General features: G+C 64.3%; 49 protein-coding genes and 2 pseudogenes (2 of these 51 only partly in view). 28 read left to right on the top strand and 23 right to left on the bottom strand.

The features are described 5' to 3' along the window. The 3 genes in view from MB84_RS13280 to MB84_RS13270 are tightly spaced (each overlapping or abutting the next) and all read right to left on the bottom strand, a layout consistent with a single transcriptional unit that may run on beyond the window. Positions 1-1,063 carry the 5' portion of an efflux transporter outer membrane subunit gene (locus MB84_RS13280; protein WP_046292119.1) on the bottom strand. It extends 455 nt beyond the left edge of the window, so only the first 1,063 of its 1,518 coding nucleotides appear in the window; it begins with the start codon at positions 1,061-1,063; its stop codon lies beyond the left edge, outside the window. Then, entirely contained in the window at positions 1,060-4,269 is a 3,210-nt protein-coding gene (locus MB84_RS13275; protein WP_245725363.1) for an efflux RND transporter permease subunit, read from the bottom strand. The genes MB84_RS13280 and MB84_RS13275 overlap by 4 nt, the downstream gene beginning before the upstream one ends. Further along, positions 4,266-5,471 carry an efflux RND transporter periplasmic adaptor subunit gene (locus MB84_RS13270; protein ID WP_046293778.1) on the bottom strand — a complete coding sequence of 402 codons (1,206 nt, stop codon included), beginning with the start codon at positions 5,469-5,471 and terminating at the stop codon, positions 4,266-4,268. The genes MB84_RS13275 and MB84_RS13270 overlap by 4 nt, the downstream gene beginning before the upstream one ends. A 694-nt stretch (positions 5,472-6,165) precedes the next feature. On the opposite strand from MB84_RS13270, the gene phbB reads away from it, so the two are divergent. After that, on the top strand, positions 6,166-6,909 hold the full coding sequence (gene phbB, locus MB84_RS13265; protein WP_046292118.1) for an acetoacetyl-CoA reductase: 744 nt from the start codon (positions 6,166-6,168) through the stop codon (positions 6,907-6,909). Positions 6,910-6,951: 42 nt separating this feature from the next. Beyond that, positions 6,952-7,539 (top strand): hypothetical protein, encoded by a 588-nt coding sequence (locus MB84_RS13260; RefSeq protein ID WP_046292117.1) that lies wholly within the window; start codon positions 6,952-6,954, stop codon positions 7,537-7,539. On the opposite strand, the gene MB84_RS13255 is transcribed toward MB84_RS13260, so the two are convergent. Next, positions 7,521-9,383, bottom strand: coding sequence for a PHA/PHB synthase family protein (locus MB84_RS13255; RefSeq protein ID WP_084009771.1), 1,863 nt, complete (start codon positions 9,381-9,383; stop codon positions 7,521-7,523). The genes MB84_RS13260 and MB84_RS13255 overlap by 19 nt on opposite strands. 303 nt (positions 9,384-9,686) lie before the next feature. Next, positions 9,687-10,376, bottom strand: coding sequence for a phosphatase PAP2 family protein (locus MB84_RS13250; RefSeq protein WP_046292116.1), 690 nt, complete (start codon positions 10,374-10,376; stop codon positions 9,687-9,689). A gap of 275 nt (positions 10,377-10,651) precedes the next feature. On the opposite strand from MB84_RS13250, the gene MB84_RS13245 reads away from it, so the two are divergent. From MB84_RS13245 to MB84_RS13205, 9 genes and pseudogenes are all read left to right on the top strand, one after another. After that, positions 10,652-11,803 (top strand): acyltransferase family protein, encoded by a 1,152-nt coding sequence (locus tag MB84_RS13245; RefSeq protein WP_046292115.1) that lies wholly within the window; start codon positions 10,652-10,654, stop codon positions 11,801-11,803. Positions 11,804-11,928: 125 nt separating this feature from the next. After that, complete coding sequence (locus tag MB84_RS13240; RefSeq protein ID WP_046292114.1) at positions 11,929-12,924, top strand: sensor domain-containing diguanylate cyclase; 996 nt, start codon at positions 11,929-11,931, stop codon at positions 12,922-12,924. Between the two features lie 136 nt (positions 12,925-13,060). Continuing rightward, a complete protein-coding gene (locus MB84_RS13235) occupies positions 13,061-13,987 on the top strand; it encodes a M23 family metallopeptidase (RefSeq protein WP_052653301.1) in 927 nt (308 codons plus the stop codon). A gap of 80 nt (positions 13,988-14,067) precedes the next feature. Then, positions 14,068-14,556, top strand: a pseudogene (locus MB84_RS13230) (metallophosphoesterase family protein); the annotation flags it as partial. Between the two features lie 15 nt (positions 14,557-14,571). Then, positions 14,572-14,973 (top strand): cupredoxin domain-containing protein, encoded by a 402-nt coding sequence (locus MB84_RS13225; RefSeq protein ID WP_245725362.1) that lies wholly within the window; start codon positions 14,572-14,574, stop codon positions 14,971-14,973. A 160-nt stretch (positions 14,974-15,133) separates the two neighbouring features. Continuing rightward, positions 15,134-15,799 carry an RNA polymerase sigma factor gene (locus tag MB84_RS13220; RefSeq protein WP_052653299.1) on the top strand — a complete coding sequence of 222 codons (666 nt, stop codon included), beginning with the start codon at positions 15,134-15,136 and terminating at the stop codon, positions 15,797-15,799. Further along, complete coding sequence (locus tag MB84_RS13215; RefSeq protein ID WP_052653297.1) at positions 15,792-16,661, top strand: anti-sigma factor family protein; 870 nt, start codon at positions 15,792-15,794, stop codon at positions 16,659-16,661. The genes MB84_RS13220 and MB84_RS13215 overlap by 8 nt, the downstream gene beginning before the upstream one ends. A 44-nt stretch (positions 16,662-16,705) precedes the next feature. Continuing rightward, positions 16,706-17,521, top strand: coding sequence for a trans-aconitate 2-methyltransferase (gene tam, locus MB84_RS13210; RefSeq protein ID WP_046292111.1), 816 nt, complete (start codon positions 16,706-16,708; stop codon positions 17,519-17,521). Positions 17,522-17,658: 137 nt separating this feature from the next. Continuing rightward, complete coding sequence (locus MB84_RS13205; RefSeq protein WP_046292110.1) at positions 17,659-18,549, top strand: helix-turn-helix transcriptional regulator; 891 nt, start codon at positions 17,659-17,661, stop codon at positions 18,547-18,549. Here MB84_RS13205 and MB84_RS13200 read toward each other — a convergent pair. Next, complete coding sequence (locus tag MB84_RS13200; RefSeq protein ID WP_046292109.1) at positions 18,482-19,453, bottom strand: LysR substrate-binding domain-containing protein; 972 nt, start codon at positions 19,451-19,453, stop codon at positions 18,482-18,484. The two genes, MB84_RS13205 and MB84_RS13200, sit on opposite strands and share 68 nt — an antisense overlap. Before the next feature lie 169 nt (positions 19,454-19,622). Here MB84_RS13200 and MB84_RS13195 point away from each other — a divergent pair, with 169 nt between their 5' ends. After that, complete coding sequence (locus tag MB84_RS13195; RefSeq protein ID WP_245725361.1) at positions 19,623-20,375, top strand: sulfite exporter TauE/SafE family protein; 753 nt, start codon at positions 19,623-19,625, stop codon at positions 20,373-20,375. 42 nt (positions 20,376-20,417) lie between these two features. On the opposite strand, the gene MB84_RS13190 is transcribed toward MB84_RS13195, so the two are convergent. Continuing rightward, complete coding sequence (locus tag MB84_RS13190; RefSeq protein WP_046292108.1) at positions 20,418-21,311, bottom strand: LysR substrate-binding domain-containing protein; 894 nt, start codon at positions 21,309-21,311, stop codon at positions 20,418-20,420. Positions 21,312-21,478: 167 nt separating this feature from the next. Between MB84_RS13190 and MB84_RS13185 the strand changes: the two genes are divergently transcribed. Beyond that, entirely contained in the window at positions 21,479-22,009 is a 531-nt protein-coding gene (locus MB84_RS13185) for a hypothetical protein (protein ID WP_046292107.1), read from the top strand. Positions 22,010-22,057: 48 nt separating this feature from the next. Then, positions 22,058-22,903 carry an MBL fold metallo-hydrolase gene (locus tag MB84_RS13180; RefSeq protein WP_046292106.1) on the top strand — a complete coding sequence of 282 codons (846 nt, stop codon included), beginning with the start codon at positions 22,058-22,060 and terminating at the stop codon, positions 22,901-22,903. A 54-nt stretch (positions 22,904-22,957) separates the two neighbouring features. Here MB84_RS13180 and MB84_RS13175 read toward each other — a convergent pair whose 3' ends face one another. Both MB84_RS13175 and MB84_RS13170 read right to left on the bottom strand, forming a co-directional pair. Then, positions 22,958-24,160: a YbfB/YjiJ family MFS transporter gene (locus MB84_RS13175; protein ID WP_046292105.1), complete on the bottom strand. Its 1,203-nt coding sequence runs from the start codon at positions 24,158-24,160 to the stop codon at positions 22,958-22,960. Positions 24,161-24,348: 188 nt separating this feature from the next. Next, positions 24,349-25,278 (bottom strand): LysR family transcriptional regulator, encoded by a 930-nt coding sequence (locus MB84_RS13170; protein WP_046292104.1) that lies wholly within the window; start codon positions 25,276-25,278, stop codon positions 24,349-24,351. Between the two features lie 102 nt (positions 25,279-25,380). Here MB84_RS13170 and MB84_RS28985 point away from each other — a divergent pair. Together MB84_RS28985 and MB84_RS13165 are read left to right on the top strand one after the other, a co-directional pair. After that, positions 25,381-25,506 (top strand): annotated as a pseudogene (locus MB84_RS28985) (thioredoxin domain-containing protein); the annotation flags it as partial. A 166-nt stretch (positions 25,507-25,672) separates the two neighbouring features. Next, positions 25,673-26,137, top strand: coding sequence for a nuclear transport factor 2 family protein (locus MB84_RS13165; protein WP_046293772.1), 465 nt, complete (start codon positions 25,673-25,675; stop codon positions 26,135-26,137). 35 nt (positions 26,138-26,172) lie between these two features. On the opposite strand, the gene MB84_RS13160 is transcribed toward MB84_RS13165, so the two are convergent. The 3 genes from MB84_RS13160 to MB84_RS13150 all read right to left on the bottom strand — a co-directional run bounded on the left by MB84_RS13160 (position 26,173) and on the right by MB84_RS13150 (position 29,734). Then, positions 26,173-27,384, bottom strand: coding sequence for a DUF2252 family protein (locus tag MB84_RS13160; protein WP_065225848.1), 1,212 nt, complete (start codon positions 27,382-27,384; stop codon positions 26,173-26,175). 69 nt (positions 27,385-27,453) lie between these two features. Further along, positions 27,454-28,674, bottom strand: coding sequence for an ISL3 family transposase (locus MB84_RS13155; RefSeq protein WP_046289972.1), 1,221 nt, complete (start codon positions 28,672-28,674; stop codon positions 27,454-27,456). 205 nt (positions 28,675-28,879) lie between these two features. Next, positions 28,880-29,734 (bottom strand): NAD(P)H-binding protein, encoded by an 855-nt coding sequence (locus MB84_RS13150; protein WP_046292101.1) that lies wholly within the window; start codon positions 29,732-29,734, stop codon positions 28,880-28,882. Between the two features lie 130 nt (positions 29,735-29,864). Here MB84_RS13150 and MB84_RS13145 point away from each other — a divergent pair, with 130 nt between their 5' ends. Then, positions 29,865-30,779 (top strand): LysR family transcriptional regulator, encoded by a 915-nt coding sequence (locus MB84_RS13145; RefSeq protein ID WP_046292100.1) that lies wholly within the window; start codon positions 29,865-29,867, stop codon positions 30,777-30,779. 125 nt (positions 30,780-30,904) lie between these two features. Here MB84_RS13145 and MB84_RS13140 read toward each other — a convergent pair whose 3' ends face one another. Further along, positions 30,905-31,351, bottom strand: a complete 447-nt coding sequence (locus MB84_RS13140; protein ID WP_046292099.1) for a type II 3-dehydroquinate dehydratase — start codon at positions 31,349-31,351, stop codon at positions 30,905-30,907. A 4-nt stretch (positions 31,352-31,355) separates the two neighbouring features. Beyond that, a complete protein-coding gene (locus MB84_RS13135) occupies positions 31,356-32,699 on the bottom strand; it encodes an MFS transporter (RefSeq protein ID WP_425415864.1) in 1,344 nt (447 codons plus the stop codon). Positions 32,700-32,827: 128 nt separating this feature from the next. Between MB84_RS13135 and MB84_RS13130 the strand changes: the two genes are divergently transcribed. Both MB84_RS13130 and MB84_RS13125 read left to right on the top strand, forming a co-directional pair. Then, the gene (locus tag MB84_RS13130) at positions 32,828-33,613 is read left to right on the top strand and encodes an IclR family transcriptional regulator (protein WP_046292098.1); all 786 of its coding nucleotides are present in this window, start codon (positions 32,828-32,830) and stop codon (positions 33,611-33,613) included. A gap of 68 nt (positions 33,614-33,681) precedes the next feature. Continuing rightward, positions 33,682-34,359 (top strand): HD domain-containing protein, encoded by a 678-nt coding sequence (locus MB84_RS13125; RefSeq protein ID WP_084010039.1) that lies wholly within the window; start codon positions 33,682-33,684, stop codon positions 34,357-34,359. A gap of 15 nt (positions 34,360-34,374) precedes the next feature. On the opposite strand, the gene MB84_RS13120 is transcribed toward MB84_RS13125, so the two are convergent. Further along, on the bottom strand, positions 34,375-35,274 hold the full coding sequence (locus tag MB84_RS13120) for a LysR family transcriptional regulator (protein WP_046292097.1): 900 nt from the start codon (positions 35,272-35,274) through the stop codon (positions 34,375-34,377). Between the two features lie 109 nt (positions 35,275-35,383). Here MB84_RS13120 and MB84_RS13115 point away from each other — a divergent pair, with 109 nt between their 5' ends. Further along, the gene (locus MB84_RS13115; protein WP_046292096.1) at positions 35,384-35,896 is read left to right on the top strand and encodes a DMT family transporter; all 513 of its coding nucleotides are present in this window, start codon (positions 35,384-35,386) and stop codon (positions 35,894-35,896) included. A gap of 325 nt (positions 35,897-36,221) precedes the next feature. Continuing rightward, positions 36,222-37,859 (top strand): methyl-accepting chemotaxis protein, encoded by a 1,638-nt coding sequence (locus tag MB84_RS31450; protein ID WP_046292095.1) that lies wholly within the window; start codon positions 36,222-36,224, stop codon positions 37,857-37,859. A 33-nt stretch (positions 37,860-37,892) separates the two neighbouring features. On the opposite strand, the gene dapA is transcribed toward MB84_RS31450, so the two are convergent. Continuing rightward, on the bottom strand, positions 37,893-38,873 hold the full coding sequence (gene dapA / locus MB84_RS13105) for a 4-hydroxy-tetrahydrodipicolinate synthase (protein ID WP_084009769.1): 981 nt from the start codon (positions 38,871-38,873) through the stop codon (positions 37,893-37,895). Positions 38,874-39,458: 585 nt separating this feature from the next. Here dapA and MB84_RS13100 point away from each other — a divergent pair. Further along, positions 39,459-40,574, top strand: coding sequence for a BON domain-containing protein (locus MB84_RS13100; protein ID WP_046292094.1), 1,116 nt, complete (start codon positions 39,459-39,461; stop codon positions 40,572-40,574). 79 nt (positions 40,575-40,653) lie between these two features. On the opposite strand, the gene MB84_RS13095 is transcribed toward MB84_RS13100, so the two are convergent. Further along, on the bottom strand, positions 40,654-41,613 hold the full coding sequence (locus tag MB84_RS13095; RefSeq protein WP_046292093.1) for a sigma 54-interacting transcriptional regulator: 960 nt from the start codon (positions 41,611-41,613) through the stop codon (positions 40,654-40,656). 168 nt (positions 41,614-41,781) lie between these two features. On the opposite strand from MB84_RS13095, the gene MB84_RS13090 reads away from it, so the two are divergent. From MB84_RS13090 to MB84_RS13080, 3 genes are all read left to right on the top strand, one after another. Beyond that, positions 41,782-43,188, top strand: coding sequence for a sigma-54-dependent transcriptional regulator (locus MB84_RS13090; RefSeq protein WP_052653296.1), 1,407 nt, complete (start codon positions 41,782-41,784; stop codon positions 43,186-43,188). 28 nt (positions 43,189-43,216) lie between these two features. Next, positions 43,217-43,849: a DUF4142 domain-containing protein gene (locus MB84_RS13085; RefSeq protein ID WP_046292092.1), complete on the top strand. Its 633-nt coding sequence runs from the start codon at positions 43,217-43,219 to the stop codon at positions 43,847-43,849. Positions 43,850-43,948: 99 nt separating this feature from the next. Beyond that, positions 43,949-46,906 carry a VTT domain-containing protein gene (locus MB84_RS13080; protein WP_065225785.1) on the top strand — a complete coding sequence of 986 codons (2,958 nt, stop codon included), beginning with the start codon at positions 43,949-43,951 and terminating at the stop codon, positions 46,904-46,906. A gap of 11 nt (positions 46,907-46,917) precedes the next feature. Here MB84_RS13080 and MB84_RS13075 read toward each other — a convergent pair whose 3' ends face one another. Beyond that, positions 46,918-47,388: a VOC family protein gene (locus MB84_RS13075; protein ID WP_046292091.1), complete on the bottom strand. Its 471-nt coding sequence runs from the start codon at positions 47,386-47,388 to the stop codon at positions 46,918-46,920. A gap of 58 nt (positions 47,389-47,446) precedes the next feature. Beyond that, entirely contained in the window at positions 47,447-48,979 is a 1,533-nt protein-coding gene (locus MB84_RS13070) for an amidase (protein WP_052653292.1), read from the bottom strand. A 354-nt stretch (positions 48,980-49,333) separates the two neighbouring features. Between MB84_RS13070 and MB84_RS13065 the strand changes: the two genes are divergently transcribed. Together MB84_RS13065 and MB84_RS13060 are read left to right on the top strand one after the other, a co-directional pair. Further along, a complete protein-coding gene (locus MB84_RS13065) occupies positions 49,334-49,582 on the top strand; it encodes a hypothetical protein (protein WP_046292090.1) in 249 nt (82 codons plus the stop codon). 181 nt (positions 49,583-49,763) lie between these two features. Next, complete coding sequence (locus MB84_RS13060; protein WP_052653290.1) at positions 49,764-51,128, top strand: sensor domain-containing protein; 1,365 nt, start codon at positions 49,764-49,766, stop codon at positions 51,126-51,128. 36 nt (positions 51,129-51,164) lie between these two features. On the opposite strand, the gene MB84_RS13055 is transcribed toward MB84_RS13060, so the two are convergent. Then, positions 51,165-51,950 carry an FRG domain-containing protein gene (locus MB84_RS13055; protein WP_046292088.1) on the bottom strand — a complete coding sequence of 262 codons (786 nt, stop codon included), beginning with the start codon at positions 51,948-51,950 and terminating at the stop codon, positions 51,165-51,167. Positions 51,951-52,109: 159 nt separating this feature from the next. Continuing rightward, positions 52,110-52,625 carry a DUF2938 domain-containing protein gene (locus tag MB84_RS13050; RefSeq protein ID WP_046292087.1) on the bottom strand — a complete coding sequence of 172 codons (516 nt, stop codon included), beginning with the start codon at positions 52,623-52,625 and terminating at the stop codon, positions 52,110-52,112. A gap of 104 nt (positions 52,626-52,729) precedes the next feature. On the opposite strand from MB84_RS13050, the gene MB84_RS13045 reads away from it, so the two are divergent. Next, positions 52,730-53,200 carry a helix-turn-helix domain-containing protein gene (locus tag MB84_RS13045; protein WP_046292086.1) on the top strand — a complete coding sequence of 157 codons (471 nt, stop codon included), beginning with the start codon at positions 52,730-52,732 and terminating at the stop codon, positions 53,198-53,200. 12 nt (positions 53,201-53,212) lie between these two features. On the opposite strand, the gene MB84_RS13040 is transcribed toward MB84_RS13045, so the two are convergent. Beyond that, positions 53,213-54,706 carry an enterochelin esterase domain-containing protein gene (locus MB84_RS13040; RefSeq protein WP_052653288.1) on the bottom strand — a complete coding sequence of 498 codons (1,494 nt, stop codon included), beginning with the start codon at positions 54,704-54,706 and terminating at the stop codon, positions 53,213-53,215. A gap of 8 nt (positions 54,707-54,714) precedes the next feature. After that, positions 54,715-56,767 carry the 3' portion of a TonB-dependent receptor gene (locus MB84_RS13035; RefSeq protein WP_052653640.1) on the bottom strand. Its footprint extends 383 nt past the window's final position, so only the last 2,053 of its 2,436 coding nucleotides appear in the window; its start codon lies beyond the right edge, outside the window; its stop codon occupies positions 54,715-54,717.

Below are 56,767 nucleotides of genomic sequence, written 5' to 3'. Positions count from 1 at the left end.
TCCACAGCGACCCGGCGTTGGACATCACCGTCGGCCAGTTGAAGCCGCCTTTGCCCATCGATGCGCTGAGCGACAAGCTTGGGAACATTTGCGCGGTCGCCACGCCGACCTCGGCCGAGGCCGCCTTGAGCGCCATCTCCGCCGCCTGAATGTCGGGGCGCGATTGCAACAGCGTCGACGGCACGACCACCGGCACGATGCGCGGCACCTTCAGTTCGCCGAGCGCAAGATCGTTCGGTGCCTGACCGGGCGTACGGCCGAGCAGGACGGCCAGCGCGTGGCGCGTCGATTGCCACTGCGCACGCAGCCCCGGAAGCGATGCGGCCAGCGATTCGGCATTCTGGGCGGACGCCAGTGCATCGGCGCGCGACACCGCCCCAAGGGCTTCGCGGCGGGCCATGTCGGTGGCATCCGCCTGCGCCAGCTCGACGAGTCGCTCCGTCGCCTTGACCTGCGCGCCGAGCACCGACGCGCCAATCGCACCGGAGACGATATTCGCGGCGAGGGCCTGACGCGCCGATTCCAGCTGGAACGCCTGCTGATCGACTTGTGCGGCGAGCGACGCATTGGCGAAGCGCGACGCCCCGAAGAAGTCGAACGTATAGCGCGCCTGGATCTGTCCGACGAACATGTTGTACAGGGCCGTTGGCGGACGCAGGTTCGGGATGCCGAGATTGCGCTCACGGGCCACTTCCCCGCCAAGGTCGATGGAAGGGAACAGCGACGAACCGATCTGCGCCTTCAACTGCTCACGCGCGGCTTGCAGCGCATGGTCGGACGCCGCCAGATTCGGACTGTTGCGCAGGCCTTCGTCGACCAGTGCATTAAGTTTGTCCGATTCGTAGGCTTGCCACCAGGCTCTCACCGGCGGCCCGCCTAAGTCGAAGCGTTGCGAAGCCCCCTGCGCCGTGACGGTTTGCTCGGGCAGGGCGTTCGCGCCGTAGTGCGACGGCGACGGCATCGCCGGCGGTTTGTCGCCCGGCGTGAATGAGCACGCGCCCAGCCAGAACACCGGGGCGAGCGGGGCAAACCGCAGGGCGCTTGATACGATGCGCGAAGTCATGAGCGGTCTCCTTGCGAACTGCCGGACGTTGCTTGCGACGGATGATCGCCCCGTTCGTCGTGACGCACACGGAACGCCGTCGCATACAACGCAGGCAGGAAGAACACGGTAAGAATGGTTGCGCTGGTGATGCCGCCCATCAGCGCTGTCGCCATCGGTCCGAAAAAGTTGCTGCGCAGCAGCGGAATCAGGGCCAGCACGGCGGCAGCGGCGGTGAGCGTAATCGGACGGAAGCGTCGCACCGTCGCGCTGACGATGGCGTCGAAGCGCGGGTGTCCGGCCGAGACGTCCTGCTCGATCTGATCGACCAGAATCACCGAGTTACGCATGATGATCCCGAACATGGCGATCACACCGAGCATCGCAACGAAGCCGAACGGTTTGCCGAACAGCAGCAGTGTGGCGACGACCCCGATCATGCCGAGCGGCGCGGTCAGCACGACCAGCATGGTGCGTGCGAAGCTCTGCAACTGAATCATTAGCAGCGTGAGCACCGCGATCACCATGATCGGCATTTGCGCGTTGATCGACGCCTGACCTTTGCCCGACTCTTCGACCGATCCGCCGATCTCGATGCGATAGCCGACCGGCAGCGCCTTGCGGATATCGCCGAGCTTCTTGTAGACGGCTTCGGTCACGTCGATGCCTTGCTTGCCGGCGCGCACGTCGGAGCGCACGGTAATCGTCGGTTGACGGTCGCGCTCCCAGATCACGCCATACTCCAGTTCGTCCACCACACGGCCGAGCGTGGCGAGCGGCACCGGGCCGTTGGGCGTGGGCATGGCCAGCGTGGCGAGCTTCGCCGGGTCCACGCGTTCGGCCTTCGGCGAGCGCAGCGTGATCGCGATCAGCTTGTCGCGTTCGCGGTACTGACTGATGTCGTAACCCGTCAGCGTCATGGCGATGAAGTTCGCGATGTCCGACGAACTGACGTTCAATGCGCGGGCCTTCTGCTGATCCACTTCGAAGCGCACCGAGCGTTGCGACGGCTCGTCCCAGTCGAACTGGACGTCGACCGTATCGCCGTTATTGCGCATCACGTCCGCCACTTGCTCGGAGATCTTGCGCACGGTGCCGATGTTGTCGCCGCTCACGCGGAACTGCACCGGGAAGCCGACTGGCGGGCCGTTCTCGAGACGCGACAGGCGGGTGCGTACACCCGGCATGGTTTCACGCAGCTTCGGTTCGAGCCACTGCGCGAGCGCCTCGCGCTCTTCCACCGATTTGGCGGTGATCACGAGCTGCGCGAAGTTCGGCGTGGGCAGTTGCTGGTCGAGCGGCAGATAGAAGCGGGGCGCACCGGTGCCCACGAAGCTCACCGTGTGATCGATCTCCTTACGGCCTTCGAGCAGCTTCTCGAGGCGCTCCGTCTCGCGCAGCGTGGCCTGATACGACGCGCCTTCCTGCAAGCGCAGGTCCACCATCAGTTCAGGCCGGTCGGAACTTGGGAAGAACTGTTGCGGCACGAGCGAGAAACCTGCCATCGCGATCAGGAACAGCACGACAGTGATGACGAGCACGATGAACTTGCGCTCGATGCACCACGTGAGCCAACCGCGCAGACGGTTGTAGAACTTCGTGTCGTAGACCTCGTGTTCGTGATCGTCGCCGTGATGCGCCTCGCGCGGACGCTCCGGCAACATCTTGTAACCGAGCAGTGGAATGAGCACCACGGCCGCGAGCCACGACGCGAGCAGGGCAATCGCCGAGACTTCGAAGATCGAACGCGTGTATTCGCCGGTACTCGACTTCGCGAGCGCGATCGGCAGGAAGCCGGAGACGGTCACGAGCGTGCCGGTGAGCATCGGGAACGCGGTGCTGGTGTACGCGAACGCGGCGGCCCGCTTGCGATCCCACCCTTGTGCGAGCTTCACCGCCATCATTTCGACGGCGATGATCGCATCGTCCACCAACAGACCGAGCGCGAGAATCAGCGTGCCGAGAGAGACTTTGTGCAGCCCGATGTCGAAGATGTACATGAACAGCGACGTGACGGCGAGCACGACCGGAATCGAAATCACCACCACCATCCCCGTGCGGAAGCCTAGCGAGACTAGGCTCACGACCAGCACGATGGCGACCGCTTCGGCCACGGCTTCGAGAAAGTCGTCGACCGAGTGCGACACGGACTGCGTCATGCTCGCAACTTCCGTCAGCTTCAACCCGGCGGGCAACTGCGCGCGCAACTCGCCCATCGTGTTCGCAAGCGCTTTGCCGAGGTGGATGACGTCCTGTCCCTTTTTCATCGTGATACCGATGCCGAGTACAGGCTTGCCGCCGAAGCGCATTTCCGACACGGGCGGATCGACATAGCCCCGCTTGATCGTCGCGATGTCGCCGAGGCGGAACGTGCGATTGTTCACGCGGATGAGCGTGTCGGCGAGTTCGTCGACATTGCGGTACTGACCGCTTGGGCGCACGACCACGCGATCGTTCGGCGCTTCGATGGTGCCGGCCGGCGAGACCGCGTTCTGGCCGTTGACGGCCTGCGCAATCTGATTCGGCGAGATACCGAGGCGGGTGAGTTGCGTGTTGCTGATTTCGACGTAAATGCGCTGATCCCGGTCGCCGAAGTAATCGACCTTCGCCACGCCGGGGACGCGCAACAGCACGGTGCGTAACGCGTCGGCATAGTCGCGCAGCTGGGCGGGGCCGAAGCCGTCGCCTTCAAGCGTGAAGATGTGCGTGTAGACGTCGCCGAATTCGTCGTTAAAGAATGGGCCCTGCACGCCCGGCGGCAGCGTGTAGGCAATGTCGCCGACTTTCTTGCGAACCTGATACCACTCCTCGGGCACCTCGTCAGGCGGGGCGGAATCCTTCATCGAGAAGAACAACAAGGACTCGCCGGGGCGCGAATAGCTGCGCTGGAAGTCGATATTGGGCATCTCCTGAAGCTTGCGTGCAATCCGGTCGGTGACTTGCTCCTGCACCTGCTTGGCGGTCGCGCCCGGCCAGAACGTGCGGATCACCATCACGCGGAAGGTGAACGGCGGATCCTCCGATTGCGCGAGACGCGAGTAGGCCAGAATGCCGAAGATCGTCGCCATCGCGATCAAAAAGATCACGAGCGACCGGTGACGCAGCGCCCACGCCGAGAGGTTGAAGTGCCCCTCTTCGTGACGATAGTCCTTCGGCGCATCGGCGGAGGCGGCTGGAACCGTTTGCGGGTCCTGGGGTACGGGCGGCTTCCCGTCCTGCGTGCTCATGACGCGAAGTCCTCAGGATGCAGCGGCGCGACCACGCGCACTTTCTGACCGGCGGTCACGGTGTGCACGCCTTGCCACACGATGCGCTCGCCGGGCTCGATGCCACCCGCGACCGTGACGGTGCGCTCGCCGTAGCGAACGATGGTCACACGACGCAGCGCGAGCGTGTCGTCCTGCTTGACCACCCACACGGCGGGTTGATTGCCATCATGGAAGAGTGCGGTGGAGGGCAACGTGATGGGTTGCGTGTTGAGCGCAGCGACGTTGGCGGCCGTCGCGCCGGATGCCGCAGCCGGTGCGGACGCATTCGCGGCGGGGGCAGCGCCCGTCGGCAGCGGCTGAGCGAAGGCGACGTTCGCCGTCATGCCGAGTTTGACCTCGTTGCCGGGCGACAGAAGCGAAAGCTTCGCGCGATACGTGCGGCTCATCGGATCGGCGGCGGGCGAGATTTCGCGCACGCGTGCCTGCCACGTCTTGCCCGGAATCGCCGGGAGAGAAACGGTGGCCGTCTGCCCGATGCGGAACGCGCCGAGCGCGACTTCGGGAACGTCGGCAATGACGTCGACGTCACCCGTCCAGGCCAGTTGATACACCGGCTGGCCGGCGCTGACGTTCTGTCCGGTGTCCGCCTGCTCCGCCGTGATGACGCCGTCACGGTCCGCCTTGAGATTGCCGTAACTCAACTGATCGCCGGCTAGGGCGGCTTGTTGTGTGGCCTGATTGCGCTGTGCGAGGGCGCTGGCATACGCGTTCTCGGACTGTTCGAGCTGCGCGGGGGCGATCAGATTCTCGCGCGCCTGCGCGCGGTCGCGGGTGACCGTCTGCATCGCGTAATCGAGTTGATGCTGCGCGGCGTCGAGTTGCGCCCGGGCGCTGGCGGCATTCTTCGATAAATCGGCGGGGTCGAGTCTGGCGACGACCTGACCTGCCTTGACGGCGTCGCCAAGGCGCACCGAGCGGTCGACGATCTTGCCTGCCACGCGGAACGACAGTGGCGTGGTGTAACGCGCTTCGATCTGCGCGGGCAGCGATGCAATCGGCGTTTGTTCGGTGAGCTTCGCGGCGACTGCGACGACCGGTCGGGGCGGCGGCTCCGGCGGTGCCTTGCGCGAGCACGCAGCTAATGCGGCGGCGGCAATGGCGGTGGTAGCGACAGCCAGCACGAGCCGACGTCGGGGAGCGGTATCAGGTAGAAAGGACATCATGCGCTCGTGACCCACAAAATAGGAATTCGGGTAGGAAAAACAACGAGTTACGACGACTTCAACGACGTGATCGCAATGGCGGCGTGCGCCCCGGGGACGGCCGTCTCCGCGCGATCCGGAAAAAATCTACGGGCGATGATATATGGATTGCCGGTGCGCTGCAACGGCCATGAAAGCGTTTGGCGCATGCCCCTATGACTATCGACAGGGGCGGGTCATTGGATTGTTGTTGCTGAGGCGCGAACGACCAACCAACAAATTATTTTGGAGTACGATGCCTGACAGGCGTGCCCGCCAGCGTATACGCGAGTGTGGTGTCAGCAGGTCGTCATATTGCATGCAATCGACGCGGTGACGACGCGTGCTGACGCGCATGTCTGAAAGGCTACTCTCCGGGACAAATTGTCACAACCGAGGAACGTTGTCGCGCGCTTCGAGTCGCACTCGGGCCAGTTGCAATGACTGGTGACATCGCAGCGTCGACACCCGGCAGTTCACAGCAAGCGCCGCACAGGAGATCGCTGCCGGCAGCATGTTTTCCGATGCTGACGGCGCCGAGTGGTGCTGCGGCTTGACCAGGGTCAAGCGAAGTCTTTGCCGGGGTGTCGATTGCCACAGCAAGTCGGTCGTTCGCGACTATGCTGGATGTATCCGAAGTTTAACGACAGACGTTAACCAGAGACGGATAGCCATGACAACACGAACAGCATTGGTGACAGGTGGCATGGGCGGTTTGGGCGAGGCGATCAGCCTGCGTCTTGCCGATGCCGGGTACCGCGTTGCGGTCACCTGCTCACCCCAAAATCACGATTGCGAAGGATGGGTCGAGCGCATGCGCGCGACAGGCCGTGACTTCGCCGCTTATCGTGTCGACGTTGCCGACTTCGCGTCCTGCGAGGCTTGTGCGAAAGCCGTCGAATCGGACGCCGGTCCGGTGGACATTCTCATCAACAATGCGGGGATTACGCGCGATGCCACCCTGCGCAAGATGACGGCCGAAGACTGGCAGTCGGTATTGCGCACGAATCTGGATAGCGTTTTCAATATGACCCGACCGCTTTTTGGCGGCATGGTCGCGCGTGGCTGGGGACGCATCGTCAACATCTCCTCGGTCAATGGCAGTCGCGGCGCATTCGGGCAGGCGAACTATGCGGCCGCCAAGGCGGGGATGCATGGCTTCACCAAGGCGCTCGCGCTGGAAGTCGCCAAATCGGGCGTGACGGTCAATACGATCTCGCCCGGCTATCTCGCGACGAAGATGGTCACGGCCGTGCCGCAAGATGTGCTCGAATCGCGCATTCTTCCGCAGATTCCGGTCGGCCGACTCGGTCGTCCCGACGAAGTGGCTGCGCTCGTCGCCTTTCTTGTGTCGGACGACGCAGGTTTCATCACCGGCAGCAACCTCGCCATCAATGGCGGCATGCATATGGAGTGACGTGCAGCGACGCATCAAAACTACTGACTTAGGAGATTGACGATGTCAAAGGAAACGAATCCGGCACTGACGCTGGTCAAACTGGGCACGGCGAGCGCACTGGGTGCTTATGGGATTCTGCTCGAAGCCGCGCAACGCACGCACCAGTTGCAAGTCGAGCGCGACGGCGAATTGCTCAAAGCCCATTCGGAAGCCGCCAAATCGCTGGGCGGCGCGAAAGACTTCAATGGCCTGCTGACCGCCCAACTGCAACTGCTTAACGGTCAGCTCGCTCAGCAGAACGAGTTCTGGCGCGAGTGGCTGGCCGTATGCGCGAACAACCAGTTGCTCTGGGCCGAGCATTGTCGCAAGACGGGCGAGGAGTTGCAGCACGGCATGGCTGGCGCAATGACGTTGCCCGATCTGATCGGTGCGGGCACGGCCGCAGGTGCGGCGACGCAGGCAGCCGAAGCGCCGTTGCAGAAGTGGTTCCAGGCATTCAACGAAGCGACGCAGGGCACGATGGATGCGTGGCGTCGCATGTCGACGGAAGCCGTCCAGGCGACCGAAGCCGCGGTATCGCAGCAGTCGCCGCTTAACGGGCGCGTGCCGCCCAAGCGCGGCGGCCACGCTCAGCGTTCGAGCACGTAAGTCCCGGGCGCGTCGCCGAGCGAGGTCGTTGGCGGCCAGGGGGCTGCGACAGGTTTGTCGCGGCCCCCGTGTTTGCCTTGCGCCAACAGCCACGCCTGCCATGCGGGCCACCATGAGCTTTGCATAGCGGGTGTCGCGCCGAACCATTCGTCCGGGTCGCGATAGGCCGAACCGGCCGCGCGCGTGGCGACCCGGTGATGGCTGCGCGCATGTCCCGGCTCGCACACCACCCCCACGTTGTGTCCGCCCGAGACGAGCGCGAACGTCAGATCGCCGGGGTTCAGCAGATGCATCTTGTAGACCGAGCGCCACGGAGAAATGTGATCGCGCTCGGTCGCCACGACGAACATCGGTACACGAATATCCGAGAGCGCCACCGGTTGCCCGCCGATTTTGAGTGTGCCCGTCGCCAGCGCGTTGTTCAGATACAGTTCGCGCAGACATTCACTGTGCAGGCGTGCGGGAATGCGCGTGGTATCGGCGTTCCAGACGGTGAAGTCGGTCGTCTGTGCCGGTTCGCCGAGCAGGTAATCGTGCATGAGGCGTGACCAGATCAAGTCGCGCGAATTGAGCAGTTGGAAAGTGCCTGCAAGTTGCTCCCCGCCGATGAATCCCTGCCGCCACATCATCGCTTCGAGATACGCCACCTGACTCGCGTCGATGAACAGGCCCAACTCTCCCGGTTCGCTGAAGTCCGTTTGCGCGGCGAGCAATGTGACGCTGGCGAGCATGCCGACATCGTCCGCCTTGCGCTTCGTTTGCGCTGACGGACCGGCTGACCCCGATTGACGCGCGAGCGTCGCCGCAGCGATGGCGAGCAGGGTGCCGCCGAGACAGTAGCCGCAGGCATGGACGGGCACGTTGCCGGTCATGCGACGCACTTCGCGCAAGGCCGTCAACAGACCCGATTCCAGATAGTCTTCGAGGCCCCGGTCACGGTCTTCCGGGCCCGGGTTATGCCACGAGATCATGAAGACGCTATGGCCCTGCGATACCAGATAGGCCACCAGCGAATGCTGCGCTTCCAGATCGAGGATGTAGTACTTGAGCAGCCACGACGGCACGATCAGAATGGGTTCACGCCAGGTCTGCGCCTGCGCAGGCGCGTACTGCAGAAGTTCGAAGAACGCGTTCCGATAGACGACCTTGCCCGGCGTGGCGGCGATTTCGTGTCCGACGCGAAACGCCTTGCACGCCTCGGGGCCTGCGCCCGGGGCGTTGCCTGCCGCCATATCGCGCAGATCCGACCACCAGCGTTGTGCCCCTTTGACGAGGTTCTGCCCCTGCGTCTCGCGAATCGACGAGAGGACTTCGGGGTTCGCCCACCATTGATTGCTGGGCGAAAAAACGTCGAGCCACTGCCGCGCCATGAACCGCACGACGTCGCGATGGTGTGGGTCGACCCCGGGAATCTCGCCGGTCATCTCGTCGACAAATGCCTGCGTGCGCAGGAATCGCTCGCGCCACCAGGAAAACGGCGGCTTGTCCCATGAGGGACCACGAAAGCGCCGGTCGGCCTCGTGCTGAGCACCGGCGTTCGCGGCATCGGGTCTTGCTGGCTTGTCGATGGCGGCAAATGCTTTGAACACGTTCAACTGATGGCCGGGCGCGGTCGCCGCGTGCATGGCCCAGTCGGCCCATGCGAGGGCGACGGCGGCGGGCGAGACGTTGCCGGTGAAACGGGCAGTCGTCGCCATTGCGGCACGGTCGAGATGATCGGTGAACGAGGTGAAGGGTGTGGCCGAAGGCGATGAGGCGGGCGAGAGGGCTTCCGACGGTGTCGACTCGGGCGTGGCTGGTTTGGCCTTGTGCGTCACCGAGGGATCGGCCGTTGTTCCGGCCATTGTTCCGGCCGTTTCACCGGCCGTCGCCCCCTGAGGCACCGTGCGACGCGAGGGCGGGCGGGCTGTCTTGGGTGCGCCGCGAGACCTCGAGGCGGTGGACGACCCCAGTGGTGGCGACACTTGCGCCGTGGTCCGGGACTTGTTGGATCGGGAAGTTGCAGAGCGGGACGTCTTGTCACTGCGAGCAGGCATGGCGGACTCCGTTCGTTCGCACGACGTGGGTCGCGCGTTTCACTGAATATAACGCACGCCACGTATGACTACTCTGATCTGAGACAAGTTGCGTCCGCGCGCAGCGACCGCCTAGCGCACCGGCGCGGGACTGGCCCCCGGCGTGGGAAGCACCGGCGTCACCGGTATTGCCGGGGTGGGCACGGGCTTGCGCGCGAGCCAGCTATAGCGCTTGAAAGGCTGCTCGCGGCCCGACATGATCAGCGCGATGTCGGTGATCCAGCGTTGCGTCGGCACACTCTCGCCGTGCAGCCACATCATGAGCACGAACAGACTCGCGGCCATCGGCAGCGTCTTCAGCTTGGGCGCAGCGTCGCCGCGCGTGTACCACGCGAATGCCGTGCAGACGGAGAAGCCGACGATACAGCCCGCAATCGACTCCGAGACCGAATGCGCCGACAGCGCAACCCGTGAGACGCCCACGGCGACGCTCCCGGCAGCGGCCACCGCCGTGCCGAGCGCCCGCCACGGCCATGGCAGCTTGCTCAGCAGTAACCACGCGATGACCGGGTAGACGGTCGCGGCAAAAAACGTATGGCCGCTCACGCCGGTGAAATCGATTTCGCGAACGCCGAGTCCCCAGCCGAGGAACATGACCTTCGAGACGGCCACGACGAGCGAGCCCGCGCCAAACAGCGCAATCCAGGCGAAGGCGGCGTGCCATGCGCGTGCACAAAGCAACCAGAGGATGAGGGCAGCGGCCAGCGGCACCGTGACGGCGGCGCTACCGAAATCGGTAATGGTGATCCAGAAGTTAGACATGACTGCCGAATGACGGCCCGGGAGCAGGGCGCCCCGGGCGAAAGCGCTATCTTACGCGTGCCGCCATGACGAAACCACATTGTCGTGTGGCGGCGCGATCTTGCGTATCGAAACGCATCGGACAGCGCCGGCGGCGGTTTGTTCGACCGACGGGGCCGGTTCGTCACACGGTAATAGGCGCCCGACATCCCCGTCGAATTCGACGGGGTGTCACCGGGACAGCGGCATAGTACGATGTCTGCGGTGTGACCCCCCGCACACCTTCCGGAGTTTTCATGGCTTTCCCCCCGGCGCAAGCGCCTGCGCTGCGCACGCGCAACGACGGCATCGACCTGCTGCGCGGCTTGTCCATTCTGTTCGTCGTCGTTCACCACCTCGCCCTGAAGTTTCGTCTGCCGCTCGGCCCGAGTTTGCTGGGCGACGTGTTGCCCGAGCGCATCGTCAAGGGCATCAGTTTCAACGGTTACGAAGCCGTGTTCGTTTTCTTCGTGATTTCCGGCTTTGTCATTACGCGTCGTTCGCTGCAACGCTACGGCTCGCTTGACGCCCTGCGCTGGCGTCACTTCTACGCGCTGCGCGCCGTTCGCATCTTCCCGTTGCTGCTCCTGCTGCTGGCCGTGCTGTCGGTGATGCACCTGTTCGGTGTGCCGACGTTCGTGATCAACCAGCCGGGGCAATCGCTCGCCGGCGCCGTGACGTCGGCGCTCACGATGACCCTCAATTGGTACGAGGGCCGCACGAACTGGCTGCCGGGCGGATGGGACGTGCTCTGGTCGCTCTCCATCGAAGAGTGCTTCTATCTGGCGTTCCCTTTGCTCTGTCTGGTGCTGCGTGGGCCGTGGCGCGTGATCGCGCTCGTGGCGCTTGCCGTCTCGTTACCGTGGACGCGCGCGGCGTTGGCAGGCAACGAGATCTGGCAGGAGAAGGCTTATCTTCCGGGCATGGCGGCGATCGCCTGGGGCGTGCTCACGGCATTGCTGATGCAACGCGTAACGCTCTCGCGCGGTGTTGCCAGGGGCCTCGGCGCGCTGGGCGCAGCAGGGTTGCTTGCGGTCGTGTTTTTCAACGACATGCTGTGGCCGCGCTTGCACGACCACGTCATGTTGCTGCTGTGTCTGAGTGCGGCGCTGTGGCTTGCCGCTGCCCACCGCTCCATGCGCGCCATGCCGCACGGTTTCGGCTGGCTGACGCAAATGGGCCGTTGGAGTTACGAGATTTACCTTAGCCACATGTTCGTCGTGCTGGCCGCGACGCCAGCGTACCGTGCGCTCGCGGGCGACGACATGCGCTGGACATTCCTCGTCTACGTGCCCGTGCTGATCGTCTGCACGCTGCTCGGTGGCGCACTGCACCGGCACGTGAGTGGACCTGCCGCACGGCGTCTACTGCCGCGTCAGCCAGGCGTGACGCCAGCCGCCGCGTTGTGATTCGTTGACGCTTGCGGCGCTGCGCCGGGTGTTTTGAGGTGAGTTTCCAAACGCGCGATGGTACATTGCGGATTCACGCTTTTTGAAGAACAGGACAGGTCGTGAGCCAAAATGCCGTCGCCGTTATGCCCGAAAGCAATACGCTTTTGGAGATCGTCAAAGCACAGACCGAAATTGCCAAACTCGGCCTGGATCTCGGTGGCGTGATGGCCTTTGTGGCGGAGCGGGTGCAGCATCTGACGCAGGCGAATGGCGCGGTGGTGGAGCTGGCCGAGGGCGACGACATGGTGTATCGGGCGGCGTCCGGTGTCGCGGCCAACCTGTTGGGCATGCGTCTGTCGCGCGACGGCTCGCTCTCGGGCCAGTGCGTGAAGACGGGCGAGATCCTTCGCTGCGACGATTCCGAGACCGATCCGCGTGTCGACCGCGAGGCCTGCCGCAAGGTCGGTCTGCGCTCGATGATCGTCACACCGCTCAAGCACCTGGACACGACCGTCGGTGTGCTTAAGGTCTTCGCGCCCGCCCCGTCGGCGTTCCCCGACGCCGATGTCCGCACGCTCGAACTGATGAGCGAACTCATTGCGGCGGCGATGTTTCATGCGGCGCGCTTCGAGACGAGTCAGCTCTATCTGCAAGCCACGCACGACGCGCTCACCGGCCTGCCCAATCGGGCGTTGTTCTACGACCGCTTGCGTCAGGCCGTGCATCTGGCGCTGCGTTCGTCGTCGCGGCTCGGCATTCTGAACATCGACATGGACGGGCTCAAGCCCATCAATGACCGCTACGGCCACCGCGCAGGCGACGCCGCCATTCGTGCCGCCGCCGAGCGCATGAACGCCACGGCGCGACGCTCGGATACGATCGCTCGCGTGGGTGGCGACGAGTTCGGCATGATTCTTTGCGGCATTCACTCGCGTGAAGACGCCGAGGTCCACAGCCAACGTCTGGCGCAGGAAGTGGGCGCGCCGTTCGAATTCGAAGGCAAGCCGCTCGAACTGGGGGTGAGTGTGGGCATTGCCATGCTGCCTGAGGACGGCACGGACATGACGCAACTGATGGATTACGCCGACGAGGCGATGTACGCCATCAAGCGCACGCGCCCCGGCACGCGACGCTCGTAGGTCCGCACATTACGTTGTGCAAACTCCCAATTCACTCCATTTCGGCCGCTATCTGCGCCTAAGTTGGGTTACTTCCTAAAAATTTTCTCCCCTTCGCCCCGTAGACTGCGTCGTTTCCGGTTCAGTCTGTCGAGCGATGTCTTTCTCTACCCCTTTCGCCAAGCGCACGCGCGCAGCATCGGACAGCGGTGCGCAACGCCAGCAAACGCTGGGCGAGCGCGCTCGTTCGCCGGTGCGCGGCGGTGCGGTCGCGACCGTCTTCGGTGTCTGCATGGTCGCGCCGCTATCGGCGACGGCCGCGGCAGGAGACCCGTTGCATTTGCATCCGCGTCTGACGGCGCCGTTGTTTGCTCACAATGGACCCGCTGCGGCATTGCCTGCGGTATCCGTCAGTCAGTCGGTCTGCGGCAAGATCACTCCGTTGTCTCCCATTCCCGTATCGACGGCCAGTCGCTGGCATACGTCTGCGGTGCAGGGCCGCGCCAGCTTGTTCGTACCGTCGACGGCTGCCCGTGCGCTGTCATCGGCCACGTCTTTCGTTACACCGGTGGCTGGCGCGCGCGTGTCGTCGGAATTCGGCACGCGGCACCATCCCGTGCGACGCGTGGCGCATAACCATACCGGCGTCGATTTCGCGGCACCGGCCGGCACCCCCGTACTTGCGGCTGCCGACGGTCGTGTGAAGTTCATCGGTTTCCAGCGTCGCGGGTTCGGACGGTACGTGGTGATTTCGCACCGCTTTGGTACCGAGACCGTCTATGCGCATTTGTCCGCTACAGAGCGCGATCTCCGCATCGGCGATGCTGTCGTAGCGGGCGAGCCTATCGGTGCTGTAGGTCGGACGGGGATGGCGACCGGTCCACATCTGCATTTCGAACTGCGCCGTCATGGTGTTGCTGTCGACCCGCGTCCTTTGCTGAGCCCGAGCGGGCCGAATGCCGTCAAGGTCCAAACAATGTCTACGGCCAACAGCGGCTGTCAGAGCGTACTCAACGTGGTGCCGTCCTGGCACACGCACGGACGTACCGGCGCACTGCCTCGGTGGAACTACTCACCGCTCTGATCCCAGCTTCGAATTTCCTCCCTTCGCACCGTTGCTCAGGCGTTCGGGAATAAATCGTCTTTTCGCCCCGCAGCGGGGGCAACGGCTGGTACAGCTTCGACCGGCAGGGCGTGCATTTCATTGCGCTTGTGAACGTCCTCAATCTCAAGGCGGGGGGCATGGGCTACCTCGGCGATACGCAGCTCGACTGGCTCGCCGCCGATCTCAAGGGCCGTTCCCGCAGCACGCCGCTCGTCGTGTTCACGCACATGCCACTCTGGTCCGTCTATCCGGCGTGGGGATGGGGGACCGATGACGGCGAGCGCGCGCTTGCGTTGCTGCGTCCGTTCGGATCGGTGACGGTGCTTAACGGTCACATCCATCAGGTATTGCAAAAAGTCGAAGGCAACGTGCGATTGCACACGGCGATGTCGACGGCGTTTCCGCAGCCTGCGCCGGGTGACGGCCCGGGGCCGGGACCGTTGAAGGTCGACGCATCGCAACTGCGGCAGACGTTGGGGATTCGCCGCATCGATTTCACCTCGCTGGACGGTGCGCCGCTGTTGGGCGACACCACGCTGGCGTCATGACCCGGAGGTGCCGTCATGAAATCGTTCTCTTTGTCTTCTTCGTCTCCTTCACCGCGTCTGAGCCCGCATGCCGCGCAACGTCGCACGCTGCTGGCGGGCTTCGCCGTCGCGGCGACCGGTATGCTTGTGCTCGCCGGGCGAGCCGAGGCCGCCGCTGCTACAGATCCGGGCGCAGTCCACATCGATAACTTCACCTTTTCGCCTGCGACGCTCACCGTCAAAGCGGGCGCGCGCGTGACATGGACCAATCGCGACGACGAGCCGCACACCGTCACGAGTTCGTCGAACCCTCGCTCGTTCGCATCCGGTGCGCTCGATACCGACGGCACGTTCGCGTTTACCTTCGACAAGCCGGGGATGTACCCGTACTTCTGTGCGATCCGTCCCCATATGACGGGGGTGATTGTCGTGAAATGACCGTTCGCGCCAGCAGATGTGATTCAATGAGCCCACTGCCGTTGTCTGCGGGTGCCTGCGACGAACATCGCGGCGTTGTTCGCGATGTTCGTCGCGATGTCGCGCGCAGCGTCAGTCCGATTCACACGGGCACCGTGTTGCCCGATCTCGGGAGATCCCGGTGACCGATGCGCAAACCCCCGGCGCTCAGGCGTCAGGACGATTCGAAGCGCTGGCCTTGCCGCATCTCGATGCGGCTTACAACCTCGCGCGCTGGCTCTCGGGCAGCGCAAGCGATGCGGACGACATCGTGCAGGAGGCCTATCTGCGTGCGCTGCGCTTTTTCGACGGTTTTCGTGGCGAGAATGCGAGGGCGTGGCTGCTGGCGATCGTGCGCAATACCTGGATGACCGAGTGGCGACGCCGCTCCGACGCCGCCGACGGCACGCTGTTCGACGAGGCCATGCATGGTTTGCACGAGTCGGATCGTCTGCCGGGCTGGGACGACGCGTCGCCGGGCGATCCGGAAATGCTGGCGGTGCGCCGCGACGAATGTGCGCTGGTGCGCGAGGCGCTTGCGGGCTTGCCCGTCGTGTTTCGCGAAGTGTTGGTTTTGCGTGAGATGGAGGATATGAGCTACCGGGAAATCGAGACGATCGTCGGCGTGCCTGCGGGCACGGTCATGTCGCGGCTCGCGCGTGGCAGACAGATGCTCGCGGTGGCGTTGCGCGCGGCGCAAGCGGGTGGAGCGCACGCTTCGTCGTCGTCGACGTCCCCATCCGCGCAAGTGACACGCCTTGCGCGCGTGCCGCTCGACGGTACGACTCGAGGAGGACGCGATGAGTAAGTACGAAAATGAGCACGAAAGTGAGCATGACGACATGCACGACGATCCCAAAGACCCGCCGACGACAAGCGAAACCACCACGCTAGGCAAAATGCTGCGGGACGGCGCGTTGCATCACAAAGCGCCGCAAGCATTGCGTGAACGGCTTCGCGATGAGTTGGCAAATGCCGAACGCCATGCCGTCGCGCAGGAGGCGGCGAGCGCATCGTCGGCCTCAGACTTGCAGCGCGGGCCTATGCAAGATGGAAAGCAGGATGCGAAGCCGGAACCCCGTGCGGCGAAGCCCGTGAGGTCCACCGGCGTCGAAGCCGCGTGGGGCCCAAGTCTCGCGCCGTGGCTGTTCGGGGGGGCGGGCGGTGCGATCCTCGGCGGGCTGGCCGTTGCGATGGCGTTGCTGGTGGCGCGTCCGCCAGCGCCTGCGCAGGTGCAGGAACCGGCCGCGCAGACCGGCTTGCAGCCGCAGGAGATCGTGTCGAGCCATGCGCGCGCGCTGTTGTCGCAACATCCGATCGACGTGATCTCGACGGACCAGCATACGGTCAAGCCGTGGTTCAACGGACGCCTCGACTACGCACCGCCGGTCGTCGATCTGGCCGCCAAGGGATTCCCGCTCGCGGGCGGACGTCTGGACTACGTCGGCGGTCGCACGGTGTCCGTGCTCGTCTACCACACCGATAAGCATCCGATCGATGTGTACGTGTTTCCGGCACGCGACAAGGCGTCGGCCGCACCCACGATCACCGGCAGCGACGGCTATGCGATTGCCCGCTGGCGACGCAATGGCATGACGTACTGGGCGATCACCGACGCGGAGCCGTCGCATCTGCGTGTCTTCGTGGAGGCGTTGCAGGCGGCGAGCTGATATCGTGACGGCTGTTGAGCGATATCCCCCCGATGGAGTGATTCATGCAGCAAAACCAGTCGTCCGATACCTCGCACGCCCCGACCAATCCGGCATGGCAGGCGTCGCAGTACGTCAAGTTCGAAGACGAGCGCACGCGTCCCGTGCGCGATCTCGTCGCCGCGATCCCCGAGCTTCCCGGGCGCGATGCCGCACGCGTCGTGGATATCGGGTGTGGCCCCGGCAACTCGACCGAAGTGCTGGCCGCGTGCTATGCGCAGGCGGATGTCCTCGGGCTGGATAGTTCGCAGGATATGGTCGACGCAGCGCGCAAACGTCTTCCGCAGTTTCATTTCGACGTCGCGGATATTGGTGCGTGGAAAGATGGCCCGTTCGACGTGATTCTCGCGAACGCCGTGTTGCAATGGTTGCCCGATCACGAAACGCTGTATCCGCGTCTCGTCGAGTGTCTCGCGCCCGGCGGTTCGCTCGCGGTGCAGACGCCCGATAATCTCGACGAACCCGCTCACCGGCTGATGCGCGAAGTCGCCGCCGACCCGCGCTGGGCCGCGACGCTCAAAGGCACCGAACGCACCGCGCGTCATGGCGCCGCGTTTTACTATCCGCTGCTGCGCGGCGTTTGTTCGCGCGTCGATATCTGGCGCACGACCTACTATCATCCGCTCGCAGGCGGTGCACCGGCGGTCGTCGAATGGTTCAAGGGCAGCGCGCTGCGCCCCTTCCTGACGAAGCTGGACGACGCAGCACGCGAGGCGTTCCTCGCGCGTTACACGGAAGAAATCGCGAAGGCTTATCCGGCGCTCGCCGACGGCACGGTGCTGCTGCCGTTCCCGCGACTCTTCGTCGTAGCCACGCGCTAATCGAGCCAGTGTGCCGTCAAGCTGCCGCAGGGTCGTAGGGTGTTTTGCCCTGGCACGAGCGTGCACACAGTGGGTCCGGTCGCGCGGGGCGTGCGACTGGTCCGCGACGACGCGCAGCGCAGTGTAAAGTAGCGGGCATGGATGCCTTGTTTCAGCCCGTACAACCGTTTCAGCCGTTCCGCAATGCCCCTTTGTACTGGCGCTCGACGCTCGTACCCGGCGGCGACATGCTCACGGCCGAATACAACGACCATACCTTCGCGCCGCACTGGCACGACGCGTACACGTTCGCGTGCATCGTGGCCGGGGCGGAGCGCTATGCCTATCGCGGCGGCGAGCACGTGGCGGACGCCGGGTCGATCGCCATCATCCATCCCGGTAAAGTCCACACGGGCGCGCGCGAAACCGATTTTGGCTGGCGTTACCGTGTGTTCTACCTGCCCGTCGGCTTCGTGCAGGGCGTGCAGCGGCAGTTGGAAAGTCCGCTGGAGACACCGGGCGGTTCGGCGTCGGACGACGACGCGATGCCCTGGTTCGGCGAACACGTCATTTACGACGTGCAGGCCATGGAGCGGCTCATCGAAGCGCATCGGCTGCTACAGATCGGCGCGGATCCGCTGCTGGCCGAAAGCGTGCTGATCGAAGCGGTGTCGATGATGCTGGTCCGACATGCGCAGGCGCGCGTGCCGTCGTTGGAGATGCATCGCGACGCCGTGCGTGTCGAGACGATGAAAGCGCGTCTGTCGGCCGATCTGACTCAATCGCTCTCACTGACGGCACTTGCCGAAGCCGTCGATCTTTCGCCGTTCCATGCGGCGCGCTTGTTTTCCCGCGAGACCGGACTGGCACCGCACGCGTGGCGCAATCAGTTGCGTCTCGTACGCGCGTTGCCAGCGCTGCGCGCCGGGGCCTCGGCGACAGACGTCGCGCTCGCACACGGCTTCAACGATCTGTCGCATTTCACCCGGTACTTCCGGCGCGCGTTCGGCGTGTCGCCGGGGAAGTGGCGCGCCGCGCGGGGGACGTGAGCGCGACGACAGGGGCGCGCGCCGCTTCATGCACCCAGGTCAGGAAATCCCGCAACGGCGTCGATTTGTCGGCGTCGCGCGGCACGAGCGTGACGTAAGTCGCGCCGTCGGCCTGAATGTCCGGGAACGGCATCACGAGGCGACCGGCCGCCAGCTCGCGATCAAGCGTCGGCGTGCAACCGATGCCTAGCCCCAGCCCATCCATCACGGCCTGCAAGCTCACGTGATAGTGATCGAAGCGATGGAATCGCACCGGGCGTAGCGCGGGCACACCGGCCACACTCAACCAGTCCTCCCAGGCACCCACGCGCGTTTGCGTGGCGACGAACGTATGCTTCGCCAGATCCTTCAGTCGACGTAACGGCAGCGCTTCGAGCAGCGAGGGGGCGGCGACGAGGCTTGCGCGCTCTGTGAACAACGGCGTCCGCTCATAAGGCTGCCATTCGGGGCGCGCAGGCGGATCGCGTCGAATGGCGACGTCGAACCCGCCGCGAAACGCCGGGTCGGCCCCGCTCGACGTGGTGACGACAACCTGCACATCCGGGAAGGCGGTATGAAATGCGGGCAGCCGCGCGATCAGCCAGTGCATGGCAAGCGTGGTCTGTGCGTTGACACGCACCACGCGCGTTTGGGGCGCTTTGCCGAAGCGCAGCGCCGCGTCGCCCATGAGGTCGAACGCAGCACTGATCTCGGCGGCGAAAGCCCGCGCGTGGTCCGTCGCGACATTGCGCTGGCCCTGACGGACGAACAACGTTTGCCCCAGCCACGCTTCGAGCAAAGCGATCTGACGGCTCACGGCACCATGCGTGATCGACAGTTCCTGCGCGGCGGCACTGAGGCTCTCGGCGCGTGCGGCGATCTCGAAAACACGCAGGGCATGCAACGGCGGCAGTTGGCGCGACATGTTGGGTTCCGAAAGGTGGCGTCGTCGATAAACTGTGACTTTTTATCACAGAAGGACGGCGAATTTGTCGATTGTGTGAGTGTGCATCATGTTTTATCGTCGCGACTCAGGTTCATGCCGCATGAGACGGCTTGAAAGCGTGAGGGAATCGGCAAATCGCGAGGCACGGATGTTGGCAGGATTCATGGCGGGGCACGTGTGGGGCATGGTCATGATCGCTATCGTGGGGACGGCGGCGGGGGCGGTCAGCGGGGTGGTCGGTACGGGATCGTCGATGATGCTGTTGCCGGTACTGGTGTACACGTACGGCCCGAAACAGGCGGTGCCGATCATGGCCGTCGCAGCCATCGTCGGCAATCTCTCGAAAGTGGTGGCGTGGTGGCGCGAGATCGACTGGCGGGCCGTGCTGGCCTATGCGGTGCCGGGGGCGCCTGCGGCCGCCCTCGGCGCGAAAACGCTCTGGAGCCTCCCGTCGACCGCCGTCGATATTGCGCTGGGGGTGTTCTTCGTCGCCATGGTGCCGACCCGGCACTTTCTTCGACGCCATCAATTTCGTCTGTCGCTCTGGCAACTGGCGGCGGTGGGCGCAGTGATCGGCTTCCTGACCGGTATCGTGCTGTCGACGGGGCCGCTCAGCGTTCCTGCATTCGCCGCGTACGGCCTGTCGGGCGGCGCGTTCCTCGGCGCGGAGTCGGCCAGTTCCGTCTTCATCTACGTGGCCAAGGTGTTGATGTTCTCGGGGCTGGGTGCGCTGCCGCCCGAAGCCTGGGCCAATGGTCTGATCGTCGGCATGACGCTGATGCTGGGCACGATGCTCGGCAAGCGCTTCGTCCTCGGCATGTCGCCGACCGTCTTCCAGCGCTTGCTCGATACGATGCTGGTCGTCTCCGGTGGCGTAATGCTGAGCGCGGCGTGGCGTTGAGTCGCGTGTGGGCGCATCCGTCGTCCCGGTGACCTCCGGGCATCAGGCAGGCATCGCGCCTGCCTCATCGAGCAGCCAGTCCGAGAACGTGCGAATCGGTCCCTGACGCAATTCGAGCGGTTCGGGCAGCACGAGGCAGAAGTTCTTCGCCACGGCGCTGTCCTGCGGCCACGGTGTGACCAAACGGCCTTGTTCAAGCTCGGCCCCGACGTATAGACGCGGCACCAGCGCCACGCCCAGACCCGCCAATGCCGCTTCGATCAGCATCGAGTGAAGGTCGTACCGGGCACCTACGGCGGAGTTGGTCAGCGTAATGCCGGTGCCCTGCGCGTAGTGCTGCCAGGCGTCGGGATTCTGACGACGATGCAGACGCGGCAGATCGTCCAGCGATGCGCCTTCCCCCGCGCGGGCCAGCAACGACGGACTGCACACCGGAATCAGCACTTCCTCCAGCAGACGATGCACGTGCATCCCGGCCCAGGCCGGATGCTCGAAATGGATCGCTGCGTCGAACCCGCTGCCTGCCAGTAGGAACGGTTGCATGCATTCCGAAAGGTGGACCGTGATATTCGGATGCCGCTCCTGAAAACCCGCCAGGCGGGGGATGAGCCAGCGCGTGGCGAAGGTCGGTGTCGCCGCGATATCGAGACTCGCGCCCTCGGACGGTTGCCCCATCAGATACAGGCTGTCGCGCTCCAGTCGGTCCAACGTTTCGCGCACCTGCGCGGCATATCGCGCGCCGTTCGGCAGCAACCGCACCCGGTTGCCGATGCGCTCGAACAACGTCACTCCCAGAAATTCCTCCAGCCGTGCGATCTGACGACTGACGGCGCCTTCGGTGCGAGCTAACTCATCGGCCGCACGCGCGAAGCTCCCATGCCGGGCGGCGGCCTCGAAGGCGAGTAGGGCGGAATGGCTCGGGATCTTGCGTCGCATCTTGTTCGCTCGATATAAAGGCAATGGCCGTCAGCTTGATTAAATATCACTGAAGACTGACCGGAAATCGTTATGGACGTCGAAAATGCGAGATTAGCATTACGTTCATGCAATGAAAACGCACGATTCACGTGCGAACGCTCAATCTCCCGGAACGACGAGACATCATGATCTACACCGTCGAATGCACCTTCGCCGACCCTGCGAGCGAAGCCGAATGGAACGACTTCTACAGTCGCGAAAAACTGCCCGCCCTCATTTCGGTGACGGGTTTTCAATCGTCGCAACGATTCAGGGCGGTCACCGCGGGATGCCCCGTCTATCTCGCGATCCACACGGTCGACGGGCTGGACGTGCTGACCGGCGAAGAATATCGCCAGAAGGGCGGCGGCAACTTTGCGCGGTGGCAGCAGCACATCACGGACTGGCACCGAAATCTGTACAGCGACATCGGGCTGGCACCTGCCGTGCACGCGGGTGAGCGTCTGGCGCTCTGTGCGAGCGGACCCGAGCCGCTGGTCGATATGGGGCTTAAGCCGCTCGCCATGCGAGCGGTGGCGTTGGAGAAGGTTCCGGCACGCCGCTGGCTTGCCGTGGTGTCCGCCAACGATGCCGTGCGTCTCGCCGAGCCGCCGCCAGGCGTACATCTCTACGCCCCGATGGGCGAACAACTGACCCGCAGCGAGACGCCGCGCTGAGGCGCGCCGAATCCCGGCGTGCGCCACTACCCGTTCAGGAGCCACAAGATGTCTTTTTCTCACTTCCCGCGCCAGCGGATCGGCGATTTCACCGTGATCGCCATCAGCGACGGCTATCTCACGGCGAGTTTCGACTTCCTGTCGAACATCGACGCCACCGACGCCGACAACATCCAGCGTGCTGCCGGCGAGTCCAATCCATCGGCCGTCCACATCAACTGCTATGTGGTGCAAGGCGGAGGACGCACCGTCCTCATCGACAGCGGGGCGGGTGGCATCAAGCAGTGGGGCGGCCATTTGAACGCGAACCTTCGGCATGCGGGAGTTGCACCGGAAGCCATCGATACGGTGCTGCTCACACATGCGCATCCGGATCACGTGGGCGGATTGATGACCTCAAGCGGGCAGCGTGCATTTCCGAACGCCGAGCTTGCGGTCAACAAGAGCGAGCTTGCGTTCTGGCAGGACGATGCCAATCTGGCGCGCGCCAGCGAAAGAGCGCAGGGCAACTTCCGGATCGCCCGCGGTGTTTTCGATGCCTACCGCGAACAACTGCGCACCTTCGGTGCGGGCGAGGTCCTGCCCGGGGTTCGAGCGCTGTCGTTGCCCGGACACACGGAGGGACACACGGGTTTTCTCGTCGAATCGCGCGACGCGGGGCTGCTCGTCTGGGGCGATATCGTGCACTTCCCGCACATCCAGATCCAGCGGCCCGAGGTCACGATTGCGTTCGATCAGGATGCCTCGCTTGCAGCGGCGACCCGGTCGCGGTTGCTCGATAGCGTCAGCGCGGACGGCGTGCTGATCGCAGGGATGCATCTGGGCGAGGCTGGCTTCGCGAGGATTCGCCGCTCGAAGGGCGAGTACGGTCTCGCGTACGAGACCGATGCGTAATGGGTGCGGGTAAGTAGCAGGTAAGCAGCGGGTAAGTGCCCGGTGAGCGCGACGTCAGGCTCGCGCCATCTTCGCTGCGACGAGGTTTGCCGCCAACCCGAGCGTCATGGCGACGCCCCCCACGACGAACAGCAGCGAGTAGTTGCCGGACGTCGCCGCGAAGAGGAACGACAGCCCGTAGGCGGCGCCTGCCTGAAAGGTGGCGAAGCTTGTCGTCGCGGTACTCCACGCACCTTTTTGCGAGGCAGGATGATGCGCGAGGAGTTCGTTCACCCGGCCGAGAACGAGCGGCACGATACCCGGCGTGAATGCCCCCATCACCATGCTGGAGACGATCAGAGCGGGCAGCCCGAGGCCAAGCACCGGCAGGATCACGGCAAACATCTGTGAGACATACGCGACGCGCAACGCACGCGCAAAGCCAATGCGATCGGCGAGGTGGCCCACGAAGAGCGGTCCGACGATGGCCCCCAGTCCGTACAGCACCCAGTAGTTGGCCCCCGCATCGAGACCTTTGCCCAGACCGCGCGCCACGTAATCGACGAGGAAGATCATGTGCGGCACCAGAGCGACGGCGTTCAGTGCGTATTCGATGTAGAGCGAGCGCAACGTGAGGGGGACGGCGGGGCGGTGTTTCGGATGCGCAGGCGTCGCTGCCGTCGCAGGTGCACTCGCGGGCCAGCCGTGCCATGCGACGGTCGTGAGGACCAGCGACAACACGCCGAGCCCGATCCACGTTTGCGCGAGGCCCTGACGCAGCAACAGCGGCACGAGCGTGCCCGATGCGGCGATTCCCAACCCAAGGCCTGCGAAGATGGCGCCGCTCACAATGCCGCGTCGCGACGGGGTAACGTGCGCCAGCACCGAAGGGGCAGCAATCACCATCAACACCCCGCCCGCGAAGCCGGAGACGAAACGCCATGCGAAGAACCACAGGAACGAGAGCGGCCACGCACAGGCGAAGAACGCCGCGACGACCAGCAGCATCATCACGCGCAGGATCGTCACGTTCGACGCATGACGCGACAACACGCGCGCGCCCAGCGCACCGGCGAGGTAGCCGCCAAGGTTCGCGGCACCCAGATAAGCCGCCGTCGAAGGCGCAAACCAGTGTGCGCCGATGATCGCGGGGAGCAGCGCGGTGTAGGCGAAGCGGGCGAAGCCGATACCGATGAGGCTTGCGCAAGCGGCGCAAAGTGTGGCGCGCCAGGCGTTGAAAGGGGCGGTCGAGGTGCCGCCGAGGACTGCATTGGACATGAGGACTCCGGGGGACGCTGCGTCGCGTCGCGCATCGAACGGCGCAGCGCGCAAAGGCGATGGAGTCAGTTTAGGCGGCGACCGCGCGCCGGAGAACGGCTGTGCGTCGGAAGTCATTCTTCCGCGCGGCGTACGAATCGAGGCGCCCCTCGACCCTCTTTCGACGGCTTGTCCTGGCCGGTCGCCCGTTAGGGCGTGCCTGCCGCAAGCTTGTGCGCGCGCGAGAAGTGCTTGCGCAGACGCGGCACCGCGAAGTCCACGAACGCGCGTACTTTTGGCACGGCCAGCCGTCCCTGAGGCGTGATGACGTGCACCGGCATCGGCGGATGTTCATAGTTCTGAAGCACGATCTTCAGCGCCCCGTGCTCCAGTTCGTCGACGATGTGATACGAGAGCATGCGCGCCACGCCGTGCCCGGCCACGACCGATGCAATGGCGGCCCGGATCGAGTTGACGATCAGACGCGGCGTGAACTGGACGATCTGCGGTACGGTGCTGCGCCCCGTCGGCGGGAAACGCCACGAGTCGACGCCGAAGTACGTCATGGAAACGATGCGATGTTTCGACGGGTCGGCGGGCGTCTCGATGGGCGGGTGCGAGGCCAGATAGTCGGGGGACGCGGCGATGATGCGTCGCACTTCGCCGACTTGGGTCGCCACCAGCGACGAGTCGGGCAGGTGTGCCACGCGTACCGCCACATCGACGCCTTCGTCGATCAGGTTCACCGGCAGGTCGCTCATTTGCAGACGCACCACAACGTCCGGGTAGCGCTCGATGAACGCTTCGGCGATCTCGCGCATGAACGTCTCTCCAGCGGCGAGCGACATGGAGACGGTCAGTTGCCCGCGGGGTGCAGACCGCTCACCGGCGGCGATGACGTCGGCTTCATCGAGGTCGAGCAGAATGCGTCGGCAGGCGGCCGCATAGCGCTCGCCGGCGGCGCTGAGCTTGAGCGTGCGCGTGGTGCGATGGAGCAGCGCGGTGCCGGTGCGCGTCTCCAGATAGGCGATGGCGCGGCTCACGGCGGCGGCCGAGCGTCCGAGACGCCGGGCTGCTCCGGCGAGGCTGCCTTCGTCGACGGTGGCGACGAAGACCTTCATGGCGTCGATTCGGTCCATGAGCTGTAGATGAGGGCGAAGACGGCCAAGCGTACCCGAAACCCCCGAAACGGGCCAATGCGGCGACAATGGCGTGCGGATTTCCCGCCGGAGCCAGACACCATGCTGACGGTTCATCACCTGCACAACTCCCGCTCGCAACGCGTGCTGTGGATGCTCGAAGAACTTGGGCTTGCGTACGATCTGCAACGCCACGAACGCGATCCGAAGACCATGCCCGCGACGCCTACCGGCGCGCGCTGACGCGCGGCGGTCCTTACGAACTGCTAAGCTGATCGCCCGACTGCGCCAGACCACACATCCGCCAAACGCTATGAAAAATCCGATTGCTTCGTTGCTCGCCACCGCCGCCGTCTGCCTTGTCGCAACGGCGTCCGTTCATGCCGCAGAAGGCATGGCGCCGTTGCCCGGCTCGGCGATTTCAGCGGCCGCCACAGAAGGACTGGGCGCTTCGGGCAGCACGCCCCCCGCCGTGCCTGCGTCGCAACTGGCCGCGAACAAGCAGGCCGTGCTGGCCTTCTATGACGCGGGGTTGAATCGCAAGGACTTCGCCGCTGCGCGTCAGTATCTGGGCGACAAGTACATTCAGCACAACCCGAATGCGCCCGACGGTGTCGAGGGTTTCGGCAAGTTCGTCGACTTCCTGCGCAAGAACCAGCCGGACTCGCATAGCGACATCGTGCGCGCGTTCGCGGAAGGTGACTTCGTCATTCTGCATGTCCGCAAGGTGCCGCATCCCGGCGATCTGCCGATTGCCATCGTCGACATCTTCCGTCTCGAGAAGGGGAAGATCGTCGAGCATTGGGACGTCTCGCAACAAACTCCCGCGAAGACCGTCAGCGGCAACTCGATGTTCTGATTACCCGGCTAACGACACGCCCACGCGCGCCCGCATCAGTCGGGCGCGACGCCGGAGAACAGACGTTTGCAGTGTTCGAGGTACGCGGCTTCGTGTTCGCTCGTGAGCTGAACCACGCTGTTCCACAGCCAGACCGGCGTGTCGATGGTCTTCGATCGGTTGCGTTGCAGGTCGGCGAGCCACGCGCGGCAGGTGACGTCGTCCATTTGCCGGGCATGCGCGTGCCCGACGACACCTCCGAGGTACTGCGCTACTTCGGCGGCGTCGTGCTGCGTGAGGGTGTCGATTTCAAGCTTCAGGTCCTGCGGCAGCAACTCTCGAATCACGACGGAGCGGTCCATCAGACGCGCTGCGCGCATGCGCTCGCCAAGCGACGGCGAAAGATGCCGCGCGCCGGTGACGACACGTTCGGCGTTGTCGCGCGGCATGCGAACGCCCGCATAGCGAGGCGCTGCCGCCTTCACGCCTTCTTTCAGGTCCATGAGGCAGAGGTCGTCGCCCTGCACGACGCCACCGTCCACGTCGAGCAAAACGGCGTAGCGCAGACGCCCGAGCGAACTGCATCCCTTCACCCAGTAGGCGGCGTCGAGCACTTCGACAGCGCCGTCGTTCGGCCGTCCACGTAATGACGTGGCCAGACGCGCGATGTTGTCGAGTTGAAACAACGTGTCGATCTGCTTTTGCTCCGTCGCGCTGAGCGGCCAGAAGCGTCTGCCCAGTGGAATCTTCGGACGGATGTCCTCGATGCGCTCCAGTGCCAGGTGCTTCCATGAGCGTTTGACTGCGCGTCGCATGATCAGGTCGACGATCTCAGGGCGCTGGTCCTGTGCCTTGCCGTTGTGCGAGTTGCTGCGTCCCTTGCCGTTCTTCGTGCTGCGCGATTTGCTGCCTTGCCGATCGTCCTTGCCATCGCCGCGATCGAACGCCGCCATATAGCCATGCGTGAGCGCTTCGAGCATGTGGATGATGGTCAGCCCTGAGAGCGCCGAGCCGCGCGCGGCGCTGGCTAGCGAGAGGGCGAGGCGGATGAGGTCATGGACGGGGTTGCCGATGACGGTCTGGTCGAGATCGCGGATCAATACGTCGACATGACCGTGTGCGTCCGCGAGCGGGCCGAGATTGCCAGTGTGACAGTCGCCGCAAATCCAGATGGCAGGGCCTTGCGGCAGATTGACGTCGGCCTCGTCCAGCCATTCGTAGAATCGTGCGGTGCTGCCTCGCACATAAGCATGAGGCGATCGCGCCATCTTGCGCTCGCGTTCACGGGTGAGTCGGTCCAATCGGGCCTTTGGGGTGGCCCACTGCTTTTTTTTGGTTCATTGAGCATTACCGGGGAAGGCGGCGCGGATTTTGAGGAAGAAGTATTCCTGGTCTCGGTAGCCGTAGGCGCGCCGCTTAATGACCTTGATAGTGTTGTTAATGCCCTCAACGATGCTGGTGTTTAGACGATGTCGGCATCTGGCCAGGATGCCATGCAGATAGCCTTTCAGACGCTGAGCGAAGGTGTTCAAGGGGGCTATTCCGCTTTGCTCGGCCTGCTCGCACCAGTGGTGCCAGGCTTGTTTTGCCCAGGCAGGTCTTCGGTAGAACCAGAGCCGCTTGAGTTCGTCCCTCAGGACATAGACCGTCAGCAGCGGCTGGTTGGCTTGCAGCAATTCGTCGAGCCGGACGGCCTGCTGCCGGTCTAGCTTGTCGCGGTTGCGCAATAACAGCCAGCGGCTCGATTTGATGACCCGGCGCGCGGGACGGTCCTGGCGCAGTTGGTTGGCCTGATCCACGCGCACCCGATCAATGACCTCTCGTCCGTACTTGGCCACGACATGGAACAAGTCATAGACGATCTCCGCCCGTGGGCAGTGGGCCTGGATTTCTAACTCGTAGGCCGTAGTCATGTCGATGGCTACGGCCTTGATGCGTTGGGCGACCCCACGCGGCAATTGCTCGAAGAACGCCCGAGCCGTCTCGCGTGAGCGTCCTGGGCCGATCCACAGCACCTGCCTGCTGATCGGATCGACGACTACCGTCGCGTACCGATGCCCTTTATGCAGGGCGAACTCGTCCATCGCTAAATACTCGATCCTGGACCAATCCGGTTCGCGCACTGACGCTCGGAGCCGGGCCTTGTCCAGCGTCTTGACGGTATGCCAACCCAGCTCGAAGAACCTCGCCACCGCCTGCACGTTGCTCGATTGCAGCAATTGGCTGCAGGCCGCCGCAAGCCGATCCGTCACCCGCTGGTAGCGACCCAGCCAAGTAAGCCGCTCCAGGCGCGGGCCACCGCATTGCTCACACAACAAGCGCCGGCGTGGAACATGAAGAACAACCCGGTACTCAAATAACGGCAGATCTCGCACCCGGCGCACCGTGGTCTCATGGACCTGGCGACATCGTGCGCCGCACTGCTCGCACAGCATCACCTTGGCGGTTGGCTTCAAATAGATCGACAGCGTGCGCCCTGTGCCCTCGGGCCACTCCACGCGTTCGACGGCATAGCCCTGCCAGCCTCCCAGCGACTCCAGCAGCTTGCGATCCAGCATCTCCACGCACTCCTGATGGCAAATTCCTGCCATCAAGAGTACGAAAACTTGTCAAATCCCTCCACGCTATTGCGCGATGAACCTTTTTTTTGCCAGTCTTGACGCGCTTGCCGTTCGCCATTCGACGCTCCCTGAGGGCGCGCCGCGCCAGCCACGCATGTGGCCGGACGCGATGCAATGCACCCAGTGTCGGGCAAACGTTGCGTCAATGGCAAGCGACGAGCTTTCTGACGACGTCGGCAAGCGAGGTCGTGCCGCGTCGCGGCGTGCCTTCGAACGTCATCCAGCCCTCGTTGAAGCCGTCGAGCATTTGCATGCGCGGCGTGGGGTGACGCATGCCTTGTGCGCGGAATCGCGCTTCCCATTCGTCGCGCGCAATGACTTGCGGGACGACAGCGCGCCCGAGTGCGTGGCCCAGCGTCTTTGCCAACAGATCAGGCGAGACGAGTTCCGGCCCGCACAATTCGACAACGCGTTTGCCCTCCCACGGTTCGCGCAGCAGGTGGGCGGCGGTTGTGCCGACGTCGGCGGTGGCGACCATCGGGATCGCCCGGTCCAGCGGCGACAGATAGCTCTCCAGCACGCCGTCCGTGCGGGCACGTGCCACGTCCCACGCCGCGTTCTCCATGAACCATGCCGCGCGCAGAAACGTCACCGGCAGGTCGAGTGCGCCGAGGTGCTGTTCCAGCAGCGAGAGTTGCGACAGCAGGCTGGGCTGGGTGGCCTGCGCACCGACGGTCGACAGGCAGACCACGCGTGCCGGACGGGCGGCCTGCAGCGCTTTGACAATCCCCGCGATGTTGGCGCGCGACTCGACGAAGTCGGGTGACGGATCGAAGTGCGGCGGCAACAGTACGAACACGCCTTGCGCACCGGTGAAGGCGCGGGTGAGGGCGTCGGCATCGGCCACATCGGCGACGGCGACGTCGCAGCCACGGGCTTGCCATCCTGCGCCCTTAGCAGCGCTACGTACCACGGCGCGCACCGCGTCGCCCTGATCGAGCAGCGTTTGGGCGACGACTGCGCCGACTTGTCCGGTAATTCCAGTAATGGCGTACATCTCGAATCCTTGAACAGATCGCGGTCCCTACCGCGCTGGTCGCTATTCTCGGCAGATGTCATGCATTTCGCGATAACATCAATGTCATTTGATTCATGCTAATTTGGCATTTGATGCCGGGGAGGGCGACATGGCCGGTTTCGATGAACGCATGCTTAACGGCATGAGCGTGTTCGTAGCGATTGTGGAAGCGGGCAGCTTCGCGGCGGCGGGCGAGCGGCTGGATATGTCGCAACCGGGCGTGAGTCGTGCCGTGTCGCGGTTGGAGGGGCGGCTCGGCATCCGGCTTTTCGACCGGACGACGCGTGTGGTGTCGCTCACGGACGAAGGACGTCGCTTCTACGCGCAGGTCACGCCGTTGCTCGCCGGGCTGGAAGACGCTGCAGCGACTGCATCGGGCGGCGCCACGGCCGTGCGCGGTCGTCTGCGGGTGAACATCGATCCCTTTTTCTCGCGTCTGATTCTCGGGCCGAGTCTTGAAGCGTTTCTCGCGCAATATCCCGCGTTGCATCTGGAACTGATCACGCGCGACAGTCTGGGCGACATGATTGCCGACGGCTTCGATCTGGCGGTGCGCTTCGGCGTGCCGCCCGACTCGACGCTTGTCGCGCGAAAACTGCTCGACACACCGATCCTGACGGTCGCCGCACCGGCCTATCTGAAGCGCTGCGGGCGGCCGCTCAAACCGGAGGAACTGGCGTCGGACGCGCACACCTGCATCGAGTTTCGCGATCCGCGCACGGGACGTCCGTTCCCGTGGGAGTTTCATCGCAAGCGCAAGCGGCTTGTGGTGCCGACGAACGGGCGGCTCGTCGTGAACGATGCAGGCACGCTGCTCAGCGCCTGTCTGGCCGGTTACGGGGTCGCCCAGGTGATGGGCTTCGGCACCGAAGGCTGGCGCGAGAGCGGCCAACTCGTCGATCTGTTTCCGGACTGGCCCGACGAGCGGTTTCCGCTCTACGTCTATCATCCGTCTCGCCATCATCCGCCCGCCAAGACGCGGGCGTTTCTCGACTTTGTGACGTCGCTCACGGCGAAGACATGAGCAGGGCCGGTGAGCGTCCCGCTCGCAACGCCCCATGAAGCGGGGGCGTTTTGGCGGAGAGAAGGCTCGCGCACGGCTTGGGCGTGCCAGATCGATGGCCCTTTGACGGGACTAGGTCTCCGAGCTCAGCGCGGGGCGTTCCACAGATCGTCGACGGCACGGATGGCGAGCAGATACCCGTTGGCGCCCGCGCCGCATATCACCGCCGTCGCCGCGACCGAAACCGTCGAATGGCGATACTCCTCCGAGCGTCGATGAATGTTGGTGATATGCAGCTCCACCACCGGCCGCGCCAGCAGCTTGACGGCGTCCAGCACGGGAATCCGTCCGAACGAAAAACCGGCGGGATTTAGGATCAGCGCTGCGTCCTGAAGGAACGCTTCCTGAATCCATTCGACCAGTTCGCGCTCGCTGTTGGTTTGACGGAACACGCAGTCGAATTCGAGCGTCGCGGCCAGCTTCAAACAGTTCTGTTCGATGTCCGCCAGAGTGGTGGTGCCGTAAAGCTGCGGCTCTCGCAAACCCAGCATGTTCAGGTTCGCGCCGTTGAGGATGTAGAGTTTTCGGGTCATGGCGTCAGTGAGTGGATGATCGGTCCAGGGGCGTGCCCTTCGTTTCGGGCGAAATGGCGATCATCAGGAAGGAGAGCAGGTTCAGCGAGCCGCATACCGCCACGATGGCCCAGGGCGAACCCTGAAAGGCACCCAGCAACGCCACGGCGACGATGGGCATCGGGCCGCCCGTCAGCAGATTGGCCCCCGAGTACGACAGGGCAGACCCCGTGTAACGGGCTTCGGTCGGGAAGGACTCCGCGAACCACACGGGCTGAATGCCGCTCTGGAACTGCGTGAAGCCGAGGAACGCGCCCATCATGGCCATCGTCAGCGCCAGCGAGTTCTGACCCAGGATCGGGAAGTAGATCAGGCAGCAGACCAGCGTACAGAACGAACCGAGCAGCAGCGCGCGCTTGCGTCCGATCCGGTCGCTCAGATAGCCGCCCGCCAGCGCACCCACGATCGCGCAGACGTTCGCCACCATCAACAGCATGAACCCCGTTTGCTTGGGCACGCCGAGCTGTTTGGTGAGGTAACTGAGCGAGAACACCACGATCAGATAGAACAGCGCGGCGGGACCGCAGAAGAACAGCGTCAGACGAAGGGCTGTGCGCCAGTGGTATTTGAAGACGATGCCGAGCGGGTTCGATACGCGCGCGCGTTGCCCGTCCTTCTTGAGCGCTTCGAACGCGGGTGTCTCACTGACCTTGCGGCGAATGTAGATCCCTAGCAGCACGAGCACGAAGCTGGCGAGGAACGGCACGCGCCATCCCCACGATTCGAAGGCGTCCGGCGAGAGCAGACCGGCCAGCGCGAAGAGCGAGAAGTTGGCGAGGATCTGGCTCAGCGGCGAGCAGATGCCCAGCAAGCCGGAATACCACCCGCGCCGCTCGGCACTCGCGTGTTCTACGGCCATGAGTTGCGCACCGGTCGACTCGCCGCCCAGGGCGAAGCCCTGAATGATGCGCAGCGTGACGAGCAGCGTCGGCGCAATGATGCCGACTTGCGCATAAGTCGGCAGCAGCCCCATCAGAAACGACGAAATGCCCATCACCGACACGGTAATCAGCATCAGCTTGCGACGTCCCCATCGGTCGCCGAGCATGCCGCAGATCACCGCGCCGAGCGGGCGTGCGGCCAGTCCGGCCCAGAAGCTCGCAAGCGACGCGAGCAGCGACGCCGTCGGATCGAGCGACGGGAAAAACAGCTTGGGAAAGATCGTGGCCGCGACCACACCGTAGAGCGCGAAGTCGAACCATTCGAGCGCGGTGCCGACCGTCGCGCCCGCGACCGCCCGACGCGCCATCAATTGGGCCTGCGTGGATTGTGCTTCCACGTTCAGGTCCGAATCCACCAAAGTTGACATGTTGTCTCCTGAGTTCTCGATATATTGAAACGTTCGTTTCTGGCGACGAACAAGTGCTATTGTTTGCGCGCACCGAAAAGGTCGTTCCAGACCGGAACTCCATTCCACATTATGGGATATAGCGTCGAATGTCTCTGAAAAACGGGCTAAGAATTCTCGATCTGCTGGCGTCGGAAGGAGAGGGCGCGGGCCTTGTCGCGATCGCCGAAGCGCTGTCGCTGCCGCGCAGCACTTGCCACCGCGTGCTGACCGAACTGGTCGAGAGCGGGTACGTCAGGCAATTGGTCGATCACGGCCGCTACATCCTCACGATGCGCATGACGTCGAACGGACTCGAATTCCTGAGTCTGACGGGTATTGCGGACATCGCGCAGCCGATCATCGAACGTCTCGCCGCGCAGACGGCCGGACTGGTGCGTCTGTCGCTGGTCGACTGCGACGCCATTATCTGGGTGGGCCGAGCCGATGGTCAGCGAACGGGCTTTCGCTACGACCCGGACATGGGGCATGCTGCACAACTCTCCTGCACGTCGACGGGCCATGCGTGGCTCATGACGATGACCGACGAACAGGCGGCGTCGCTCGTGCTCAAGCAAGGCTTCGGACAGGCGAACGAGTTCGGCCCGAACGCGCCGACGACGCTCAAGGCATTGCTGGGTTTTCTGCATGCGGCGCGCGTGCGCGGTTACGCAATGATCGACGAAGTCTTCGCACCCCGCATGGCGGCGGTGGCCGTGCCTGTCGTGAGCGGCTCGCGTTGTGTGGGCGTTATCAGTCTCGCAGGGCCGCGCGTGCGGCTCACGGCGAAGAAGATCCACGAATTCTCCGTGCCGATGCGCGAAGCCGCCAACGAGCTGGCGCAACTGAGCAATATGGCGGGCTTTCCGAGCCGTCCGCCGTTGGGCAAAGGCTAAGCGCTCACGCTGATGCGCCGTGAACGGGAATCGCGGCGATAATCGCGGGCTACCCAATGGAGCATCAGATGGACAAGCGTAATCAACGCGATGCATCGCACGCGGAACCGGACGCGGTGAGCGTGAACATCCCGAGCGATTTCAGCAGAATCGACGTGCCTGCGCGTCTCAAGGCACAGTTGTTGTTCATGCGCGAAGTGGATGCGCTCAAAGAGACCTGGCGCAATACGCTGCTGATTACCGGCAAGCGTTTCGAGAACGATGCCGAGCACAGTTGGGAAATGGCGCTGATGGCGACGGTGCTGGCCGAGTATGCGCCGCAGGGCACCCGGATTCCCCGCGTCATGCTCATGTTGCTGATCCACGATCTGGTCGAGATCGATGCGGGCGATACCTATGCTTACGACGCCGTAGCCGCGCAGGACCAGCACGAGCGCGAGCAGGCGGCGGCCGAGCGCATCTTCAATCTGTTGCCCACGGATCAGGCGAAATCGTACCGCGCGCTTTGGGAGGAGTTCGAAGCGCGCGAGACAGTCGATGCCAGGTTCGCGCGTGCGATGGACCGGCTTCAGCCGCTGCTTCACAGCTATCACACGCACGGTCGCGTCTGGGGCGAGCGCTCGATCAAAGCGTCGCAGGTGCGCAAGCTGATGCATGTGATCGGCGACGCATCCCCCGCGCTCGGGGAACTGGCCGACCAGATGATCGCCGACGCCATCGAGCGTGGCTTCCTCGAAGACAACTGACCTGACGCGCAGGTTTTAGCGGCAGATGTCCGCAATCTGCTCACGTAACCATCGGTGCGCGGGGTCGACGTCGCGTCGCGCGTGCCATACGGCCTGAAACAGGAACGGCGGGATCGCAAACGGCGCGGCGAAGCGTCGCAACTGCCGGTCGTGACGCAGATGCGCGACGGCCGTTTGCGCGACCGTCAGAATCAAATCCGTCCCCGCAACCAACTCCGGGGCGATGCTCCAGTGGGGCAGCGTGACGGCCACGTGCCGCGTGTGTCCCAACTCCACCAGCGCCTGATCGATCTCGTTATCCGCCCCCGGACGCATCGCGACCAGCACATGCGGGCGCGCCAGCCATGCCGCCATCGTCAGACCGCCGCGCGCAGGCAGCGTGGTGCGATCCGCCAGACAGACGAACGTTTCCTCGAACAGCGTCTGCGTCTCCAATTCCCCCGGAAATTCGTGAAACACCCCCAACGCCAGATCGATTTCACCGTCGAGGAGCTGGGTGAGCATCGCTTCGCGGCTCGCTTGCGTGGCCGCAAGGTCGATGCCGGGGGCTAGCTCTCGCACGCGTCGCGTGAGCTTGGGCAGCGAGACGCGCGAGCCGTAATCCGACAGCGCAATACGAAAGGTCCGCTTCGCCCGGCGGGGATCGAACGCCGGTGCGTGCAGCAACCCTTGCAACTGATCGAGAGCGTCTTCGAGCGGACGTTGCAGTTCCTGCGCACGCGACGTCAGAGCGAGGCTGCCGTCGCGCCGCACCAGCAGCGGGTCGTCGAAGATGCCGCGCAGTTGCGCGAGCGCATGGCTCACTGCGGGCTGGCTGCGATGCAGCCGCAGCGCGGCACGCGACACATGGCGCTCCGCGAGCAAGGCATGCAGCGTCAGCAACAGATTGAGGTCGATTCGACGCAGATCATCCATATGACGAATAGTTTATGTGACGAATTCGAATTTCCATTATTGAAATGGATGATTCATGCTGAAGGCAAGCGATATTTACGAACAGAGAGGTCACCCTATGAATGCGTCAATGACACCCCAAATCTCCGCGACAGTCCTGTTGCCGCTCGTCATCGCCATGCTGGCCGGGGCCGTCGTTCCATTTCAGGCAGGCAGTAACGCGGCGCTCGGGCGCGCTCTGGGTCATCCTCTGTGGGCCACGGTGGCGTCGTTGCTCGTGAGTCTCATCGTTGTGCTGCCCGTGCTGATCGGAATGCGCGCGGGAGTGCCGGACATCGGCGCGGCCGCGCGCGGGCCGTGGTGGCTGTGGATCGGCGGCGTTGCGGGCGTGGCTTACATCACAGCGGCGCTGGTGCTCACGCCGCGTCTGGGGGCGGCGAACTTCATCGTCTGTGTGGTGGCAGGGCAGGTCGTCGCGTCGCTGATCATCGATCACTTCGGACTGATGGGACTCGCCGCCAAGCCCGTCAATCTCGCGCGTATTGCCGGAGTGGCGCTCATTGTCCTGGGCATGGTCGTCGTGCAGTGGGGAACACGCCCCGCATCGGTCGGGACAGTCGCTGCGAAGTCCGTCGTCTCGTGAGGGGAAACGCCATCGCATCGTCGTCACCCGTTCGGCATTGCGTTCAACATCGATGTAATCAGGGGGCTTGATATATCTGGCGCATACGCAATCAGCGTGGTCGGAATCCCATTTCGATGCATGTTTCCACCGGTGGAGCGCCATGCCTGGCGGGCGTTTGCGGGGCATCGCGCGAATTTGTCGCAGCAAGGCTCAAGTTTCGTCAAAAGCACTCGTTAAGTCTCGTCAGAGGTACCGAAAGCGGTACGGAGAGAGACAGTGACCTGCCGCGCATGCTGGCGGCGGGGCGAAACCAAGACCCCCAGGACCAATCGCGCAACCACCGATGTTCAAGAATCTGAGTATCAGCAAACGGCTCGCCGCCGCATTTTCCCTCAACGTTCTCATGCTGTTGGTCGTGGCGGTCGTCGCCGTGACGAAGATGGCGACGATGGACGCGAACACGCAGCTCATCGTGTCCGACCTGAACAACAAGATTCTCGAGTTCCATAACCTGAAGGATCGCGCCGCCCATGTGGCCGTGCTGCTGCGCGACATCGCGATGTCCGAAGACGCTTCGCAGCTCGATACGCGTCTGGCGAAGATCGACGAGTTGCTTCAGGCGAACAAGAAGGGCATCGACGGCATGGCGACGATGTTCTACACGGAGAAGGGTAAGGCGCTCTATCAGACGCTCACGCAGGCCAGCACGGAGTACGGCAAGCAACTCGATGTGTTCAGAACACTCGTGCATAACGGCGACTACGCCGGTGCCAAGGCGCAGCTGCTGGGCAGTCTCCAGAAGGCCCAAGTGGCGTTCTTCTCGCCGCTCGACGACCTGATGGGCGTCGGCAAGGCCGTGAGCGCGAAGGAAGCCGCCGATGCGAACGACGCGTATCTGTCCGCTCGCGTGTGGTTGTTCGCGACGTTGTTGCTGTCGGTGACGTTGTCCGTGGTGGCGGGAGTGGCGATTGCGCGTTCGGTGACGCGTCCGGTGCGCGCCGTCTCCGACGGCGCTTCAGCACTCGCCAACGGCGATCTGACGCATCGCGTGCACGTGGAAAGCCGCGATGAAATCGGCGAGATGGCCAATGCGCTCGACACGGCCATCGCACAACTGAGCCATCTGGTGCGCAACATTCAGGGTGCATCGGGCGCTATCGATACCGCCGCGCGTGAGATCGCGCAGGGCAACACGGATCTGTCGCAGCGCACGGAAGAGCAAGCCGCGTCGCTTGAGGAGACGGCGGCGTCGATGGAGGAACTGACGTCGACCGTGCGTCAGAACGTCGAGCACGCCGTCGAGGCGAAGCGTCTGTCGCAAGAGGCGTCGGGCGTGGCCGATGCCCGGGCGCACAGTGTGCGTGCCGTCGTAGAGACGATGCAGGCGATGGCCAGCGCCTCGGCACGTATGAGCGAGATGATCACCGCCATCGAAGGCATTGCTTTCCAGACCAACATTCTTGCACTCAATGCCGCCGTGGAAGCCGCGCGCGCGGGCGAGCAAGGCCGTGGGTTCGCTGTCGTGGCGGGTGAAGTGCGCACGCTGGCGCAGCGCTCGGCAGGCACTGCCAAGGACATTCGGGAGCTGATCGCGGCGTCTGTTCAGCAGGTGCAGGACGGCTCGTCGCGCGTGGAAGTCGCCGGTCGTACCATGGATCAGATCGTCGTGTCCGTGCGTCGCGTGAGTGAACTCATCACCGAAATCGCAGCGGCGAGCGACGAGCAGGCACGCGGCATCGAACAGGTCAATCAGGCCGTCGCACAGATGGATCAGGTCACGCAACAGAACGCCGCGCTCGTCGAAGAAGCTGCGGCGGCGGCCGAGCATATGCGACAACAGGCCGCCGACCTCGTGAGCGAGACGTCGAAGTTCCGCGTGGACAGCGGTGTCGGCGCGCACGGTGACTTTGCACATCATCCGGTGTCCATGACACCGAGGCTCGCCGCCCCCGACGACAGGCATTTGCGCGTCGTCGCCTGACGACGCGCGCACTGCCATCGGTGCGTTGGACGATCAGGCGGCGTCGGCGACCGACGTCCCTTGTGCTGCCTTCGCACCGAATGTCGTGTCGATGGCGGCGACCGCATCCACCAACTGCTGCGCGAGCGCCGGTGACGCACTCGTCATTGGTGCGCGCAGCACGTCTTCCAGCAAGCCTTCGCGCGCGAGCCACGCCTTCACCGGGCCGGGGTTCGCTTCGGCAAACAACAACTTCACGACCGGCGTGAGTGCATGAAAAAGCACGCGCGCGACGTCGAGTTGCTGTGCGCGTACCGCACGATAGAGCGCCGCGAAATGGGCTGGACGGCAGTGCGACGATGCAATGATCGCGCCATGGCCGCCCATTGTCAGCGTCGACAGCAGTTGATGGTCTTCGCCCGCGAGGACGGACAGACGCCCATCGGCGATCAGCGCCTGTGTCGTGTGCGCGTTGCCGCCGCAATCCTTGATACCGCGAATATTGGCGTGAGCGGCCAGCGTGAGCAGTGTCTCTAACGTCAGCGTGGACCCTGTGCGATACGGAATGTCGTAGAGCACGAGTGGCGCTGCCGAGCGGTCGGCGAGCGCGTGGAACCAGTCGACGAGCCCCGCCTGCGATGGACGGATGTAATACGGCGCGGGCGTCAGCACACCGGCGAGCGGCAGTGCGTTAAGGGCGTCCATGCGCGCGAGCGTATGCCCGAGACGATTCCCCGCGAGACCTGCGATGACCGGCAACCCATTGCTCTCTGCCAACACGGTCTCGAGCACGGCAATTTGTTCGTCGTCTTCCAAGGCGGCCGCTTCACCGGTCGTGCCACAGATCACGAATCCGGCAATCTCCGAATGACGATAGTGCGCCACGAGCCGCCGCAGTGCGGTGTGATCGACCGGCGTGTGTGCGCCTTCGCGCTTGAAGGGCGTGATGAGCGGCAGCCAGATCCCGCGAAAGCTGGACGACGCGTGAAGCGAGGTCGGCTGGGCGGCGGCGATGGGCAATTGCGTGTCTTGCATGGTGTCTCCCTGGTACGAATGCGATGAACGTGTGGTGACCTTGTACGGAATCCGTTCAGCAGGGCGACGCAAGATTTGACGCGTGGCGTTCGGGGCAGATTGGCCGGTGATGCGGGGCGGTGCGGTATTGCAGGCGCGCACTGGGCGCTGGGCGGGACTGCCGGTCCACGTGGCTATTCCGTCGCTCAACTGACGGAACAGCACGCTCCGGTCAGTTGAGCGACTGTTTTTTGCTTTTGACGAACGCACCCCGTTGTCCCGAAAGGACAACGCGCAGCGTCTGCGAGCGGAGGAGGGCGGAATTCGTCATGCGGAGACTCTATACGCAATGCGCGGGTAACGTCAAGCCTGTCACGCACGTCGACGCGAAACATCACGGCGATGCCCGCACGTTCTCAGACAGGACGAACTTGCCACAAATGGAAAAAAAGCCTCGGCGGTCGTCCACCCGGCCAGGCCTCGCAAACGTCCTATATGCGTCCACCGCATGGCATGCGACTTGCACAACGATTTGTCCGGTGCCGGATCGGTTGAACGGGAGCCGTCGCTTCCGGGCCGCCGGTGCTGCTCATCTGGAGAATCATCATGCAACGACGATACGCACCGCGCGATAACGAGCGGCAATTGCAAGGTGGCGGACAGCGCAGCCAATACCGCCGCGATTTCGACGAGGATGCCATGCAGCGCGACTTCTCCGCGTACGACCAGGAAGACGAGTACGGGACGCAGTCTTCGCGCGAGCGTGGCGAACGGGGAGAACGAGGGGAGTGGCAAGCCGACTGGAGCGAAGCAGGCCGTGCGCGCGTCGACGATCCGCGCAATGAGCGGAACCAACGCTACGGCAACAGCGGCAATAGCGGCTATCCGCGCTATGGCGACACTCGCGACACCTACGGCCGTTCGCAAGGCGGGCAAAACCGCGATGCCTACGGGGCACGCAGTGGTTCGGGCGGCGAGCGCGGCTATGGACGCAGCTACGGTCGGGACTACGGTCGAGATTACGAGGACGCTTTCATGGGCGAATACGGCGGCGACTACGGTGGCGACTTCAGCACCCACTATGGCCGTGACTATGGTCGGGATTACGGGCGCGACTATGACCGCGATTACGGCAGCCGTGTGTCGCAGGGCGGCGGACGTCGTCAGAGCTACGGCGGGCCGTCGATGCAGCGCGGGCCGCAAGGCTGGGAATCGCAGGCGCAGCAGCGGGGCTACGGCAACTACGGAAGCCAAGGCGGTCAGGGTGGTCAGGGCGGTCAGGGCGGCGCGTCGATGGCCATGCGTGATCGTCAAGGTCCGAAGGGCTACAGCCGCTCGGACGAACGCATTCGTGAGGACGTCTGCGAACGCCTTTGCATGGCGCACGAGCTGGAGGTCCATGACGTCAGCGTGCAGGTAAAGGATGGTCGCGTCGATTTGCAGGGTAGCGTGCCGGAGCGTTGGATGAAGCACGCCATCGAAGACTGCGCAGAGCAGTGCTTCGGTGTGCAGGACGTCGAAAACCGCATTCGTACGCAGTCGTCGCACGCCGACCAGCCACAGGGTGGCACCGGCTCGGGCACCTCGGCGTCCCAACGGACGTCGGGGCAGACAGGTACGGTCGGCACGCCCGGCGCGCACACAACGTCGAGCGCAGCAGGCTCGACCGGCTCATCGTCGGGGACGTCCGGCACGGGCAGCGACGCAGGCAAGCGCCACTAAGAAGGATCGCGGCCGCCGCGCAGTATGCGCACACGGGGAGCGGCCGCCACTTCATCGCGACTTGCGGACGTCGCCGCGATCAGTGCCCGGTGGATGTCGTCAGCCGGTTGTAGAGCGTTTTCAGGCTGACACCCAGCGAGCGTGCGGTGCGTGGCTTGTCGTTCTCGTGATGGGCCAGCGACGCCGCGATGAAGTGATGTTGTGCGTCGGCCAGCGTAATGACGCGCGGCAATTCCAGCGTGCCGTCATGGACGACGGGATCGGCGGGTGTCACCGTATCGGTTGTCACATGCAGCACGTCGTCGGAAAGAATGAACGCGCGCTCGATCACGTGATGCAGTTCGCGCACGTTACCCGGCCAGACGTGCGCGCCGAGCGCACGCATCGATGGAGCCGACAGACGTTTCGATGTTCGCGCCCTCGCATTGAGTGCGTCGACATGGGCGTGCGCGAGCGTTGCGATGTCCCCGTCGCGATGGCGCAGCGCGGGCACGTGCAACACGAACGCGGCGAGCCGGTAAAGCAGGTCTTCGCGCAACGCGCCGCTGCGCAGCGCCTCGGTAACGTTGTGACGCGTCGCCGCAATCACGCGAACGTTCACAGGCACCGGCTGACTTCCGCCGACGCGGCACAGCGTGCCGGATTCGAGCGCGCGCAGGAGCTTCACCTGCATAGCGGGCGACATATCGCCGATTTCGTCGAGGAATAACGTGCCGCCATGCGCCGCTTCGAAGTATCCGCGATGCTGATCGACAGCCCCCGTGAAGCTGCCGCGCTCATGCCCGAACCACTGCGATTCGGCAAGTTCCGCAGGCATCGCCCCGCAGGGGACGGCAACGAACGGCGCGCGACGACGATCGCTCGCGGCGTGCAATGCGCGTGCGGCAAGCTCCTTGCCGCTGCCACTCTCGCCGAGTATCAGGACACTGACAGACGTTCGCGCCACCCGCTCGATCTGCGCGCGCAACGTACGAATCGCTGTCGAGTTGCCGAGCAGCGAAGTGTCGGGTATGTCAGGAGTGCCGGACTGACGTTTCATGCCGCTGTGACGCGAAGTGCGCCATGAATATCCCGTTCGATCCGAAATTCGACATTGAAATTTTGTAGCCGATGCGCGTATGGCATAGGAAGTTTCGATGACGTCGCGCCGAACGGCGTCGCAGATTACGTAGTCGAACAGAGCATCTGCGGTACCCCGGAGGAGTTCATGTCAGTCTTTTCTGACGCGTCACGCCATGCTGCCGAGCGGTCGCCCATTTTGTTGGTCGGCGCGGATACGGCGACGCGCGATGCGTTGTCCGCCCTGTGTCATGCCGTCTGCCCGCCGACGTTTCCGCCGCCCGCGTGGGCCGGTACGTTGGCCGAGGCCGATGCGCGTCTTTCGCTTGCGCCGCCTTCGCTCGTGATGACCGATGTCGACATGCCGGACGGCTCCGGCTTCGACGTGCTCGACGGCTGGGCGAATCGCCGCGATCTCGACGTGGTGATGTGCACGGCGCGTCCTGGCTGGGAGAGCGCCGTGCAGGCGCTGCGTCGGGGCGCGAGCGACTATCTCGTGCTGCCGGGGGACCGGCAGCGCGCGGGCGAGTGGATCGCGAAGGCGTCGGAGAATGTCGTTGCAAACGAGGCATTCCTTGGCGCTGCGGCGGCTTCGGACGTCGGTGCGTCGACCACCGAAGCATTCGCCGCATTGCTCGGCAAGTCCGCCGCGATGCAGCGTGTCTTCGATGCGCTCTCACGCGTTGCACCTACCGATGCCGCCGTGCTGCTCACCGGGGAATCCGGCACCGGTAAGGAGCTGGCGGCGCGCGCAGTGCACGATCTCAGCGAGCGCCGGGAGGGGCCCTTCCTTGCCGTGAACTGCGGTGCAATCGCACCGAACCTCGTCGAGAGTGAGGTGTTCGGTCACGACCGTGGCAGCTTCACGGGGGCCGAGCGCCGACATCGCGGCTTCTTCGAACGCGCGCACGGCGGCACGCTGTTTCTGGACGAAGTCGCCGAGATGCCGCTCGCGTCGCAAGTCAATCTGTTGCGCGTACTGGAGACTGGCAGGCTCATGCGCCTGGGGGGCACGGAGGAAATTGCGGTGGACGTACGCATCGTCGCCGCCACGAATGTGTCGCCCGAAGCTGCCATGCGCGCGGGCAAGCTGCGCCCGGACCTCTACCATCGGTTGAACGTCTTTCCCGTCACCATGCCGCCGTTGCGCGAGCGTGAAGACGACGTGACGTTGCTCGCGCAAACGATGCTCGATGAGGCCAATGCGCGCGATGGCCGCGCAATGCGATTCGCGCCCCATGTACTGACAGCGTTGCGACGGCACGACTGGCCGGGCAATGTGCGTGAGTTGCGCAACTTCGTTCAACGCGTTCGCATTCTGAGTGCGACGTCCGTGATCGATGCTCTGCCGCCGCCGATCTTCGACGAACTCGCCCGTTTTCCGGTGCGCGACGACCGCACGACCATCGCGCTCGACGCGCCGCTGGCCGACCTCGACCGTCAGGTCATTCTCGGCGCGCTTTCGCAATGCGGCGGTGTCAAGGCACAGGCGGCGAGACAGCTCGGCATCAGTCTGAAAACGCTGTACGCGCGGCTCGCGCAAATGCAGGCATAGACATCTCACAACCATGCCGGGAGGGCATATGTATTCACGAATTACGAAAGTGCATAGCGCTTGGGTGCTGAGCGCTGCGCTCATGGCGAGCCCGTTCGCCATTGCGCAGGAACTGCCGAAGGGCGAACCGGGGCAGGGTGGTGGCACCGATCAGGCGTCGCCCACTGCTGGGGTCGAGGTGACCCAAGCGGCGCCGAAGCCCACGCGCGCGGCACAACCCGGCGCGGGCATCGACGTCGAATTCGTCGACAAGGCCCAAAAGGCAGGCAAGGCCGAAGTGCAGGCGAGTCAGGTGGCGGTGCAACGCTCCAACAATCCCGCCGTCAAGCGCTTCGCCCAGCAAATGGTGACGGATCACAGCAAGGCGAACGAAGCGTTGCGGCAGTTGGGCGCGAAAAAGGGCGTGAGTGTTCCGAACGACGCCGCCGTCGATCCGGATATCGAAGCGCTCAAGAACAAGAAGGGGCGCGAGTTCGATGTGGCCTACATGGCGCTCGCCGGTCCGGAAGCTCATGAGAAGGCCGTCACCCTCTTCCAGACCGAGTCGGAGAAGGGGCAGGATCCCGATCTGAAGGCCTTCGCCACGAAGACGCTGCCGACGCTTCGTCATCACCTGAGCGAAGCCCGGGAGGTGTCCGCCAAGGTCGAAATGGGGAAGTAAGTGCCCGGCGCGACCTCTAGCGACAGATCGGCATCGGCAGCCCCCGCGACACTGCTGCGCGAAGGGCGGAACTGCTGGCGAATCGCCCCGGCGGCGCGCATGCGCATGCTGGTGGATGGCGAGCAGTACTTCAGCGCGCTGCGTGAAGCGCTGCTGGCCGCGCGTCACACCGTGTTCATTCTCGGTTGGGACATCGACAGCCGGATGCAACTCGCGTCTAATGGGCCGGACGACGGATTTCCGCCTGGGCTACGTGACTTCCTCGACGCGCTTGTGCGCCGCCGCAAGACACTGCGCATCTACTGTCTCAGTTGGGATTTCGCGATGCTCTACGCGCTGGAGCGCGAGTGGCTGCCGTCGGTCAAGCTCGACTGGAAGACGCATCGTCGGCTGAGCTTCCGGCTTGACGGCCGCCATCCGACGGCGGCGTCGCATCACCAGAAGGTCGTCGTGATCGACCAGCGGGTGGCGTTCGTGGGCGGCCTCGATCTCACGCGCAATCGCTGGGATACCCCGGCACATGCTCCCGACGACCCCGGTCGCAAGGATCCGTCAGGGCACGCCTATCCGCCGTTTCATGACGTGCAGGCAATGGTGGACGGTCAGGCGGCGTACGCGCTCGCGGAACTCGCCGAAGATCGATGGCATCGCGCGACGGGCGTGCACGTGGACCTTCGCATGCGCACCCAGCGCGACGCCCCTTACGCACCGCTCGATCCGTGGCCGGTATCGGTCGCCCCCGACCTGACGGACGTCGACGTCGCCATATCGCGCACGGCACCGGCGTTCGAGGGCAGGCCAGCGGTGCAGGAGATCCAGTCGCTCTACCTCGATGCCATTGCGAGCGCACGTCGCCGTCTCTATCTCGAGAACCAGTACTTCACGGCCAAGTGCATCGGCGACGCGCTGATCGAGCGTCTTGCGTCGCCCGACTGTCCGGATGTCGCCGTCGTCTCACGCCGCGCAGAAACGGGCTGGTTGCAGGAACAAAGCATGGGCGTGCTGCGTGCCCGGCTCCACCGGCGCTTGCGCGAGGCGGATCCGCAGGGGCGCTTTCGTCTTTACTGTCCTGAGGTGCCGGGCATCGCACCGGCGTGTGTGAACGTCCACAGCAAAGTGATGGTGGTCGACGACGCGTTGCTCGTGATCGGGTCGGCCAACCTCAACAACCGGTCGATGGCGCTCGACACCGAGTGCAATCTGTGCGTCGCTGCCAATGGCGACGCACGGATCGCTGCGGGCATTGCGCGCGCACGTAACCGTCTGCTCGCCGAGCATCTCGGCGTGTCGGAAGCGGCAATGGCCTCGGCGTTGTCGCGAGACAAAGGGCTGCACGAGGCTATCGATGTGTTGCATCGCGACGGTGAGCGAACGCTGTCCGCCTTTACGCCCGCGCTGAAGGACGCCGACGACGCAGCGTCGCCCGGTGCGGTCGTGCTTGACCCGATGGAGCCGATCGATTTCGAGAACGTAATGGGGACGTTTATCGAGACCGAGGCGCGGCCACGACTGGCAGGGCGCATCGTCGCGCTCGTGCTCCTCTTGCTGGGGCTCGCCGGACTTGCATTGGCGTGGCGTTACACGCCGTTGCGCGAGTGGGCCGATCTGCCGCGCGTGTTGCGTGTCGTCGAGCGCATTCGCCTCCTGCCGCTCGCGCCGCTCGTGATCATGGCGGTGTACCTGCTGGGCACGCTGGTCATGGTGCCGGTGACGGTGCTCATTATCGTCACGGTGGTTGTGTTCGGGCCTTTCGCGGGCGCGGCGTACGCGCTGGCAGGAACGTCGCTCGGCGCGGTGGCCGGGTATGGCGTCGGCCGAACGCTGGGGCGCGACGCGGTGCAGCGCTTCGGTGGTGAGCGGCTGAACGCATTGAGCCGCCAGATCGGCAATCACGGACTGCTGGCGATGGTCGTGATGCGTCTGATGCCCATTGCGCCGTTCACGCTCGTGAATCTTGTCGTGGGCGCGTCGCGCATCCGGCTGCGCGATTGTCTGCTGGGTACCGTCATCGGCATGTTGCCGGGCATTCTGATCGCGGCTGCGCTAGTCGACCGGGTTGCGGCGCTGGCACAGCGCCCGAGCGGCTGGACGGCGGCGCTGCTTGTCGCCGTGCTCGTGTTGCCGGGCATGGGCGTGGTGGCGCTACGGCGGCGTATCCGGGGCATCGGCGGTGAGGCGTCGGAAGATGGCCGTTCGTCACGGCGTTCGGGCGACGACGAGTCGGCGCGTCCTGCGTTCCATGAAGTTTCGTCGCCGCGCATTGAAACCATCAGCCGCGAGATGAGCGTGGCGAGCTACAACGTGCACGGATGTGTCGGTACGGACGGCGTTCACTCGCCGGACCGCATCGCGCAGGTGCTCGACGAGATCGACGCGGACATCGTCGCGTTGCAGGAAATCGAAGCCAGCGCAACCGAGGTCGGCACGTTAGCCCGGCTAGCCGCCGCGCGCGACATGCATTTCATTCCGGGACCGACACTCCGGCGCAGCGGTCAGGATTACGGCAACGCCATCATGACGCGCTTCACGCCGGTGGCCGTGCGTCACATCGATCTGAGCGTGGCAGGACGCGAGCCGCGCGCTGCTATCGACGTAACGCTTGCCTGGGAAGACGCACACGGGCGGGAGACGCAATTGCGCGTGATCGCAACGCATCTCGGCTTACGGCCGGGCGAGCGGCGTGAGCAGGTGCAACGCCTGCTGGAATGTCTGGCGAATCAGCCGGGGGCGGCAACGGTGCTCGTGGGGGATGTGAACGAGTGGTGCCTGTGGGGGCGTCCGTTGCGATGGCTGCATCGTTTTTTCGAGCGTGCGCCGCATGTGGCGACCTTCCCGTCACGCTGGCCCATACTCGCCCTTGACCGCATCTGGACGTCGCCCCGCGCGCATCTCGGCACTGTGCGCAGCCATGCGACACCGCTCGCGCGCCGGGCCTCCGATCATCTGCCGTTGGTGTCGGTGTTGCGCATTACTGTGCCGGTGCCGCAGCGCGCCAGTGCGCGCCGCGACCTCGAGACAGCGACGCAAGCCGTGGCCGCTGTGGTGGGCGGCCGCTAGCTGGACCGGCTTCAGCCCGCTGCGGCGCGATCGAGCGTGGCGATATCGATCTTGTGCATGGTCATCATGGCCTCCATCGCACGGCGCGCTTTGGGGACGTCGGGATCGGCCATGAGGTCGAGCAGCCGCTTCGGCGTGATCTGCCACGAGAATCCCCAGCGGTCCTTGCACCATCCGCACGCCGATTCGGCACCACCGTTACCGATGATGGCGTTCCAGTAGCGGTCGGTCTCTTCCTGATCCTTCGTGACGACCATGAAGCTGATCGCCTCGTTCGGCTTGAACTCCGGGCCGCCATTCAGACCGACGAACGGCTGGCCCAGCACGGTGAACTCAACCGTTAGTTCCTGTCCTGCGCCAATGCCAGGAATGGGCGAGACGTGACGCGCCTGAACGTGACTGTCGGGAAAGGTGGCTGCGTAGAATTCGGCGGCCTGACGGGCCTCACCGTTGAACCATACACATGTGACGAGCTTCGTCATGAACGTCTCCTGTCGTGAGTCGCCGACACAAAGAAGCGGGCGAAGGCGAGTCAGGTTACTACACCGGTTCGTTGCGGAAGTCGGGCATCCCACGGCCAGTGTAGAGCGGCGGTGCCGCGCGTGAGTACGCCGCCGCCAGTTGGAAGGCCGTGAGGTCGTCGAGGGTGTTGGACACGATCTGGATGCCTATCGGCACGTTGCCGGGACCGACGGCGGCAGGTGCAGAGACCACCGGATACAGACCCAGCATGTTCCATACCCACGTCATCGCGAACTTCAGGCCGGTGACTGGCCGGCCGCCGATCTTCACCGTGTCGGTTCCGGGTTCCAGCCCGTGTTCCGCGGGCACCAGCGGCGTGCCCAGCGTCGGCATGATGAGCGCGCGATAGCCCTTGAGGAACACGGTTTCCTGCACGCGACGCTGATACTCGTTGAGCAATTCCTCCGTTCCCACCAGCGCCTGCGGCCCGGTCTTGCCCTGCATCCGCTCGAACACGCTGCGGGTGTAAGGCATGAGCTGTTCCGGATGCTGCATCGCCTCAGTCATCATGCCTCCCATGCTAGACGACATCAGGCCGATCAGGTAGGTCTCCATGTCAGCGGCGTCGAACCCGATGTCCACTGTCTCGACGGTTGCGCCGAGACGGCGCAGCGTCGCGATGGCCTGTTCCATCGCCCGGGTGACGGCTGGGTCGAGCGGCGTCAGATGTGTCGCCGGGTCGTAGGCGACTTTCCAGCCGGATACGCTCTCATATCGCGAGGGATAGCGCAGGCGCGGGCGCAGCGAGCTATGAGTCAGCGGATGCGGGCCGACCATTGCGTCCGTAAGCAGATTCATGTCGTCGAACGTACGGGCGAGCGGTCCGTCGGACTCATATGGCACTTCGCTCGTCGGCACACGGCCAAACGGAGGCTTGAAGCCGTACAGGCCGCATTGGGACGCCGGGATACGGATCGAGCCGCCCATGTCGGAACCGAGCGCGAGTGTGGTGAATCCTGCGGCCAGCGCTGCGGCCGACCCACCGGACGAGCCCCCCGGCGTGTAAGCGAGATTCCACGGATTGCGCGTGGTGCCCCACAACTTCGTCGCCGTCGTCATCCACACGTAGAACTCGGGCACGGTGGTCTGAATGTGGAAGATGGCGCCCGCAGCGCGCAGGCGCTCGGCGACCGGGCCGTCGGCCTGTGCTGGCGGTGCATCCTTGAGCAGGGTCGAGCCCATCGTCGTACGCCAGCCATTGACGGCATATTCGTCCTTGACTGCGATGGTCACGCCTTCGAGTGGGCGGGGATCGCCCCGTCGATAACGCGCAGCGGCTTCGCGCGCTGCGGCGCGAGCGTCTTCGAAATGCCGGACGGTGATGCAGTTAACTTTGCCGTCCAAGGCCTCGATGCGGCGGATTTGTGCGTCGAGGACGTCGAGCGGGGAGAGGCGCCCGCGCCGGAATTGTGCGATGAGATCGGTCGCGCTGAAGTAGGCCGGGTCCGTCGCCGCATGGGCACGCAGCGGCGTGCCTGCGAGGAGTGAGGCACCCGCGGTGGCACCCGCGAGGTGACCGGAAATTCGAAGAAAATCACGTCGGTCCACCATGAATCGTTCTCCTGAATGTCCTGCGAAAGCATCGAGCGATTACTATATCGCAGCGCTGAATGGCATCGGTGGTGAATCTTTGCTCGTCGTCGGATATTTAATCCGTATTCCGATATAGTTAAGAGAATAAAAATATCTTAAGTATTTCTGCGGTCATCGCGTCGAAAACATGTGGCGGATCGTGGGCTGGCGGGTGACCTCCGTTGCCCGAAAAGCCCCGTCGCGCGGGCGCTACGGGTCAGTTTTGCCGGTTGCTTATTTGAAAAGTCCAAGTAACAATCACCGAAACCCGGGCAGTTAAAAAAATATCGAGGGAAAGAAGGGCGGGCAATAACGAATAAGAATCGGGATGAGATGACAGCCAAAGTGGTGAAGTATTCCCGCGACGGGGTAATTTATTACGAAATTCGAGGCGCTTTACCGGACGGCACGCGATACGTCGACCGGGTGGGCTTCAGCGACCGGGAGTTGGGATTCCGTCACCTCGTGGCGGCGAGAATCAAACTGCTGCGCACCGAGTACGCGGCGGCATGCAGCAAGGTGCGCTCGGAATGCGCGGCGGACGTCGTCACACCGCGTTGGGTCAAGCAATTGATTTTTTAAGCGACATCGGTCGACCCGGCCAGTCGGTCCTGGCAACGGCCGTCGCAGGAAGGCAATCGCGAGTCTTGCGTTGTCATCGTGATGAAATGTTCACATGTTGAGATCGCCTTGTGCGGGCAGGGCGCTTCATGGCCGTTCGAAATAAATGGAATTCGTAACAAAAGACGTCCTGGCAAGTTGCATGGAGTTGCTGCTGGACGCAGTGTTTCTCGTCAATCGGTCCGGAACTCTCGTGTACGTGAGTCCGGCCTGCGAAGCTATTCTCGGTTATAGCTCGCAAGAGTTGATGGGGCGCTCGATGATCGATTTCGTGGCGAAGGAAGACCGCGACAGGACCATCGAAGAATCGAAGCTGGTTATGGCGGGACGCCAGCGGATCGGCTTCGAAAACCGTTATATCCACAAGGACGGCCATTACGTCCACATCATGTGGTCGGCGCGTTGGTCCGAAGAGCATGGTATGCGCATCGGCGTCGCCCGCGACGTCTCGGCCCGCAAGCGGGCCGAAGCCTTGCAGCGCGCCACCTACTCGATTTCCGAAGCGGCCCACGATGCCGCCGATATCCGCTCGCTGTGCAAGGCCGTTCACGACACGCTGGGCACGCTATTTCCCATCGACGCCATTGTCGTTGCGACCTGCGACGCGGACCTGCGTGTGTGGGACAAGGCATATCAGTACCGCGACAGCACGGACGTGCCGCTGCTTGACTGGACGCAGGCGGAAAAGCTCTCGACGCACGCCACTAATGCGCAGGAGCCCCTCTGGCAACTGATCGAGGCGGTGCCCGATGGCGATCCTGCAACGGGCGTCATGCACGTTCGCACCGAGCCATTGTCACTGGACGATAACCTGGAAGCTGCTCGGCACGCGCTGGCCGTATTGCCCATGCATACGGCGCGCCGCGCGGTCGGTGCGCTCATGATCTACGGGCCCGTGAAGGCGTTACGGGCGGAAGCGGCGCAACGGTTGCTGGCGTTCGTCTGCGATCAGACGGCGCTCGCTATCGAGCGCAAGCAGCTCATCGACGATCTCTACAAGGCGGCGCGGTTCGACGAACTGACCGGACTGCCGAATCGCCGCACGTTCGGCGAGTTCGCCAGCGAAGCGGTGCGCCGCGCGCAGCGCACCAATGGCAAGCTGGCGCTGCTCTTCGCCGATATCGATGGGTTCAAGGACGTGAACGACAGCCTGGGACACTCGAGCGGCGATCTGCTGCTCAAGGAGATCGGACGCCGCATGAAGGCCGGCGTGTCGGACTGCGGATTTGTCGCGCGGCATTCGGGCGACGAGTTCGTCGCCATCGTGCAGGACGCAGAGATCGTCGAGCGCATCGACTTCGCCGTGAACCGGCTGCGCGCGCAGATCGAACAGGCGGTCTCGGTAAACGAGGCGAGCGTGACGGTGCGGGTGAGCGTGGGCGTCGCCGTGTTTCCGGACGACGGCGAGTCGATGAGTGAGTTGATCCGGGTGGCCGATCAGCGCATGTATGCCAACAAGGCCGCGCGCAAGTCGGGGGGCGCCAGTTTTCTCGAACGGTTGATGTGACGAGGCACGCAGCGTCGCTGCGCCGCGCCGCTCCCGTTACCCCAGCGTCTGCGTCGGCCAGACCATTTCGATTTCGACGGCAATCGAGCGCGCGAGTCCGTCGAGATCCGGAAACAGCGACGCGTTCGTAATATTCATCCGGTAGAGCCACTTCATGGCATCGGCGCGCAGCGCGACCGGCAGCACGATCTTGCGCAGCAGCGGTTCGTCGCTCTCGTAGCCGTCCAGAATGCGATGCATCGGCCGGTCGATCACCCCCGGCACGACGAAGGTGCCGGACTGTGCAATCAGGCGGCCATCCATTTCCTCCGGCTCACCGAACCAGACCACCTCGTGGTCGTTGCCGAGGAAGTACTTCTCCATATTCCCTTTGACGCGCGGGTCGATCGTATCGCGCGTGAGCCACGGTGCATGGCGCGGGCGCGCGCGGTCGTCGTACAGCGCGGGCGTGTTCAGCGCAAAGATGGCGGAGTCCGACGTCGCGCGTTCCAGTGCGAAGAACGCCGCCACGAACGGCGACTTGGTGAAATCGAGCATACGGGTGGGCGCGCCGTGGTGCTGCATCAGCCCGAGGCAGCGCAGGTCGTCGTGCAGCAGTTCGGGCCAGGGCACGTGGTTGTGCGCCTTGCGACGGAAGATGCGAATCGCGCGGGCCTCGCGGCTGCGCCACTGCTCCTTGTCCGACACGTAGGCGTGCAGGTAGCGGGACAGCGAGCTTTGCAGATGCCAGCGGGCGTCTTGCTGCCCTCGAAACGCCCAGCCTTCGAAGCGGGAGGACAGTTCCATGAAATCCTTCCAGCTCTCGACGACGGTGGTGTCCATAGTGGGCGAAATCCTTGAGTCGGCGTGCCACGATGCCCGGCGCCGCCATGCGATTTTGTGAGGACGCCACGGCGCGACGAGTGCGGCATGGCGTCGGTCACTATAGTACGGCGTCCGTGACAGCTCAAGCGCGAAGCGTTCGTTCGCTCGGACTTGCGCTCAGCCCGAGGCGGCGATGATGGTCATTGCGCCACGGGCCGCCCACGCCCCCGCATACAAACCCAGACCGAACACCGTGTGCGTTATCAGACTGCGCAGGCGTGCCTGAGCCGGTTTGGGCGTCTTGCTGGCGGCAACGCCGGCCCCGAACGCGGGTTGCATGACGAAGAAGGGCATCACGACGGTGGCCACGCCGAATGCGAGCGCCGGCGGCCACGTCGGCGCATCCAACCACGCGGGCCCCGCGAGCCAGACGAGGGCGGCCGCGAAGCCGACACCGATGGCGTAATGCGCGAACCACCCGAGCGCTTTCTCGCCAGTGACGGGCGTCGCACGGGCGATGCCAGCGTGAGTGAAGCGACCGGCGGGCATGTGCCCAAGCCAGCGCCCGACCATCGCGAAGTCGAGCGACGCGATGCCCAGGACCCGGCGAAGCATCAGGGCCCAGAGGTCCATCACGAGCGTGGCGAATACGCCGATCGCAAGGACCTGCGCGGCGAGCGTGAGTGTTGTCATCGTCAATCTCCTGAATCGATAGCGCATCCGCGCCGTGACGGCGAGTCAGCGATTAGGGCACTATACGAATTCAAGTCAACTTGAAGTCAAGCGGGAGTCTCGACATGACACTGGACATTGGCGACGTCGTCGCACGCGCGGGTGTGCCGCCGTCCACGCTGCGGTTTTACGAAGAGAAGGGGCTGATCGCCGCGACGGGCCGACGTGGGTTGCGACGGCAATACGATGCGTCGGTATTGCAGACGCTGTCGCTCATCGCGTTGGGGCGCACGGCCGGATTCTCGCTTGACGACATCGCCGGGATGTTGTTGCCGCAAGGCAAGGCAAATATCGATCGCGAGCGATTGCAGGCGAAGGCGGAGGATATCGACAAGACGATCCGGCAACTAAGCGCGTTGCGTGACGGCTTGCGCCATGCGGCGCAGTGTCCGGCGACGGAGCATCTGGCATGCCCGCAGTTTCAGCGTCTGATGCGGCTTGCCAGCATGAAGGGGACGAAGGGGACGAAGGGGGCGAAGGCGTCCCCGTTGGAGACGGGCTCGCCCCGGCCAGGCAAGGTCGCGAAGGCAGGCTGAAGCCGTCTGAGGTTACGGACCGTCGGCACCGTTTCCGAACGACGGCATCGAACACACAGCCGCGAGACTCCCCGGCGCAGCCGGACGCGCTTGCAAGGCACGTTGCGTGTCAGGTGTGCCGATGAGCGCCATTAATCCACACGCCAGCGAACCACGCCAATTCAGATAGTCGTGTCCGGTGGCGGTCGACGTGTACGCCACGCGATAGCCCTTCGCGCGCAACACATCGCGCATGTGACGGCCTGACGTGCCGATGCCCGTCGGTCCGCGCCGGTCTTCGAACAGCCCCGATTCGAGGTAGAACTTCACCGGCAGACGCGGGCCTTCGGCGTACTGGCGGATCAACCAACCGGATTCGCGCGCGTCGGCATTGCCTTGTGACGGTGACCACCAATACGACCCCGACTGCGACAGCACGTTGCCGAACCACTGCGGTGCTTCATGGGCTGCCCACGCCGACGCCAGTCCGCCGTAACTCGATCCGGCAACCACCGTATGTTCGGCGGACGCGGACACGCCTTGTGCTTTGGCCCACGGCATCAGTTCATCGGAAAGGAACCGCGCGAATGTCGGATTCGGCGGCAGTTCCTTGCCCCGGGTGCTGCCGTCGATCACGCCGACGATGAGCGCTGCCGTTCGCGGAATCCGTCCCTCGGCGATCAGGTTGTCGAGAATCACCGGCGTGGGTACGGTGTTCACATAGGCGTGCGCGTCGAACACGACGAGCAGACCTCGCGAAGCGTCATCCGAACGATATCCCGCAGGACGATAGACGTAGACGTCCCGCGTATTGCCGAGCACTTTGCTGGCGAAGCGTGCGGCTTGCAGGGTACCCGTCGGCACATCGGCGCGAGGTTCGATCCACGGTTGCGGCGGCGCGTCGGGCAAGACGACCGACGACTTCACGCTGCGCTTGCCGTCGAAGCCTTCCACCGTGAACGGATGGCGGTTGAGCGGGTCGGCCTGCAACGTCTTCAGGACCGCCCGTCGACGCGCCATTGGCGTGCCTTCGATGTCGGGAACGTTCGGCGCGAGCTGGTAGGACAGCCGGGTGCTGTCGGGTACGACATAGCTGCGATACCAGACGTCGCTGTTGCCCAGTTGACGCATGTCGTCGTGATCGCCGGACGGCGCGCCCAGAATGCGCACGTTGTGCGGATGGCCGCGCCAGAGGAAGGTCATCAGCGACACCTTGCCGGGCGGCGGTGCGAGCGGCGAGGCCATCTCGTCCCCGGTGATGGCACCCGGTGCAACGGCTTCGATCATCGGCGTGCCCGTCGCACTGACGTCTTGCCAGAAGGCGTCGGTATTGCCACCAGCGCACAACGCCGCATTCAATGCGAGCAAACGCGGGCTGACGAGTCCGAGCCGGTACTGCGGTGCGTGGGGATCGCTCGCGCAAGCGGCGTCGGAGGGGACGGGGGCTGCCAGTGCGAGGCTCGTCATGCCACCGGACGCAACGAGCGCAACGGCGACCGCCGTCGCCCGAATCTTAGGAAATGTCATGGCGAATCTCAGAAGTCGACGCTGGCGGAGAGCTTGAACGTGCGCGGCGCGTTCTGGATCACGTAACCGTCGTTGAACGTGCCCGACCATGCAATGCGATTGGCCACGTTTTCGACGGCGGCGCGCAACACCACGGCTTTGCCGTAGACACGCGTGGCATAGCGTGCGCCGACGTCATATCGCGTCCATCCGCCGATCTGCTGCGTGTTGGCCGAGTTCACGTATTGCGAACTGGTGGTGATCATGCGGCCCGTGAGCGTCACGCCCGGCACCCACGGCAAGTCCCATTCGGTGCCGAGGTTGGCGGTCCACTTCGGCACGCCGTAAGGCGTATTGCCGTTGTAGAGATTGCCCGCCGTCCTGGTCAGCTCGCCACGCGTGTAGGCCACACCGCCCAGCACACGCCAGCGCGGCGTGAATTCGCCAAAGACGTTCCACTCCACGCCACGGTTGCGTTGTTCGCCGTCGGGGTTGTACGTGTTGGTCGCGACGTCCTTGATCATGCCTGGCTTGGTGATCTGGAAGAACGAGAGCGTGTTCGTGAAGCTGCCCGCGTCCCACTTCACGCCGAACTCGGCTTGCTTGCTGCGATACGGAGCGAAGACCTGTCCGTAGTTGGCGGCGCTCACGTCGGTGACCATGCCGCCTTGCGTCAGGCCTTCGATGTAATTGCCGTACAGCGAAACGTTCGGCCCGAACGGCTTGAGCACGAGACCGAAGGCCGGGGTGATGGCGTTTTCGTCGTAGTTGGACGTGCGCGCGCCGGTCGTCGCCGAGAAGGCGGCCGCGCGAACGCGCTGGCTGCGCAAACCGGCGACCAGCGTCACGCGGTCCTGGAACATCGAGACGGTGTCGGCAAGGGCAAAGCTCGACAGCGTGGATTCGGCGGTTTTCGGGGCCGATCCGGGGTCCTTCGCCAGGGTCGGATTGACCGGGGCGTAGATGTTCGAGTTGTAGTTCGCGCTCGTCGTGAACACGTTGCCGCTGGTCGTGTCGAGCGACGTGGCCGAGAGCGTCAGCTCATGCTTGAGCGGGCCGGTGCGAAAACGCGTGCGAACACCCGCGTCGAGCGAGAGAGTATCGGTCCAGCCGCGCTGGAAGTACGTCGCGCCGGTGTAGCTGCCGTCCGCCTTGATCGGGCCGGTGCGCGTGCCGGTGATGAAGCCGGAGTAGCGATAGCTCAGTGCGCCGATACCGGCGTAGGCCGTGATGGCGTCGGTCACATCGACCTCACCGCGCAGTTGTACGCCGGTGCTCTCCAGATTTCCGTACTCGCCGCGCAGCACGTTGGTGCCGGATGCGGGCGGTGCGACGACATTCGTGGCGAAGGTCGCCATCCACGGACTGCCGCCGGTGTACTTCTCCGAGTCGGTGTAGGCATCAAGACCGATACGGACGCGGTCCGTCTTCAGATCCAGTGCGACGGAGCCGAATTCGCGGCGCTTGTTCTGACCGTCGAGCGTGGTGCGGCCGTCGCGCAGCGCGCCGTTAAAGCGAATGCCGATCTGTTCGTCGTCACCGAAGCGGCGGCCGATGTCGGCCTGCACGCCGAATTGCGAGTCCGACAGATAGTCGGCGCTCACGCGTGTGAGCGGCGCGCTTTCGGCCTTCTTCGTCACCACATTGATCGCGCCGCCGACTGCGCCCGACGGCGACATGCCGTTAAGTAGCGCATTCGGCCCCTTGAGCACTTCGACGCGCTCGATGAACTCGGTCGGCACGTGGCCGTACGGCGACAGGCCGAACATGCCGTTGAGCGAGACTTCGTCGGCCGTCAGCGGAAAGCCGCGGACGCTGAAGTTCTCGTACATGTGGCCGCTCGACGTCGTGAAGCGGACCGACGGGTCATTGTCGAGCACGTCGGCCAGCGTGGTCGATTGCTGATCCTGAATCGTCTTGGCCGTGTAGGACGTGACGTTGAATGGCACATCCATGAAGTCCTTGTTGCCGAGCAGGCCGAGACGTCCGCCGCGCGCGACCTGTCCGCCGTCGTACGCTTCCGGCAGGCCGACGGCCTGTGCAACGACGTGCGTCGTCGGCAGCAACACGCCATCGCCTGCG

The sequence above is a fragment of the Pandoraea oxalativorans genome (genome assembly GCF_000972785.3).
Lineage (GTDB): Bacteria > Pseudomonadota > Gammaproteobacteria > Burkholderiales > Burkholderiaceae > Pandoraea > Pandoraea oxalativorans.
Note: the sequence above shows the minus strand (reverse complement) of the source record. Positions and strands in the feature narration are given on the sequence as shown.

What these genes read in the sequence shown, in the direction of transcription:
- MB84_RS13275 (WP_245725363.1), bottom strand. Translation starts at nt 4,269, where the DNA reads ATGAGCACGCAGGACGGGAAGCCGCCCGTACCCCAGGACCCGCAAACG.
- MB84_RS13270 (WP_046293778.1), bottom strand. Translation starts at nt 5,471, where the DNA reads ATGTCCTTTCTACCTGATACCGCTCCCCGACGTCGGCTCGTGCTGGCT.
- phbB (WP_046292118.1), top strand. Translation starts at nt 6,166, where the DNA reads ATGACAACACGAACAGCATTGGTGACAGGTGGCATGGGCGGTTTGGGC.
- MB84_RS13260 (WP_046292117.1), top strand. Translation starts at nt 6,952, where the DNA reads ATGTCAAAGGAAACGAATCCGGCACTGACGCTGGTCAAACTGGGCACG.
- MB84_RS13255 (WP_084009771.1), bottom strand. Translation starts at nt 9,383, where the DNA reads ATGGCCGGAACAACGGCCGATCCCTCGGTGACGCACAAGGCCAAACCA.
- MB84_RS13250 (WP_046292116.1), bottom strand. Translation starts at nt 10,376, where the DNA reads ATGTCTAACTTCTGGATCACCATTACCGATTTCGGTAGCGCCGCCGTC.
- MB84_RS13245 (WP_046292115.1), top strand. Translation starts at nt 10,652, where the DNA reads ATGGCTTTCCCCCCGGCGCAAGCGCCTGCGCTGCGCACGCGCAACGAC.
- MB84_RS13240 (WP_046292114.1), top strand. Translation starts at nt 11,929, where the DNA reads ATGCCCGAAAGCAATACGCTTTTGGAGATCGTCAAAGCACAGACCGAA.
- MB84_RS13235 (WP_052653301.1), top strand. Translation starts at nt 13,061, where the DNA reads ATGTCTTTCTCTACCCCTTTCGCCAAGCGCACGCGCGCAGCATCGGAC.
- MB84_RS13225 (WP_245725362.1), top strand. Translation starts at nt 14,572, where the DNA reads ATGAAATCGTTCTCTTTGTCTTCTTCGTCTCCTTCACCGCGTCTGAGC.
- MB84_RS13215 (WP_052653297.1), top strand. Translation starts at nt 15,792, where the DNA reads ATGAGTAAGTACGAAAATGAGCACGAAAGTGAGCATGACGACATGCAC.
- tam (WP_046292111.1), top strand. Translation starts at nt 16,706, where the DNA reads ATGCAGCAAAACCAGTCGTCCGATACCTCGCACGCCCCGACCAATCCG.
- MB84_RS13205 (WP_046292110.1), top strand. Translation starts at nt 17,659, where the DNA reads ATGGATGCCTTGTTTCAGCCCGTACAACCGTTTCAGCCGTTCCGCAAT.
- MB84_RS13200 (WP_046292109.1), bottom strand. Translation starts at nt 19,453, where the DNA reads ATGTCGCGCCAACTGCCGCCGTTGCATGCCCTGCGTGTTTTCGAGATC.
- MB84_RS13195 (WP_245725361.1), top strand. Translation starts at nt 19,623, where the DNA reads ATGTTGGCAGGATTCATGGCGGGGCACGTGTGGGGCATGGTCATGATC.
- MB84_RS13190 (WP_046292108.1), bottom strand. Translation starts at nt 21,311, where the DNA reads ATGCGACGCAAGATCCCGAGCCATTCCGCCCTACTCGCCTTCGAGGCC.
- MB84_RS13185 (WP_046292107.1), top strand. Translation starts at nt 21,479, where the DNA reads ATGATCTACACCGTCGAATGCACCTTCGCCGACCCTGCGAGCGAAGCC.
- MB84_RS13180 (WP_046292106.1), top strand. Translation starts at nt 22,058, where the DNA reads ATGTCTTTTTCTCACTTCCCGCGCCAGCGGATCGGCGATTTCACCGTG.
- MB84_RS13175 (WP_046292105.1), bottom strand. Translation starts at nt 24,160, where the DNA reads ATGTCCAATGCAGTCCTCGGCGGCACCTCGACCGCCCCTTTCAACGCC.
- MB84_RS13170 (WP_046292104.1), bottom strand. Translation starts at nt 25,278, where the DNA reads ATGGACCGAATCGACGCCATGAAGGTCTTCGTCGCCACCGTCGACGAA.
- MB84_RS13165 (WP_046293772.1), top strand. Translation starts at nt 25,673, where the DNA reads ATGGCGCCGTTGCCCGGCTCGGCGATTTCAGCGGCCGCCACAGAAGGA.
- MB84_RS13160 (WP_065225848.1), bottom strand. Translation starts at nt 27,384, where the DNA reads ATGGCGCGATCGCCTCATGCTTATGTGCGAGGCAGCACCGCACGATTC.
- MB84_RS13155 (WP_046289972.1), bottom strand. Translation starts at nt 28,674, where the DNA reads ATGCTGGATCGCAAGCTGCTGGAGTCGCTGGGAGGCTGGCAGGGCTAT.
- MB84_RS13150 (WP_046292101.1), bottom strand. Translation starts at nt 29,734, where the DNA reads ATGTACGCCATTACTGGAATTACCGGACAAGTCGGCGCAGTCGTCGCC.
- MB84_RS13145 (WP_046292100.1), top strand. Translation starts at nt 29,865, where the DNA reads ATGGCCGGTTTCGATGAACGCATGCTTAACGGCATGAGCGTGTTCGTA.
- MB84_RS13140 (WP_046292099.1), bottom strand. Translation starts at nt 31,351, where the DNA reads ATGACCCGAAAACTCTACATCCTCAACGGCGCGAACCTGAACATGCTG.
- MB84_RS13135 (WP_425415864.1), bottom strand. Translation starts at nt 32,699, where the DNA reads ATGTCAACTTTGGTGGATTCGGACCTGAACGTGGAAGCACAATCCACG.
- MB84_RS13130 (WP_046292098.1), top strand. Translation starts at nt 32,828, where the DNA reads ATGTCTCTGAAAAACGGGCTAAGAATTCTCGATCTGCTGGCGTCGGAA.
- MB84_RS13125 (WP_084010039.1), top strand. Translation starts at nt 33,682, where the DNA reads ATGGACAAGCGTAATCAACGCGATGCATCGCACGCGGAACCGGACGCG.
- MB84_RS13120 (WP_046292097.1), bottom strand. Translation starts at nt 35,274, where the DNA reads ATGGATGATCTGCGTCGAATCGACCTCAATCTGTTGCTGACGCTGCAT.
- MB84_RS13115 (WP_046292096.1), top strand. Translation starts at nt 35,384, where the DNA reads ATGACACCCCAAATCTCCGCGACAGTCCTGTTGCCGCTCGTCATCGCC.
- MB84_RS31450 (WP_046292095.1), top strand. Translation starts at nt 36,222, where the DNA reads ATGTTCAAGAATCTGAGTATCAGCAAACGGCTCGCCGCCGCATTTTCC.
- dapA (WP_084009769.1), bottom strand. Translation starts at nt 38,873, where the DNA reads ATGCAAGACACGCAATTGCCCATCGCCGCCGCCCAGCCGACCTCGCTT.
- MB84_RS13100 (WP_046292094.1), top strand. Translation starts at nt 39,459, where the DNA reads ATGCAACGACGATACGCACCGCGCGATAACGAGCGGCAATTGCAAGGT.
- MB84_RS13095 (WP_046292093.1), bottom strand. Translation starts at nt 41,613, where the DNA reads ATGAAACGTCAGTCCGGCACTCCTGACATACCCGACACTTCGCTGCTC.
- MB84_RS13090 (WP_052653296.1), top strand. Translation starts at nt 41,782, where the DNA reads ATGTCAGTCTTTTCTGACGCGTCACGCCATGCTGCCGAGCGGTCGCCC.
- MB84_RS13085 (WP_046292092.1), top strand. Translation starts at nt 43,217, where the DNA reads ATGTATTCACGAATTACGAAAGTGCATAGCGCTTGGGTGCTGAGCGCT.
- MB84_RS13080 (WP_065225785.1), top strand. Translation starts at nt 43,949, where the DNA reads ATGCGCATGCTGGTGGATGGCGAGCAGTACTTCAGCGCGCTGCGTGAA.
- MB84_RS13075 (WP_046292091.1), bottom strand. Translation starts at nt 47,388, where the DNA reads ATGACGAAGCTCGTCACATGTGTATGGTTCAACGGTGAGGCCCGTCAG.
- MB84_RS13070 (WP_052653292.1), bottom strand. Translation starts at nt 48,979, where the DNA reads ATGGTGGACCGACGTGATTTTCTTCGAATTTCCGGTCACCTCGCGGGT.
- MB84_RS13065 (WP_046292090.1), top strand. Translation starts at nt 49,334, where the DNA reads ATGACAGCCAAAGTGGTGAAGTATTCCCGCGACGGGGTAATTTATTAC.
- MB84_RS13060 (WP_052653290.1), top strand. Translation starts at nt 49,764, where the DNA reads ATGGAGTTGCTGCTGGACGCAGTGTTTCTCGTCAATCGGTCCGGAACT.
- MB84_RS13055 (WP_046292088.1), bottom strand. Translation starts at nt 51,950, where the DNA reads ATGGACACCACCGTCGTCGAGAGCTGGAAGGATTTCATGGAACTGTCC.
- MB84_RS13050 (WP_046292087.1), bottom strand. Translation starts at nt 52,625, where the DNA reads ATGACAACACTCACGCTCGCCGCGCAGGTCCTTGCGATCGGCGTATTC.
- MB84_RS13045 (WP_046292086.1), top strand. Translation starts at nt 52,730, where the DNA reads ATGACACTGGACATTGGCGACGTCGTCGCACGCGCGGGTGTGCCGCCG.
- MB84_RS13040 (WP_052653288.1), bottom strand. Translation starts at nt 54,706, where the DNA reads ATGACATTTCCTAAGATTCGGGCGACGGCGGTCGCCGTTGCGCTCGTT.